The organism is Enterovibrio sp. FF113, assembly GCF_041439165.1.
Lineage (GTDB): Bacteria > Pseudomonadota > Gammaproteobacteria > Enterobacterales > Vibrionaceae > Enterovibrio > Enterovibrio norvegicus_A.
Genome location: NZ_JBGONO010000017.1, coordinates 1 through 56,644, shown reverse-complemented (window position 1 = coordinate 56,644; position 56,644 = coordinate 1). Strand labels below are relative to the sequence as shown.

At 49.3% G+C, this 56,644-nt stretch carries 63 protein-coding genes and 1 other RNA gene (1 of these 64 cut by a window edge); 35 read left to right on the top strand and 29 right to left on the bottom strand.

Annotation, left to right across the window (positions count from 1 at the left end; translation table 11 throughout):
- Both ACED36_RS14595 and ACED36_RS14590 read left to right on the top strand, forming a co-directional pair.
- Positions 1–221, top strand: partial view of a hypothetical protein gene (locus ACED36_RS14595; protein ID WP_017004928.1) — the final stretch only. Its footprint begins 295 nt before the window's first position; only the last 221 of its 516 coding nucleotides appear in the window; its start codon lies beyond the left edge, outside the window; the stop codon is at positions 219–221.
- A gap of 11 nt (positions 222–232) precedes the next feature.
- Entirely contained in the window at positions 233–952 is a 720-nt protein-coding gene (locus ACED36_RS14590) for a hypothetical protein (protein WP_371733465.1), read from the top strand.
- Positions 953–1,106: 154 nt separating this feature from the next.
- Here the strand turns inward: ACED36_RS14590 and ACED36_RS14585 are convergent, their stop codons facing one another.
- The 9 genes from ACED36_RS14585 to ACED36_RS14545 form a co-directional block, all read right to left on the bottom strand.
- Positions 1,107–1,496 (bottom strand): VOC family protein, encoded by a 390-nt coding sequence (locus ACED36_RS14585; protein WP_016959233.1) that lies wholly within the window; start codon positions 1,494–1,496, stop codon positions 1,107–1,109.
- Positions 1,497–1,614: 118 nt separating this feature from the next.
- Positions 1,615–2,070: a flagellar export protein FliJ gene (fliJ, locus tag ACED36_RS14580; RefSeq protein WP_016959234.1), complete on the bottom strand. Its 456-nt coding sequence runs from the start codon at positions 2,068–2,070 to the stop codon at positions 1,615–1,617.
- Positions 2,071–2,121: 51 nt separating this feature from the next.
- On the bottom strand, positions 2,122–3,468 hold the full coding sequence (gene fliI, locus ACED36_RS14575; RefSeq protein ID WP_371733492.1) for a flagellar protein export ATPase FliI: 1,347 nt from the start codon (positions 3,466–3,468) through the stop codon (positions 2,122–2,124).
- A gap of 7 nt (positions 3,469–3,475) precedes the next feature.
- Entirely contained in the window at positions 3,476–4,249 is a 774-nt protein-coding gene (fliH, locus tag ACED36_RS14570) for a flagellar assembly protein FliH (protein WP_017004931.1), read from the bottom strand.
- A gap of 18 nt (positions 4,250–4,267) precedes the next feature.
- A complete protein-coding gene (locus tag ACED36_RS14565; protein ID WP_016959237.1) occupies positions 4,268–5,287 on the bottom strand; it encodes a flagellar motor switch protein FliG in 1,020 nt (339 codons plus the stop codon).
- Positions 5,250–7,010: a flagellar basal-body MS-ring/collar protein FliF gene (fliF, locus tag ACED36_RS14560; RefSeq protein WP_371733464.1), complete on the bottom strand. Its 1,761-nt coding sequence runs from the start codon at positions 7,008–7,010 to the stop codon at positions 5,250–5,252. The genes ACED36_RS14565 and fliF overlap by 38 nt, the downstream gene beginning before the upstream one ends.
- A 2-nt stretch (positions 7,011–7,012) precedes the next feature.
- Positions 7,013–7,393 (bottom strand): flagellar hook-basal body complex protein FliE, encoded by a 381-nt coding sequence (gene fliE, locus ACED36_RS14555; RefSeq protein WP_016959239.1) that lies wholly within the window; start codon positions 7,391–7,393, stop codon positions 7,013–7,015.
- Positions 7,394–7,426: 33 nt separating this feature from the next.
- Positions 7,427–8,758: a sigma-54 dependent transcriptional regulator gene (locus ACED36_RS14550; RefSeq protein WP_017004933.1), complete on the bottom strand. Its 1,332-nt coding sequence runs from the start codon at positions 8,756–8,758 to the stop codon at positions 7,427–7,429.
- Complete coding sequence (locus ACED36_RS14545) at positions 8,755–9,690, bottom strand: OmpA family protein (protein WP_371733463.1); 936 nt, start codon at positions 9,688–9,690, stop codon at positions 8,755–8,757. Before ACED36_RS14545 ends, ACED36_RS14550 begins: the two co-directional genes overlap by 4 nt.
- 586 nt (positions 9,691–10,276) lie before the next feature.
- Here ACED36_RS14545 and ACED36_RS14540 point away from each other — a divergent pair.
- From ACED36_RS14540 to lafA, 9 genes are all read left to right on the top strand, one after another.
- Entirely contained in the window at positions 10,277–11,080 is an 804-nt protein-coding gene (locus ACED36_RS14540; protein ID WP_371733462.1) for a FliM/FliN family flagellar motor switch protein, read from the top strand.
- 11 nt (positions 11,081–11,091) lie between these two features.
- Positions 11,092–11,460 (top strand): flagellar motor switch protein FliN, encoded by a 369-nt coding sequence (fliN, locus tag ACED36_RS14535; RefSeq protein WP_371733461.1) that lies wholly within the window; start codon positions 11,092–11,094, stop codon positions 11,458–11,460.
- Between the two features lie 47 nt (positions 11,461–11,507).
- Positions 11,508–12,266, top strand: a complete 759-nt coding sequence (fliP, locus tag ACED36_RS14530) for a flagellar type III secretion system pore protein FliP (RefSeq protein WP_371733460.1) — start codon at positions 11,508–11,510, stop codon at positions 12,264–12,266.
- Positions 12,267–12,272: 6 nt separating this feature from the next.
- Positions 12,273–12,542, top strand: coding sequence for a flagellar biosynthesis protein FliQ (gene fliQ / locus ACED36_RS14525; RefSeq protein WP_016959245.1), 270 nt, complete (start codon positions 12,273–12,275; stop codon positions 12,540–12,542).
- Positions 12,542–13,318, top strand: coding sequence for a flagellar biosynthetic protein FliR (fliR, locus tag ACED36_RS14520; protein ID WP_371733459.1), 777 nt, complete (start codon positions 12,542–12,544; stop codon positions 13,316–13,318). The genes fliQ and fliR overlap by 1 nt, the downstream gene beginning before the upstream one ends.
- On the top strand, positions 13,315–14,442 hold the full coding sequence (flhB, locus tag ACED36_RS14515; protein WP_016959247.1) for a flagellar biosynthesis protein FlhB: 1,128 nt from the start codon (positions 13,315–13,317) through the stop codon (positions 14,440–14,442). The genes fliR and flhB overlap by 4 nt, the downstream gene beginning before the upstream one ends.
- Before the next feature lie 105 nt (positions 14,443–14,547).
- The gene (gene flhA / locus ACED36_RS14510) at positions 14,548–16,638 is read left to right on the top strand and encodes a flagellar biosynthesis protein FlhA (RefSeq protein ID WP_016959248.1); all 2,091 of its coding nucleotides are present in this window, start codon (positions 14,548–14,550) and stop codon (positions 16,636–16,638) included.
- Positions 16,639–16,657: 19 nt separating this feature from the next.
- Entirely contained in the window at positions 16,658–17,449 is a 792-nt protein-coding gene (locus tag ACED36_RS14505; RefSeq protein WP_371733491.1) for a diguanylate phosphodiesterase, read from the top strand.
- A 141-nt stretch (positions 17,450–17,590) separates the two neighbouring features.
- Complete coding sequence (lafA, locus tag ACED36_RS14500) at positions 17,591–18,439, top strand: lateral flagellin LafA (RefSeq protein ID WP_371733458.1); 849 nt, start codon at positions 17,591–17,593, stop codon at positions 18,437–18,439.
- Between the two features lie 213 nt (positions 18,440–18,652).
- Here the strand turns inward: lafA and ACED36_RS14495 are convergent, their stop codons facing one another.
- The 7 genes from ACED36_RS14495 to purU form a co-directional block, all read right to left on the bottom strand.
- Positions 18,653–19,639 carry an Ldh family oxidoreductase gene (locus ACED36_RS14495; RefSeq protein WP_371733457.1) on the bottom strand — a complete coding sequence of 329 codons (987 nt, stop codon included), beginning with the start codon at positions 19,637–19,639 and terminating at the stop codon, positions 18,653–18,655.
- 39 nt (positions 19,640–19,678) lie between these two features.
- Entirely contained in the window at positions 19,679–20,299 is a 621-nt protein-coding gene (locus ACED36_RS14490; protein WP_017004936.1) for a hypothetical protein, read from the bottom strand.
- A gap of 1 nt (position 20,300) precedes the next feature.
- Positions 20,301–23,210, bottom strand: coding sequence for an FAD-dependent oxidoreductase (locus tag ACED36_RS14485; protein ID WP_371733456.1), 2,910 nt, complete (start codon positions 23,208–23,210; stop codon positions 20,301–20,303).
- Complete coding sequence (locus ACED36_RS14480; protein ID WP_017004938.1) at positions 23,207–23,518, bottom strand: sarcosine oxidase subunit delta; 312 nt, start codon at positions 23,516–23,518, stop codon at positions 23,207–23,209. Before ACED36_RS14480 ends, ACED36_RS14485 begins: the two co-directional genes overlap by 4 nt.
- A 10-nt stretch (positions 23,519–23,528) precedes the next feature.
- On the bottom strand, positions 23,529–24,776 hold the full coding sequence (locus ACED36_RS14475; RefSeq protein WP_017005824.1) for an FAD-dependent oxidoreductase: 1,248 nt from the start codon (positions 24,774–24,776) through the stop codon (positions 23,529–23,531).
- Between the two features lie 112 nt (positions 24,777–24,888).
- Positions 24,889–25,746 (bottom strand): bifunctional methylenetetrahydrofolate dehydrogenase/methenyltetrahydrofolate cyclohydrolase FolD, encoded by an 858-nt coding sequence (folD, locus tag ACED36_RS14470; RefSeq protein WP_016959256.1) that lies wholly within the window; start codon positions 25,744–25,746, stop codon positions 24,889–24,891.
- A 15-nt stretch (positions 25,747–25,761) separates the two neighbouring features.
- Positions 25,762–26,622 carry a formyltetrahydrofolate deformylase gene (gene purU / locus ACED36_RS14465; RefSeq protein ID WP_016959257.1) on the bottom strand — a complete coding sequence of 287 codons (861 nt, stop codon included), beginning with the start codon at positions 26,620–26,622 and terminating at the stop codon, positions 25,762–25,764.
- A 141-nt stretch (positions 26,623–26,763) separates the two neighbouring features.
- On the opposite strand from purU, the gene ACED36_RS14460 reads away from it, so the two are divergent.
- The 12 genes from ACED36_RS14460 to corA all read left to right on the top strand — a co-directional run bounded on the left by ACED36_RS14460 (position 26,764) and on the right by corA (position 36,658).
- Positions 26,764–27,519: an IclR family transcriptional regulator gene (locus ACED36_RS14460; RefSeq protein WP_016959258.1), complete on the top strand. Its 756-nt coding sequence runs from the start codon at positions 26,764–26,766 to the stop codon at positions 27,517–27,519.
- Positions 27,520–27,948: 429 nt separating this feature from the next.
- Positions 27,949–29,286 carry a flagellar filament capping protein FliD gene (gene fliD / locus ACED36_RS14455; protein ID WP_016959259.1) on the top strand — a complete coding sequence of 446 codons (1,338 nt, stop codon included), beginning with the start codon at positions 27,949–27,951 and terminating at the stop codon, positions 29,284–29,286.
- Positions 29,287–29,297: 11 nt separating this feature from the next.
- Positions 29,298–29,684 carry a flagellar export chaperone FliS gene (gene fliS / locus ACED36_RS14450; RefSeq protein WP_017004941.1) on the top strand — a complete coding sequence of 129 codons (387 nt, stop codon included), beginning with the start codon at positions 29,298–29,300 and terminating at the stop codon, positions 29,682–29,684.
- Positions 29,668–29,982, top strand: a complete 315-nt coding sequence (locus ACED36_RS14445) for a hypothetical protein (protein WP_371733455.1) — start codon at positions 29,668–29,670, stop codon at positions 29,980–29,982. The genes fliS and ACED36_RS14445 overlap by 17 nt, the downstream gene beginning before the upstream one ends.
- Positions 29,982–31,055 carry a flagellar hook-length control protein FliK gene (locus tag ACED36_RS14440; RefSeq protein ID WP_371733454.1) on the top strand — a complete coding sequence of 358 codons (1,074 nt, stop codon included), beginning with the start codon at positions 29,982–29,984 and terminating at the stop codon, positions 31,053–31,055. The genes ACED36_RS14445 and ACED36_RS14440 overlap by 1 nt, the downstream gene beginning before the upstream one ends.
- Before the next feature lie 20 nt (positions 31,056–31,075).
- Positions 31,076–31,576 (top strand): flagellar basal body-associated protein FliL, encoded by a 501-nt coding sequence (fliL, locus tag ACED36_RS14435; protein WP_017007277.1) that lies wholly within the window; start codon positions 31,076–31,078, stop codon positions 31,574–31,576.
- Positions 31,577–31,587: 11 nt separating this feature from the next.
- On the top strand, positions 31,588–32,316 hold the full coding sequence (locus ACED36_RS14430) for a FliA/WhiG family RNA polymerase sigma factor (protein WP_016959264.1): 729 nt from the start codon (positions 31,588–31,590) through the stop codon (positions 32,314–32,316).
- 9 nt (positions 32,317–32,325) lie between these two features.
- The gene (gene motA / locus ACED36_RS14425) at positions 32,326–33,183 is read left to right on the top strand and encodes a flagellar motor stator protein MotA (RefSeq protein ID WP_371733453.1); all 858 of its coding nucleotides are present in this window, start codon (positions 32,326–32,328) and stop codon (positions 33,181–33,183) included.
- Positions 33,183–34,175, top strand: coding sequence for a flagellar motor protein MotB (locus ACED36_RS14420; RefSeq protein WP_371733452.1), 993 nt, complete (start codon positions 33,183–33,185; stop codon positions 34,173–34,175). Before motA ends, ACED36_RS14420 begins: the two co-directional genes overlap by 1 nt.
- 141 nt (positions 34,176–34,316) lie before the next feature.
- Entirely contained in the window at positions 34,317–34,601 is a 285-nt protein-coding gene (locus ACED36_RS14415; protein ID WP_016959267.1) for a hypothetical protein, read from the top strand.
- Positions 34,602–34,730: 129 nt separating this feature from the next.
- Positions 34,731–35,486, top strand: coding sequence for a transporter substrate-binding domain-containing protein (locus ACED36_RS14410; protein WP_016959268.1), 756 nt, complete (start codon positions 34,731–34,733; stop codon positions 35,484–35,486).
- 215 nt (positions 35,487–35,701) lie between these two features.
- Complete coding sequence (corA, locus tag ACED36_RS14405; protein ID WP_016959269.1) at positions 35,702–36,658, top strand: magnesium/cobalt transporter CorA; 957 nt, start codon at positions 35,702–35,704, stop codon at positions 36,656–36,658.
- A gap of 6 nt (positions 36,659–36,664) precedes the next feature.
- Here the strand turns inward: corA and ACED36_RS14400 are convergent, their stop codons facing one another.
- From ACED36_RS14400 to flgB, 12 genes are all read right to left on the bottom strand, one after another.
- Positions 36,665–37,705 carry a flagellin gene (locus ACED36_RS14400; RefSeq protein ID WP_371733451.1) on the bottom strand — a complete coding sequence of 347 codons (1,041 nt, stop codon included), beginning with the start codon at positions 37,703–37,705 and terminating at the stop codon, positions 36,665–36,667.
- A 17-nt stretch (positions 37,706–37,722) separates the two neighbouring features.
- Positions 37,723–38,619, bottom strand: a complete 897-nt coding sequence (flgL, locus tag ACED36_RS14395; protein ID WP_017004948.1) for a flagellar hook-associated protein FlgL — start codon at positions 38,617–38,619, stop codon at positions 37,723–37,725.
- A gap of 23 nt (positions 38,620–38,642) precedes the next feature.
- The gene (gene flgK, locus ACED36_RS14390; RefSeq protein WP_371733450.1) at positions 38,643–40,016 is read right to left on the bottom strand and encodes a flagellar hook-associated protein FlgK; all 1,374 of its coding nucleotides are present in this window, start codon (positions 40,014–40,016) and stop codon (positions 38,643–38,645) included.
- Positions 40,017–40,664 carry a rod-binding protein gene (locus ACED36_RS14385; RefSeq protein ID WP_016959273.1) on the bottom strand — a complete coding sequence of 216 codons (648 nt, stop codon included), beginning with the start codon at positions 40,662–40,664 and terminating at the stop codon, positions 40,017–40,019.
- 10 nt (positions 40,665–40,674) lie between these two features.
- Positions 40,675–41,844: a flagellar basal body P-ring protein FlgI gene (locus ACED36_RS14380; RefSeq protein WP_016959274.1), complete on the bottom strand. Its 1,170-nt coding sequence runs from the start codon at positions 41,842–41,844 to the stop codon at positions 40,675–40,677.
- The gene (gene flgH, locus ACED36_RS14375) at positions 41,844–42,515 is read right to left on the bottom strand and encodes a flagellar basal body L-ring protein FlgH (RefSeq protein ID WP_017004951.1); all 672 of its coding nucleotides are present in this window, start codon (positions 42,513–42,515) and stop codon (positions 41,844–41,846) included. The genes ACED36_RS14380 and flgH overlap by 1 nt, the downstream gene beginning before the upstream one ends.
- A gap of 120 nt (positions 42,516–42,635) precedes the next feature.
- The gene (gene flgG, locus ACED36_RS14370; protein WP_016959276.1) at positions 42,636–43,421 is read right to left on the bottom strand and encodes a flagellar basal-body rod protein FlgG; all 786 of its coding nucleotides are present in this window, start codon (positions 43,419–43,421) and stop codon (positions 42,636–42,638) included.
- Positions 43,422–43,447: 26 nt separating this feature from the next.
- A complete protein-coding gene (gene flgF, locus ACED36_RS14365; protein ID WP_017006383.1) occupies positions 43,448–44,182 on the bottom strand; it encodes a flagellar basal-body rod protein FlgF in 735 nt (244 codons plus the stop codon).
- An 11-nt stretch (positions 44,183–44,193) separates the two neighbouring features.
- Positions 44,194–45,390 (bottom strand): flagellar hook protein FlgE, encoded by a 1,197-nt coding sequence (gene flgE / locus ACED36_RS14360; protein WP_016959278.1) that lies wholly within the window; start codon positions 45,388–45,390, stop codon positions 44,194–44,196.
- A 38-nt stretch (positions 45,391–45,428) separates the two neighbouring features.
- Positions 45,429–46,109, bottom strand: a complete 681-nt coding sequence (gene flgD / locus ACED36_RS14355) for a flagellar hook assembly protein FlgD (RefSeq protein ID WP_016959279.1) — start codon at positions 46,107–46,109, stop codon at positions 45,429–45,431.
- Positions 46,110–46,544, bottom strand: a complete 435-nt coding sequence (gene flgC, locus ACED36_RS14350; RefSeq protein ID WP_016959280.1) for a flagellar basal body rod protein FlgC — start codon at positions 46,542–46,544, stop codon at positions 46,110–46,112.
- Positions 46,545–46,546: 2 nt separating this feature from the next.
- Positions 46,547–46,909: a flagellar basal body rod protein FlgB gene (gene flgB, locus ACED36_RS14345; RefSeq protein WP_016959281.1), complete on the bottom strand. Its 363-nt coding sequence runs from the start codon at positions 46,907–46,909 to the stop codon at positions 46,547–46,549.
- A 147-nt stretch (positions 46,910–47,056) separates the two neighbouring features.
- Here flgB and flgA point away from each other — a divergent pair, with 147 nt between their 5' ends.
- The 12 genes from flgA (at position 47,057) to ACED36_RS14285 (ending at position 56,124) form a co-directional block, all read left to right on the top strand.
- Positions 47,057–47,809: a flagellar basal body P-ring formation chaperone FlgA gene (gene flgA / locus ACED36_RS14340; protein WP_371733490.1), complete on the top strand. Its 753-nt coding sequence runs from the start codon at positions 47,057–47,059 to the stop codon at positions 47,807–47,809.
- A 122-nt stretch (positions 47,810–47,931) separates the two neighbouring features.
- Positions 47,932–48,462, top strand: coding sequence for a YbhB/YbcL family Raf kinase inhibitor-like protein (locus ACED36_RS14335; RefSeq protein ID WP_017004957.1), 531 nt, complete (start codon positions 47,932–47,934; stop codon positions 48,460–48,462).
- A gap of 25 nt (positions 48,463–48,487) precedes the next feature.
- A complete protein-coding gene (locus ACED36_RS14330; RefSeq protein WP_017004958.1) occupies positions 48,488–49,276 on the top strand; it encodes an AraC family transcriptional regulator in 789 nt (262 codons plus the stop codon).
- A gap of 216 nt (positions 49,277–49,492) precedes the next feature.
- Entirely contained in the window at positions 49,493–49,774 is a 282-nt protein-coding gene (flgM, locus tag ACED36_RS14325) for a flagellar biosynthesis anti-sigma factor FlgM (RefSeq protein WP_017004959.1), read from the top strand.
- 24 nt (positions 49,775–49,798) lie between these two features.
- Positions 49,799–50,242, top strand: coding sequence for a flagellar protein FlgN (locus ACED36_RS14320; protein WP_017004960.1), 444 nt, complete (start codon positions 49,799–49,801; stop codon positions 50,240–50,242).
- Positions 50,239–50,946 (top strand): lytic transglycosylase domain-containing protein, encoded by a 708-nt coding sequence (locus ACED36_RS14315; protein WP_017004961.1) that lies wholly within the window; start codon positions 50,239–50,241, stop codon positions 50,944–50,946. Before ACED36_RS14320 ends, ACED36_RS14315 begins: the two co-directional genes overlap by 4 nt.
- 363 nt (positions 50,947–51,309) lie before the next feature.
- Positions 51,310–51,753 (top strand): PTS sugar transporter subunit IIA, encoded by a 444-nt coding sequence (locus ACED36_RS14310; protein WP_017004962.1) that lies wholly within the window; start codon positions 51,310–51,312, stop codon positions 51,751–51,753.
- A 10-nt stretch (positions 51,754–51,763) separates the two neighbouring features.
- Positions 51,764–52,030 (top strand): PTS sugar transporter subunit IIB, encoded by a 267-nt coding sequence (locus tag ACED36_RS14305; protein WP_016959289.1) that lies wholly within the window; start codon positions 51,764–51,766, stop codon positions 52,028–52,030.
- Positions 52,031–52,041: 11 nt separating this feature from the next.
- Positions 52,042–53,394, top strand: coding sequence for a PTS ascorbate transporter subunit IIC (locus tag ACED36_RS14300; RefSeq protein ID WP_371733448.1), 1,353 nt, complete (start codon positions 52,042–52,044; stop codon positions 53,392–53,394).
- 52 nt (positions 53,395–53,446) lie between these two features.
- Positions 53,447–54,283: a transketolase gene (locus ACED36_RS14295; RefSeq protein ID WP_371733447.1), complete on the top strand. Its 837-nt coding sequence runs from the start codon at positions 53,447–53,449 to the stop codon at positions 54,281–54,283.
- Positions 54,280–55,221: a transketolase family protein gene (locus ACED36_RS14290; protein ID WP_016959292.1), complete on the top strand. Its 942-nt coding sequence runs from the start codon at positions 54,280–54,282 to the stop codon at positions 55,219–55,221. The genes ACED36_RS14295 and ACED36_RS14290 overlap by 4 nt, the downstream gene beginning before the upstream one ends.
- 174 nt (positions 55,222–55,395) lie before the next feature.
- The gene (locus ACED36_RS14285) at positions 55,396–56,124 is read left to right on the top strand and encodes a GntR family transcriptional regulator (RefSeq protein ID WP_016959293.1); all 729 of its coding nucleotides are present in this window, start codon (positions 55,396–55,398) and stop codon (positions 56,122–56,124) included.
- A gap of 310 nt (positions 56,125–56,434) precedes the next feature.
- Here ACED36_RS14285 and ACED36_RS14280 read toward each other — a convergent pair.
- Positions 56,435–56,580: non-coding RNA, RtT sRNA (locus ACED36_RS14280), on the bottom strand.
- Positions 56,581–56,644 lie beyond the last annotated feature (64 nt).

Sequence of the window (56,644 nt, the reverse complement as noted above, 5' to 3'; positions counted from 1 at the left end):
AAGGGTCAGGATGGGCCTTTCAGCTAGCCACAGCCTCTCCGGGTATTTTTGCCATGTTTGTTGGCGCCATGCTCATTGCTTTCTCGGTACACAGCAAAGACAGCTTTAGTTTCAATACAGAGCAAATAGCCAGCCAGAATACAGAAGCCGTACCCACTGCTAAGGCTTCAACCTTAGCCATCGATCCTTGCCTTTCAACACCTCCTCCCAATGGTTGCTAATCGGGCGAATAATGATGAAAAAGCACGCATTTAAAGCATGGATATCAACGATAATTATCAGCGCCGCGTTGTTTACAACCTTCGCATCGAAGGGAGAAAGTGTGCAGCGCCAACAAGAAGATAACAAAAATACTGCATGCTCTTTTTTAATTTCAGAAGTTAAGAATATCCTCCAAAGTAAAAACCAAGAAGATCTCTCTGCCATCATTAAAACCCATGACAGGCTGTGTTCTGACTCGGATTACATAAAAGCGGTTAAAACAAGTAACAGTCACTTCCCTTTACAGTGCTACGCACTCAATGGCTTTGCTGGGATTTTATCGCACTCACCCAAGGTTTACGTGACAACAACAAGTTCCAACTCCACGCACAGAGAAATAAACAACTTACTTCTAATGAAAAAAACCAGCAGTGATTTTATTCATATGACAAGTCACCCTGAATTTAACACCTTACTGAGTTCTAACTTTAAGGACGTGATCATTAGCGATGATGAACTCACTTCCGCCTTGAGTAGCCTCAAGATTAGCGAGCCGATATCAACCAAAAAAAATGACCACTGGATAATCAAAAAATCGACGATTGAATCTCAGCTCAACGACGACATAATTAAAGCGATTCTTCAAGAAAGCCAGGGGACATTACCGTTCAATAGCGATATCCAACAACCGTTCTCGCCACTAAATTCAATCCAAACCTTTGAGACGTTTAAATCTAGCGAAGCACCTTAGTCTCCACCGCCATCTGCCCCGTCCGAGCAAGCACAACCTGAACGACAAGCAATGTGGCTGAAAATTTAGAACATGAAATGAAAAAAGGGCCAGCATGTTCGCATGCTAGCCCTCTTTGAGTCACTCAGTCACAGGGTGAATGAGACACTGACAATTAACTTTCAGCTGGCATCACGTACATTGCGCATATTTTATTGCCCGATGGATCAAGTAAGTAAGCCAAATACAGGCTCATTCTGCTATTTGCGCGAACACCCGGCGGTTCTTCACATGGAGTGCCACCATTCGCGATACCCGCTTCATGCCATGCCTTCGCCTGCTCAGGGCTACTCGCCTTAAAACCAATGGTCATACCGTTACCGTGTGACGCTGACTCGCCATTGATCGGTTTAGTAATCCCAAGCACCCCATCTTGGGTGAGATAGAAACAGCGACCTTTTTCATCTATCATCCCTTCTGAGTAACCCAACACTGCCAGCGTTGCATCATAGAAAGCTTTTGATTTTTCCATGTCATTGGAACCAATCATTACATGACTAAACATCTCTCTTCCTTTCTGGTTATTGGTATGGTCATGACTGTGCAGGATAGGCGGTGTTTTGTCTAGGGTGCGCGTGGCCTTATCCCTCAAAAGAAAGAGGTGCGTTCATCGCGTCACATATCTAAACCGCCCGTCTCTTCAGACGGGCGTTGATCATCTCCTCCAGCAACCTCTGCTCTTTTCTCGCTTTCTCATAGCGCTGCTTGGCTTTCCAGCGATCTAAGGCTTTTTCTAGTCCCTGAACGCGGGCGTGGCGTTGTTCCAGTTCCTTTTGTACAGAAGAACATTGCGCCTGCAATACCGCTTGCTCGTGTTCGCAGTGAACCAATAGCTTTTGTAGCATTTGATCGACGCGGGAGAGGTTCATCAGCGCGGCGCTGTTGAAGGTTGCTTGCTGAGTCGCGGTTTGTAGAGTGGCAGATTGATTGGCGTGGGTTTTAAGGTCAGACAATTGCCCGAGTTTACCTTCAAGGTGAGCGTGACGCTGGCGCATGGATTCAAGCTGTTGGCCGACACGGTCGCGGCGCTTTTCTTCTACTTGTTGCAGTTTGCCGCACGCTTTGATTTTTGCGTCCATACGCTGTCTCCTTGATCGCGCTTGCGAACGTTAATGCGATGAGTACTACGCCTACTGCTGCTGAAACATCTGCGCGAGATCAGTCAGACTGCTTGAGTAATCGGCGGATTCATCCGCGCCTTGCAACAGATAGCCTTTGAGCTGCGGATACATGGCAACAGCACGATCAAGCTCTGGGTCTTGCCCCGGTTGATAGCCCCCCAAAGGCAACAGTTCTTTTACTTGCAGGTAGTTGGAATACAAGGTGCGAAACTGATTGGCGATGGTGGTGTGTGCTGGCTGCGTGCAACCCGACATGCAACGGCTAATCGACGCATTGATATCAATCGCAGGGTAATGCCCCTGTTCGGCCAATTGGCGCGACAATACGACGTGACCATCCAAAATCGCGCGGGCGGAATCCACCACAGGATCGTGTTGATCGTCTCCTTCTGCCAACACGGTATAAATGGCTGTTAAGCTACCGTGTTGGTTTTCACTGTTACCTGCACGTTCAAGCAACTGCGGCAACAAGCTAAAGACAGATGGCGGATAACCACGCGAGGCGGGCGGCTCGCCGAGGGAAAGGGCAATTTCACGCTGCGCCATGGCATAACGCGTGAGTGAATCCATCAGCAGTAAGACATCTTTGCCTTGGTCGCGGAAATACTCTGCAACACGGTGACAAAGCAAGGTAGCGCGAAGGCGCATCAGCGGCGATTCATCCGCGGGTGCGGCTACCACAATGGCGCGTTTACGGGCTTCTGGCGTTAGGTTACGTTCAATGAACTCACGGACTTCACGTCCGCGTTCGCCAATCAATCCGACCACAATCACGTCAGCTTCGGTGTTTTGGGAAATCATGCCCATCAAGACACTTTTACCCACGCCGCTGCCTGCCATAAGGCCAATGCGCTGGCCTTTACCAACAGTCAACAAGCCGTTAATCGCGCGCACACCCATGTTGAGTGGGGTATCTACCGGGCGGCGTTTTAGTGGGTTGATCGGTTTAGGTTCGAGGGAAACACGCTCGCCGCCTTTCAGCTCTGGGCCATCATCAATGGGTTCGCCCTGCCCATTCACTACGCGTCCTAGCCAGTTAGCGCCAAGTTGCACGGTGCTGTCGCCTTCCAGCGGTATCACTTTCGCGCCTGCGAACAACCCGCCAAGGCGACGGATGGGCATCAAGTACGCCACGTTGTGGTCAAAGCCCACGACTTGCGCTTCAATCATGTCGCCTTCAGCCGTTTCGACCAAGCAACGCTGTTCGAGTTTGAAACGGCAACCAACGGCTTGCAGCATCAACCCGTTCACTTTGACTAAACGACCCGTCACTCGGGCAATCGGTACCGAATCGAGCGACGCGATGGCATCGCTCAAACGCTCTGACAGTAAAACGTGCGCAGAGGTACTATTCATCACGACGTCAGTCATTCACAGCCTCAAGCTGTTGTGAGTCTGTGGTACTGCTTGATTCCTTGTTAATGGGTTGTGACACTGTCACCTCATCAAGCAAGTGCTGCTTAACGTTATCCATGCAGGTTTGCAGGCGCGAATCGCAACTGGCGTCGGCTTCTGCATCTTCTGTCACCAGATGACAGCCGCCCACAGGCAGTTCATTGTTCGCCACCAACTTCCATGTTGCAGGAAGATCGGCATTGATGTTTCTGATCCGCTCCAGATCTTGAGGGTTCAAATGCACCGTGACTTTTTCTGATTTGCCCGGTAACGCGTCGATGGTTTCATCCACCAGCGTCAGGATTTGCTGCGGCATCAGAGTAAGCTCTGCGCGGATAACTTGCTGCGCGACTTTCTGAACCAGTTCACAAATCATATGGCGCTGCTGTTGCTCGCGCTCTTTTTGCCAATGCGACAATGTATGGAACAGCTCGTTAACGGGTTTAGCCGCATCAAGAAATGCTTGTCGCCCTGCTTGTTCGCCAGACACAAAGCCTTTCTGAAAGCCCTCTTTTTGACCGTCTAGCAAGCCTTGCTGTATGCCCTGCTCTGTACCCTGGCGGAAACCTTCTTGATGGCCTTGCTCTAATCCTTGCTGAAAACCCGCTTCGAGTTTTTGCTGCAAATCTGCCTGAACATCATTCCAGTTCTGCTCTGCACCGAATTCGTCTTCCACCATAACCACTGGCTTTGCCAGCGGAGGAAAACGGTGAACACGGTAGCCAGATGGCGGGATTTTCATGAATTTTCCTGTCATGGTTTACTCCACCGTGGCTTCTTCGTACAGCACCAGTTCAATCTCGCCCGAATCACTCAGGGCACGAACAATCTGCATGATTTCAGCACGCGCACTTTCTACGCGGCTCAAAGGCACCGCACCGCGCAGCTGCATGTCATCTTCCAATGCTTTCGCCATACGCTGTGGCATGGAACGCTTGATGGTTTGCTGCAAGGTGATTTCTGCACCTTTCAATGCCACAGACCATAATTCGGCTGGGATTTGCTGCACCAGTTTGTCCAATGTGTCCTCGCGCTGACGGCTCAGTACCATGAAATCGAACATGTTCTGTTCAATCTCATTGGCAATATCTTCGTCATGCAGTTTGAGCATTTCCATCAAGGTGGCGCGATCACCTTCAAAGCGGTTAATGATGTCGGCCACTTGCTTCACACCAGACAGCGGCGCGGATTGGTTAACAGACACTTGCGCGATACAGCGTTCAATCAGATCGTTGAGATCGTGCACCACTTGATGGTCAATATCCTGTAACCGAGCAATGCGATAAAGCAGTTCGTCGTGGTAATCCGCCGGCAAGTGTTTCAGCACCAGCGAGGAACTATCTGCTGGCAAGTAAGCCAAGAAAATCGCCTGCATCTGTGGGTGTTCGCTCGTGATGAATCGCGCCAGCACTTCGGCTTCTACCCATTGCAAACGCTGCATGTTGTTGCGAATTTCATCGCCGTAAAGGTTATTCAACAAACCTTTGGCTAAATCGTTACCCAGTGCTTTGCGCAAGGTATTCGATAAGTACTCTTTCGATGCTCCGCGAATACCACTGTGCAGACGAAAATCTTCAAAGAAATGTTGAATCACGCTTTTAGCGCTGTCGCTTTGAATGCCGCTAAGATGCGCCATGGCGCGAGTCACGCGTTGGGTTTCTTCGCGGCTGAAGTGTTGCAGCACTTTTGCCGCGGCATCTTCACCCATGCCAAGCAGTACCAATGCGGTCTGCTCGACATGATTAAGCGGTTGTTTCTGCTTTGACTGTGCTGTGTTCATTCACGTTTATCCATTGTTTCAAAATTTCTGCCACGCGTGCTGGTTCTTCGTTAGCAATCAGCTGCAAGTGCTTCAATTGAATTTCTAGCGGCGATCCCGGTGGGGGTAGCATTTCATTGCCAACATCCAGCCCTGAACTCACTGCAATACCTTTTTCGGACAGACGACGGTTGAGCACTTCTTCGCGCTCGCGCTCTTCTCGCGTTTGCAGGTTGTCGTAGGTCATCTCTTCTTGCGGATCCGCAAATTCCAGTTCTTGTGCACGGCGATCTGCGCCTGTCAGGTGCATGATCAGAGGTCGTAGCACAAAGAAGATCATCGCCATGCCCAACATGCCGCCAATCACGTAACGAAGCGGTTGCTGCACTGCCGAATCTTGCCACCATGGCAAAGCTGGGGATGCGCTGATTTCAATCGGCGTGAAGTTAAAGCTCATCAAACTCAAGCTGTCGCCACGGGCTTCTGAAATGCCAACAGCATCCATCACCATGGTGGAGATCTGCGTTTTCTCAGCGTCTGTCCACGCGGTGCCGTTTGGCGCTGCGCCTGTGTTGAGCAACACGGATACGCTTAAATTTTGGATCTGACCTTGCTGGTATTGGGTGCGACGCACACTGCTGCCCACTGCGTACTGGCGGTTAATTTCAGAGCGCGCATTGGCGTTGGTGCTGTCTTCGGTTGGGACTTCACCAGTCACAGGCGGTTGATTACTCAGCGCGCCCGGCATGCCCAACGCGATTTGATCGATAGAGTTGTTTTGAATGGTGTGTTCGTTGCGCACGACAGGATTTGCATCAAGAATTTCCTGCGTTTCTTCCACTTGGCTAAAGTTCATGTTGGCGGCGACTTGAACGCGGAAGTTACTTGGCCCCACAATCGGTGTCAGCATGTCGGACGCGCGCTGAATAATCTGCTTCTCGACGTTTTTTTGATAGTCGAGGTATTTGGCATTCACCTTACCCGATTCGGTCGAAGCAACATCGGCACTCAACAGGCGACCATATTGGTCAATCACTGACACTTGTTCAGACTTCATGCCTGTCACACTGCCCACGATCAGGTTAATGATCGCTTCTACTTGCTCCGGTTTCAGATCTTCGCCTGCTTTGAGTTCAAGCATCACAGACGCCGACGGATTTTCTGCGTTCTGACGAACAAACAAGGTTTGGCGCGGAATGGCTAAGTGAACGCGCGCGTTAGACACGGCGTTAAGAGAAATGATAGTGCGGACTAACTCCCCTTCTAAACCATGACGATAACGGGCCGTTTCCATAAACTGGCTTGTGCCGAGTGAGCTATCGTTTTTCAGTGAGTCTAATCCGGTAGGTAGCTGCGCTTTTACGCCTTTTGCCGCAAGCAACATACGGATTTTGGCCACTTCACCTTCGGGCACGAGCACTTGGCCGTTTTGTTCTTGCAGACGATAGGCAATGCCTTCGGTTTCAAGCACAGACACAATCTCGCCAATATCAAAACGTTCTTGCTGGCTGTAAAGCGGACGAAATGTTTGAGAAGAACTCCACAGCGCGACCACAATAATGGCGGCGACGATGGCAGCCATCACGGCAGATAACACCAGATTGCGCTGGCTGCTCGACCACAGTTGTTTCACTTTGTGGCCTAATTCATCCATGCCACCAGAAGAAGCAATGCCATTAGACGAAGCCGTGCGACCCGCATTTACTGTTGTCCCGCCGGCCAATTGAGTAGATATATCAGACATGGTTACACCGGCATCTTCATGATGTCATCAAACGAACTGACGACCTTATTGCGCACTTGCATCAAGGCATTAAACGATAAGCTCGCTTTTTGGCTTGCGACCATTGCTCCCACTAAATCATCACTTTTCCCAAGCTCAACAGCCGTAATTTTCTGACTCGCTGTCGATTGATGCTGGTTCACCGTATCGAGGACGTTGGTGATGGCTTGTGAAAAAGACATCGGCTGATTGGTGGTGGCGTTAACCGCGTTCACATCCAAGGGGTTAGCGCTAACAATAAAATCCGGCTGCGCCTGTACACGCATGGCATCCATTTTGGTCAGCATGAGCTGTTCGGCGCTCATTGCGCTGTTCATCGATGGGTTGATTGAGTGATTAGCCATGTTTCACCTTTAATAGGGTTAAGCAGATTGAGATTAAGCAGCCGAGCCAAGTAACGACTGTAAATCAATGCCTTGTTCACGCATTGCAGCCAACTTGTAACGCAACGCGCGGGTTGAGACGCCAAGGGCATCTGCTGTTTTCGTTCGGTTGCCACCAAACTGTCGTAATTTGTCGAGAATGAACTGAAATTCTGCGTGCTTTTTCGCTTCCACATGGCCGAAACGCTCTGTTTGCATCATGGGAATATTCACGCTATTTAGCGCAACAGGCAGCATCAGATCTTGCGCGGTAATGTAATCACCGTGGCGCATTACCAGCGCACGTTGAATCACGTTCTCAAGCTCTCGAATATTGCCCGGCCATTGGTATTGGCTAAGAGCGGAAATGGCATCGGCGGACAGGCGGCATTGACTGCTGTCTTGATACTTCCCGATAAAGAAATGACTGATAGGTAGAATGTCTTCACTGCGCTCACGTAATGGTGGCCAGTGAAGGGGTAATACGTCGAGGCGGTAGTACAAATCTTCGCGAAAATTGCCCTTTTGCACTTCTTCACGTAAATCTTTGTTAGTGGCTGCTATCACGCGGATATCAAGCTTGATCGTCTTGTGGCTGCCCACTCGTTCGACTTCACGCTCTTGTAGCACACGCAGTAATTTGGCTTGCACCGCAGGGGACATTTCACCGATTTCATCCAACAAAATCGTGCCGCCGTTCGCTTCTTCAAACTTGCCGCTTTGCGATTGCAGCGCGCCAGTAAATGCCCCTTTCACATGACCAAATAACACCGCTTCGAGCATAGATTCGGGAATCGCTGCGCAGTTAACCGCCACAAACGCTTCGTCGGTACGAGAAGAATGTTCGTGAACATAACGCGCCAGCACTTCTTTACCTGTGCCAGATTCCCCCGTAATTAACACACTGGCACTGGTGCAGGCTGCGCGATGCGCCAGTTGCAGCACCTGTTTGCTACGCCAAGACTCTGCGACGATATTCGCCATGGGTTTGCCCAGCGCTTCAACACGGCGCAGCAGGTTGACCAATTGCTTTGATTCAAAAGGACGAAGCAGGTAATCCGTGGCACCCGCTTTCATGGTTTCGGCGGCCAGAATACCTTCATCTTGCTCAACAATGGCAATCGCCACGCCACCATGACGTTGTTTTTGATGACAGGCGACCCATTCGCGAATGCCCATATCAGACAGACTCGAGCTGACCAAGGTGACCGCGGCAGGCTCATTGAGTAACGCACTGCGCCCTGTTCTTGCGTGTCTGACCTTGTAACCAGCGTCTTTCAACACATCGATGACGGGGAGCGCAACCGTTTCATTTGGCTCGACCAACAAAATTTCCATATTCTTCATGATTGAACCTTGGTTGTTTCAGGGCTGGCTTCGCTGAATACTTTCGGGGCAGTTTTCGTGCCGCTTTGGGTGGTGTTTTGGGTGGTGTTTTGGTTATTACTACTTGGTGCTTGTTTCTCTTCTATCTGTTGTGCAGGCAAGAGTACGGGCACAACGCGTTCACTGTCTCGAACCAATCTCACCGTGACACGGCGATTTTTCGCCTGCCCTTTTTGCGTGACGTTGTCGGCAATCGGGTAACGTTCGCCGTGGGCGCGAATATCAATACGTGTGTCGGCCACGCCAAGCGTTTGCAGCGCACTCGCGACGTTCTCTGCGCGTTGGCGCGATGTGTTGAGATTAACCACCGATGAACCGATATTGTCAGTGTGGCCGTCAATCAAAATTCGGGAAATAGACGCGTCAACCGCAAGATAACTCGATAGCGCTTTTAGCTTGTTCTGTTGTGCGAAAGTCAGTGACCGTTGCCCAAACGCGAAGGGAAGCTCCAATGTTCGCGCTTCTTCAACGCTCATGCCTGGTAGATTGGCGCGACAACGATTAAATGCGGTCAGACTTTGTTGAATTCGGATCGTGGGAAGCGTGATGCTTTTCGTGACGGAAGGTGCGCTTCCGCTGTAAGCCACATTGACCCACTGGCTGGCAGCCATCGCTTTGAGCAGTTCAGGGATCTGGTGTTGGAAACGTACGATGCTGTTTGCCGTAATGTTGACGTCTGCCAGTTTGCGTTCACGGGCATCAGGTAACCATGGCGGCGCGACCTGATATAACGTCGCCACATTGAGTCCCGTATTATTTCCATTCCATTCTGATTCAAAACTTAATTTCTCACCCGGCAGTGCACGGAAGTAAAACTTCCCCTGCGGCACTTCCGCATGAATTAATTGGCACTCAAACTTACCACCTTGATATTTCCAAGATGATAAATCCATAGGAACCACAATCTCATTCTTTGCGAATGCAGAACCTGAAATAAGCAATGTAAAAATTAATAAATAGGATGTATTTACATTCACCTTACAACGGTAAATATAATCGTGAATTCCCTTCAACATAGATAACCTATTAGCCAACTAAAGCTTCCAAAATCATGGAACGATGACCACTTTTACCACTAGACACTCTAAGAAATAATCCCATTTAAAAAGGACTTATCGTTAAAAATCCCAGTTCAAGAACCGAACAGTAAGTGACAGAAGCAAGCGTAAATTCAAAGACATAATCTTGGGAAAGTGTCGCACTGCATGTCAGTGGACAATATTTAATCGAGCAAGTTAAAAAACATACAAATCTATATTAATATTTTTATTAGATTAATTTTTAACCACTCACTTTTATTAGAAATGCAAACTACCTTTATTCTCTATTCTTTTAAATAAGACATATAAATTAAAATCCAACATGTGAACGAAAGTCACATAGTTTAAAAATCAAACTAAAGCGTAATAAAAAAGTCTGTGTAGACTAGCGGGAATGATGAGCGACACGCTCCGATGTATTTATATGCGGTAAAAATAAATGAAAACGACAGCGCCTAAGCCGAATTCAGAATTGCCGGCTGTCAGTGTCGAATTGCTGGGAAAGCCCATCCACGCGGTACGTGATAATTTGCAACACATCCTTCAATCGTCCTGCCACACCTTAAGCAACGCACTGCAAAGCTGGCTCAAAACCAATCAGATCTATGTCAAATTGGAGTGTATCGACCTTCACACCCTACGTTTAAGTGACATCGATAAAAACGCGACCACCACCCTCCGTCATCAAGATGGCGGGTTGGCATACATGACGATTGATGCACCGATGCTGGTGAAGTTGGCCGACCGTTTCTACGGCGCAGCCATTGAGCGCACAACACCGACGCTAACCAGCAGCGATGTGCGCTTACAAGAGCGTATCGCAAAATGGGTCGCGGCTTGGATTGCGCCCGACGACATGTGGTCGCCGTGCGAGGTCGAGTTAGGTCAAGGCATGGGGCTTCGTTCCGTGTTTGAAATCCATTTCGGCGACACGGTTGGCACGCTGAGCCTTGATATTGAAGGCAACCTTATCCAAACGCTGATCGAACAATTGGGGCTGCACCGTACCCAAGATCTGTCAGCTTCGTTTGCGCAGTCACTGACTGCAACGCCTGTTCGGTTAAACGTGCTTCTGAGTAAGAAAACCCTCCCATTAAGCGATGTGCTTAGCCTTGCCCCAAACGACATTCTGCCGATTGAATTGCTTGCGACCGTGCCTGTCAGCATTGGCAATCAACAGCTCTTTACTGGCCGTGTCGCCGAGCAAGACGGACAACTCGTACTGATTTTGAACCACGAATAAGGAATTCCAACGTGAGTGCATCCCCTGATACCGCCACCTTCAATGGTGAAGACTTGAATTTCGACGACTTTCAACTGGAAGATTTCGATACCCCAACCATCGCTGAGCCTTTAGCCATGCCTGAGCGTGATCTGAGCTTTTTCAAAAAAATCCCTGTGACGGTCACTTTGGAAGTCGCCAGCAAAGAAATCGCGCTAGGCGATCTGATGAAAGCCGGCGAAGGAAGTGTGATCGAGTTAGATAAGCTCAATGGCGAACCCTTAGATGTAAAAGTAAACGGTTCCTTGATGGGCCATGCCGAAGTGGTTGTTGTCAACGACAAATATGGCCTGCGCCTGATTGATGTGCTGGACTCTGCACTGGCAGGCGTTACCCAATAAGTCGCTGACTCTGTGACTGATTACAAGAGCAAAAGGCAATATCCTCAATGTTGATGTTTCGTTCTCTCAAATCCTGTTTGCCTGCACTGATTGCCGCCATTGCTCTGTTTGCAATGCCCGCATTGGCTGCCGACAACGGGCTGACTTTCCTCTCTGTCACCGATGGCGATACCCAGCAGGAATACAGCGTAAAACTGCAAATCCTGCTGTTGATGACAGCGCTAGGTTTTCTGCCTGCCTTCATTTTGATGGGAACGAGCTTCACTCGCATTATCGTGGTGTTGGCGATTTTGCGTCAGGCACTTGGTCTTCAGCAAAGCCCGCCAAACCGCGTGCTCGTCGGGATTGCGTTGTCACTGACCATTTTGATCATGCGCCCCGTTTGGACGGATGTTTACGAGAATGCTTTCAAGCCTTATGACGCAGGTGACATCACCCTGATGCAAGCGTTCACGGTGGCAGAAACGCCAGTTCGAAACTTCATGTTGGCGCAAACGCATCAAAGCGCCTTGGAGCAAATGCTACGCATTGCCAATGAACCACTGAACCAAAACGTGGACGACATTTCATTTGCCGTGGTGCTACCTGCCTTTGTGATCAGCGAACTGAAAACGGCATTTCAGATCGGATTTATGTTGTTTATCCCTTTTTTGGTCATCGATTTGGTGGTCGCCAGTGTCTTGATGGCAATGGGTATGATGATGCTTTCCCCCCTCATCATCTCATTGCCATTCAAGCTCGTGGTGTTCGTATTGGTCGACGGTTGGGCCATGACCGTTGGCACCTTATCCGCCAGTTTTGGGTAGCCCAGCATGACACCTGAACTTGTTGTTACCCTCTTTTCCAACGCGGTCTGGCTGATCATCTTAATGGTCGCTGTGCTTGTCGTGCCGGGGCTGATTGTTGGCCTTGGTATTGCGATTTTTCAAGCCGCCACACAAATCAATGAACAGACACTGAGTTTCCTGCCCCGCTTAATGACCACCCTGTTGATGGTGATTTTCGCTGGACACTGGATGCTGCGAAAGATCATGGATCTGTTCGATTATCTGTTCCACAACATTCCCGGCATGATCGGCTAATGGCGATCACCTTCGCGGAACTCTCCGTCATGCTCGGTCAACTTTGGTGGCCGTTTTTCCGTGTTGGCGCCGTATTTATATCCATGCCGTTTTTCGGTGATGCATTCATTCCCGTTTGGGTGCGTAGCCTGTTAGCGCTCTCAATTGTTGTGATCACCGCGCCTTTAATGCCCGCTATGCCCGCTGTTGAGCTGTTTTCCATGACCTCTTTGTTTCTGGCTTTTGAGCAAGCCATGTGGGGGTTGTTCTTTGGCTTAATCCTGCACATGTTCTTTGGTATTTTTACCATGTTAGGCCAAATCGTCTCATTGCAAATGGGACTTGGTATGGCCGTGATGAATGACCCTGTTAACGGTCAATCTGTGGCGGTATTGGCGAGAATTTTTCTGCTGTTCTGCACCTTGCTATTTTTATCCCTCGAAGGACATTTGTTGATCATCGATATTCTGATCCAAAGCTTTGTCATTTGGCCTGTAGGCTCTGGTCTAACCGGGATGTCACTGCAAGGCGTGGTCAATATCTTCGGTTGGATGTTTGCATCTGGTCTCGCATTGGCCTTGCCTGCCATTGTTTCTATGTTGCTGGCAAACATCAGTTTTGGTGTGATGAACCGCGCCGCGCCATCATTGAATGTGTACGCCCTTGGTTTTCCCATGACCATGTTACTTGGCCTATTCAGTGTTTTACTGTCTATTTCCGGGGTGCCCGATAAATACACTGAACTCGTGCATGACACCCTTCACCATCTGAATACCTTTATGGTGGGGGGCGCATGAGCGAACAATCGTCACAAGACAAATCCGAACAGGCTTCCGACCAGAAGATCAAAAAGGCAAGGGGCGAAGGCCAAATCCCCCGCGCCAAAGAATTCACCACGGCGGTTATCTTTCTTGCGGTTTCAGCGTATTTCTACAGCCAATTACCCGCAATTTGGGAAGCCATTTCGGGTGTGTTTCGCTTCAATATGTCGCTGACCAAAGCCGATCTTGAAAACCCCTTACAAGCGATTGAACACGTCGGTCACAGCCTTGGTATTTTGATTGAACTGCTACTGCCCATGTTCCTGTTGATCATTGTCACCACCGTTTTAAGTTCGCTGATCTTAGGTGGCTGGATGTTTCGACCTGCCAATGTCTTGCCCAAGCTCAGTAAGCTCGACCCGATCAAAGGGATTGGGCGCATGTTCTCAACCCGCTCGCTTGTCGAGCTGATCAAATCCACCTTGAAAGTGGCGGTGATTGCCAGCGTACTTTACGGCTTTTTGGATAACAAACTTCAACCTTTGCTGGGTATGCAAAACCTGCCGTTGAACCAGGGTGTGGTGATGATCATGAACATCTTGTTTGAAGGCATGTTGCTTATGGGTTTTGCGCTGCTGCTGTTCGGGGTCATTGATATCCCTTATCAGCGCTGGGAGCACATGAAAGAGCTTCGCATGACTAAACAGGAGCAAAAAGAAGAGTACAAGAACAACGAAGGCCGTCCCGAAGTGAAGCAGCGTATTCGTCAAATTCAACAGCAATTTTCGCGTCGGCGTATCGACAAAACCGTGCCCAGTGCCGATGTGGTCATCGTGAATCCAACCCACTATGCCGTGGCGCTAAAATACGATACCTCGCTGTCTGATGCACCGTTTGTCGTCGCAAAAGGCGTGGATGAAACCGCCATGCACATTCAGCGTATTGCGCGAGAAAACAATGTCGAAATTATCCATTCCGCGCCACTGACCCGATCGATTTATCACACCACGGCGATTGAACAGGCTGTACCCAGTCAGCTTTATATCGCGGTGGCGCATATTCTGACGTACGTGTTACAGGTGAAAGCCTTTCGCGAAGGACGTGGCGACAAGCCTATGTCGTTGCCTCATTTTTCGATCCCGAATCATTTGCAGCATTAACACTATGGCATTCAGCTCGGTGTCATCAAGATCTCTGTCATCAAACTTATTTCACGCATTCGTACAAGCTTGCACTCACCGCCGTCACACCAAGGAACAGACACTATGCTTAATCGGTTAAGAGATTTTCAACAATCAGCGAAGGGGCGAATTGGTATTCCTGTCGTGTTGCTGATGCTGCTCGCAATGGTGATTTTGCCATTGCCACCGCTACTGCTCGATGCTCTGTTTACTTTCAATATCGTGTTGGCAATTTTGGTGTTGCTGGTCAGCACTAGTGCGAAACGACCGCTCGATTTCTCCATTTTCCCAACGATATTGCTGATCGCCACCCTTCTTCGCCTTGCGCTAAACGTGGCCTCCACCCGTATTGTATTGCTTGAAGGTCACAACGGAGGCGATGCCGCCGGTAAGGTCATTCAAGCCTTTGGTGAGGTGGTAATTGGTGGTAACTACCTGATTGGTATGGTGGTGTTCGTCATCTTGATGATCATTAACTTTGTGGTCATCACCAAAGGTGGCGAGCGGATATCCGAAGTCTCCGCCCGCTTTACCTTGGATGCCCTGCCGGGCAAACAGATGGCGATTGATGCGGATCTCAACGCGGGATTAATCGACCAAGAAACAGCTCGATTACGCCGTAAAGAAGTCGCCAATGAAGCGGATTTCCACGGTTCAATGGACGGTGCGTCTAAGTTTGTACGCGGCGATGCCATCGCAAGCATGCTAATCCTGTTTATCAACTTAATTGGTGGTATCAGCATTGGTGTGTTTGACCATGGCCTAACCGGCTCAGAAGCACTAAAAACCTATGCCCTACTGACCATTGGTGATGGTTTGGTGGCGCAAATTCCGTCGCTATTGCTGGCAACCGCAGCCGCTATCATTGTTACCCGTATTAATGATTCCGACAGCGGCATGGCGGAAACCATGCGCAAGCAAATGCTCGCCACCCCAGCAACGCTCTATACCGTTGCGGGCATCATGGTAGTGATTGGTATTGTTCCCGGCATGCCGCATCTGGCTTTTTTCAGCTTTGCGGGCGCCTTGGCTTTTGCGGGCTGGCGACAGAGCAAAGCGCCAGACAATGATTCGCAATTGGACGACGTTGAGGCTATTTCTCATGTGATGCAGCATGAGGAATCGCCGTTGTCTTGGGATGATATTCCCCACGTTCACACGCTGTCACTCGCGCTGGGCTATCGTCTCGTGCATTTGGTCAACAAAGAGCAAGGCGCACCACTCACACAACGTATTCGTGGCGTTCGCCGCAACCTGTCTGAGCAGATCGGTTTTTTGCTCCCTGAAGTGCGTATTCGCGACAACTTAAGCCTGAAACCTAACCAGTACACCTTGTCGCTAAATGGCGAAGTGATTGAGCAAGGCTTTATCGAACCGGATCGCTTGATGGCTATTGCGGTGGGTGAAACCTACGGCGAAATCGACGGTATTTTGGGAAGCGACCCTGCCTACCAATTGCCTGCGGTATGGATTGAACACACGGACAAAGCCAAAGCACTCAACATGGGCTATCAGGTGGTGGATGACAGTACCGTGATCGCGACCCACATCAGCAAAATCATTAAATCGAATCTGGCGGAGTTGTTTACCCACGACGACGTAGAAGCCATGAACCAACGTTTGACACAGCAAGCACCAAAGCTCGCGCAAGCATTGGGCGCAGCCCTGACACCTGCACAACAGCTGAAGGTTTACCGTCAATTGCTGCTTGATCAAGTGCCACTAAAAGACATTCGCACCATTGCCAACACCATGTTGGATTCATCCGAAAACAGCAAAGACCCGATATTGCTGGCCGCCGATGTTCGCTGTACCTTGCGACGCACGCTGTTTAACCTCATCGCCGGACAAAAGAACGAGTTGAATGTGTACGCCCTTTCCGACGAATTGGAAAAGATGTTGCTAACGTCGTTACAGCAAGCACAAGCCAGTGGCCCAGTGATGCTTGATAGCTTCCCCATTGAGCCGAATATTTTGGGGCAGTTCCAACAGAACCTGCCATTAATTCGACAACAGCTTAAGCAACAAGGCATGGTACCCATCCTGCTAGTGATGCCACAGTTACGGCCGTTACTTGCACGTTATGCACGCACCTTTACCCAAGGATTGGCGGTGTTGTCATACAACGAAGTGCCCGAGAATAAGCAAATTAACGTGGTAGGAAACCTTGGCTAATTTCACGCTTCACCAGGTGATGCATCAAACTTTACGTCACCTTATCGAGCAGCATGTCGTTACGGATGACGATGCGCTGATCCTCGCCGCTTTTTTACAAAACGATATTCGCCATGTGTGTCAGGCCATTCGTGATGTACGTTCTGGTGTGGTGGTTTATCAACATGTGACACTGCGCTTTGGCAGTCGTGGAGAGCAAAGCGTTTACAGCTTTGATTTGTCTGACGGTATGCGTTTTAGTCTTGACCTTTACAGCTTGTATTTGGCGCTACGCCAAAGCCGCTTTCAAATTGATACCTTTCACCCTGATTTGGTCAGCGATGTCGTGGTACCCGTTGATGCCAATGCGCTGATCTGGTCAACGGGGCAGCATGCTCTCACCCAGATGCTGCAACTGGACAAAGCGGCCTTTTCGTTTCTTATTCCTTCGTTGCAGATCAATGTCAGTGACGAGGCACAGCCTCGTCTTGTTAGCTTGCTGGCGACATTACGCGTGCGATCAGCTGCACTTTGGTTTGAACTATCCATTCCCTGTCACCACATTGAATTAATGAAACGTCACCGTCCAGACAGGGTGAAATTGGCCATTACTTTAGCCAGTAAACAGGATCGTAGCGGCTTATTGCCCTTGATTCGCTTTTTTCGATCTCATCGATTGCCTTGGGTGGCAGGACGTATTTCCAGCCAAAGTGAGCTGAATCAGTTTCGCCTACTGGGCGCATCACACTACTTTGGCTATGTCAGCGACATTCCAACGTCTTTATCCTTTAAGGGCTTCGACAACCCTGACACCAGCCAAAACGTGGAATAGAGATCACCAAAATGCTTATAAATCCGCGATTTCGCGGATTTTTTTCATTCTGAGATTAATTCTGTGCAACAAGCGTCCGCCTCTAGTTAGTGAGCAGGGAGCATCCCTCGCAACCAATGACTGTGAACCAAGGAGTTTAAGATGGCTTTATCAATGCACACTAACTACGCGTCGCTTGTTACTCAGAATACACTGAATGGCACCAGCAACCTTTTGAACACTGCAATGGAGCGCTTGAGCACCGGTTACCGCATTAACTCTGCGGCGGACGATGCAGCTGGCCTACAAATTTCTAACCGTCTGGAAGCACAAACACGCGGCATGTCAGTAGCAATGCGTAACGCACAAGATGGTATGTCAATGCTGCAAACGGCTGAAGGTGCGTTTGACGAGTCGACCAACATTCTTTACCGCATGAACGACCTAGCGACACAAGCATCGAACGGCACCAACACCGATGCAGACAAAGACGCACTGCAAAAAGAATTCAGTGAGTTAGGTGCAGAGCTTACCAACATCATGACCAATACCAAGTACGCGGGTGATGCACTTATCACCGCCGCTGGTATTAAAACAGGCGGTCTAACGCTGCAAATCGGCGCTTCTTCTGCTGAAACGCTTGACCTAGCAACAACGGTTGATACGGATGTTATCGCCGCACACACTGCGCTTTCAGCCACTGTACCAGCGCTAGATATTGGTTCTACGGGTGATTCAGGTGCTGCGATGGACGCTCTGGCGACGGCGCTGGATGAAGTGGGTGCCGCGCGTGCCGGTTTGGGTGCGACAATTAACCGTCTAGACCACACCGTTGTTAACTTGGGCAACATGTCAGAAAACACTGCTGCAGCGAAAGGCCGTATCACGGATGCAGACTTTGCCGTTGAATCATCAAACATGACTAAAAACCAAATGCTGATGCAAGCAGGCACCACCGTTCTGTCTCAGACTAACCAGCTGCCTGGCATGGCGATGTCACTGCTGCGTTAATCGCCACACAATTTCTCCTTTATCCTCCCTTGGATATTTTTCTCAACCTCCTTCGGGAGGTTTTTTTGTGGAAATTCCGAGAGGCGGTTTTATCCCCAAACACACCGAAAATTCAGTTTGTTTGGGGATATTTTTTCAGACCCTAACATCCACGAATTATCCATCGAGACGTCTTTATCTGGCCGCTAACAAGCGAGAGGGTCTATCGAAATACTAATGAGGGCCATGGGATAATGTTAATGCCAAATCCCACAAGGATTCAGGAACATCGACCTCCGTCAGCTCGTTGATAAACTGGCCCGGTAAACGCGTTCCCTCGTCTTGAGAAACCAGATCGCCAACTTGTTTACAACGTTCATAAAATGATTCGGAATTGGCAGGGTCAATCACCAAGAAATATTGGCCCAAATCATGAGGGTCGCCCTGTGCCGCTTTTAGGGGTTTGACGAACTGCGATGCCATTCCCCCTGTTAACCCTGCCGTCAACAACTCCGCCATTAAGCCAAACCCCCAGCCTTTGTACCCACCAGCAGAGACCAATGAACCGGCTAGTGCTTTGTGTGGGTCAGTGGTTGGATTGCCAAGTTCATCAAGCGCCCAGCCTTCAGGAATGCTTTCACCTGCTTCTTTCGCCATCGTGATTTTGCCAAGGGCGACAACCGTGGTGGATTGATCAAACTGCATGGCTATGCCGCCTTCACCATCTGGGACAGAAAAGGCCACTGGGTTAGTGCCAATGGTGCGGATTTTCCCGCCGGGCGGCGCGACAATAGGAGAAGAGTTCGTAAAACCGAGAGCAATAAAGCCACGACGGGCAAACTGTTCGGTGAAATACCCTAATGACGTACACGTATGACTATGACCAATCGCTAATGCAGCGAGACCATTCTCAGAGGCGGCAGTTAACGCGGATGGAAAAGCGCGAACAAAAGCCGCTTGTGCAAACCCGAATTTGGCATCGACTTGAACAACACCAGGCTTGGGTGTCGTGATTAACGGTTCGGCGTCTTTTGATACACGCCCTGACACAAGTTGCTCGCAATAACTTTGTAAATAGTACAAGCCGCAGATTCGGTTTTGTCTGGACTCGTTTTTTGCGACAGCAAGCGCGACAGATTCTGCGATCCACGGTAAAGCGCCATGTTTTTCTAACGCTGTTTTACACACCTCATGAATCTCGGAAATGGCAATAACTGGCATACATACTCCTTTAGAATTTGTCACTAAAATCAGGTGTTATTAATTGTCTGAGAATCTCTCTTTGTCGGTTGTCTGTTGAAACTCCAAAGCGGCATCTTCAAGCGCATGCCATAAATAGCCCGCACTTGAAATATCACTCAAAATGAAGAAACGCGTTTGTTTAAAAGCGGACTGTGATGTGTTGACGACGACAGAAGAAACACGCGCCACGGATGTTTGGGCGATATGACCGGGCGTAAATACATCGGGTTGAAAATCAACCGCACACACTTTCGCAAACATCTGCGGGCAAGCATCGCCCGTGAGAACAAACATCGCCGAACTGTGTTGGCAATATAATCGAGTCACTTGGCTGGCGTTAAGCGCGGCTTTTTCCAGTTCCAGAATGGCTTCAGTGTGTTGATGTTCCACATCAAGAACCCAAAACTCCGTGAGGCTAAGCCTTAGCACCCATAAACCGTTGCGCATTTCGACGGCGTTATTAGGTTGAGGAGGTATTTCAAGCCCCTGCTGCTCTAAAAAAGAAGCAGCGTGTTGACCTCTGAATCCAACACGGTTTGAGGTGGTTGCATCAAAAAACGAAATTGAAGACAGACAATATGTTTGCACAATATCGCTGTGTCTCAATGCTGGCTGTGTGCTGACTAAAAATGAAAACATGCTAAATGACCTCCTGTCGCGCACCTTCCGGATCATAAAAAGGTAACTTGACCACTTCCGGCCATACTTCTTTGCCGTCGACCCTGATAGGGAACAACGTACCGGGTTCTTGTTGATCAATGCCGACAAACGCCAGACCAATATAGGCATCTAACGTTGCCGAAAAATCACACGACGTCACATTTCCCGTGATGCTTGAATCCTGACCCGCTTTATCCAACACAAGGTGGCCTTCTTCTGGCTTCGCAGACGATTTATCGAGTGTAAAACCAACCAGTTTTCGGGTTTGCTCGCGGCGCATCACTATCTCAACTGAGCGTGAACCCACATAGAAAGGCTTGGCTTTCGCGATGGCCCATCCCAAGGACAATTCACCGGGGTGTGACATACCATCGGTGTCTTGCCCAACGATAATGTGGCCTTTTTCCAGACGAAGAAGCCGCTGTGCTTCTACGCCAAAGGGACGCATCTCAAATTCTTCTCCGGCGGATATCAGTAAATCCCAAACCTTGAGCGCGAACAGTGTGGGCATGTGGATCTCATACCCGAGTTCCCCAACAAAACCGACGCGCATCAATCGAACTGGCATGCCGCTAATATGTCCCTCTCGGTAGGCCAAATAGGGGAACGCCTCCGGGGTGAAATCGACGTCTTCACACACTTTCTCGAGGACTTTCCTCGCGTTTGGCCCGGCGACATTCACCGCTGAAAATGCGGAGGTCACATTGGCAATATCGACATCTAATCGCCACTGGGCATTCCACTTTTTCATTTCACGATAAACCGCATCAACGCCGCTCGTTGTCGCAGTCACGTAATAATGGTCGTCTGCAATACGACACGCGACGCCGTCATCCACCACCACGCCTTGCTCATTGGTCAACACGGCATAACGCGTTTTACCAACGGGCTGCTTAACAAACGCAAAGGTATACATTCGATTCAAAAACTCTGGCGCATCTGGCCCATAAACTTCGATACCACCCAATGTGCTGACATCAACGATGCCGACATTTTGTCGCACAGCTAACGCTTCTTGCTGAATGCGTGCATGTCGATGTTCAGGGTCGCCGTAATAAGCGGGACGACGCCATGCGCCCGCAGGCATGAACTGTGCGCCCAGATCTTCATGCCTTGAATGCATGGGCGTGAGGCGAACAGGGTTAAAAATTCGACCCGCTAAATAGGCGAGCTTTTCGGGGATAAATGGCGGACGCGCAGTGGTTACGCCCGTTTCACTGACCGTTCTGCCTGTGGCCTCGGCAACCAATCTCGCGCTGGCCAAGGCGGAATGGCGTCCCTGAGAGGGGCCCATGCCAACAGTCGAAAAACGTTTAACCAGTTGAATGTCTCGATAACCTAAACGCGTGGCATTCACGATATCTTTTGATTGAAGATCTTCATCAAAATCGACAAAGTCTTTCCCTTTAGGATGAGGAAATATAGGCCAAGGGAAATTGGTTGAAAGATCGCACTCAACCCTGTCACTGACAACATCAGACAGCCCGAGTTTAGTTAAACAGGTTTGCGCCGCGTTTTGTCCATCTGCCAGCACTTTATCAAGGTCATGAATGCCATTAACAGAGCCCGCAATGTGCAGATTGTCGGGTAGGTTTTTAAGCGTAAAACGTGCGTTGCTGTCGTCATAGCTGAGTTGTGCGCCTGCTTGACATAACAACTGGTAAGTCGGCATGTAACCGGCTGACACACAAAGCAGATCGCAGGGTATTGTTGATACTTTTTGTGTGACCTTGTATTGGTCGTCGATAGAATAGATCTCGACCGATGAAAGGTGGTTTTTGCTTGCTTGCGCTTCATAAACCGTCGCCCCCAATATGACGGGGATACCCAGAGTTTGAACCGCATCGACCAGATCAGCGCGTCTCTGGCTTTTACGCATGTCGACGACGGAAACAACGTCTACGCCCTGTTTAGCAAGCTCGATGGCGGCTAAATAGCCATCGTCATTGCCCGTTAGTACCACCGATTTTTTGCCCGGTTTGATGGCGTAGTGTTTCATTAGTCGCATTGCGGCGCTGCATAAAACGATGCCGGGAATGTCATTGTTTCTAAATACGACGTGCTGTTCGAATTCGCCTGACGCGACAATGCACTGTTTAGCCCTGACCTTATACATGCGATTGGCGGTGAGCACGGGCAGGTAATTATCGGTGAACCACGCATTACAAACCGCATCGGTTAAGACGCGGATCTTGGGGTGATTGGAGACGCTCGATTTGAGTTTGGCGAGTACGTCATCTGCCACATCACCATTGATATCGAATCGATGATAAGTCAGTGCGCCACCGAGTTGCTTGTTTTCGTCAACTAACAGTACGTTGGCACCGTGTTGCGCGGCGGTAATGGCCGCATTCAGTCCTGCTGGCCCCGCGCCGACCACCATCACATCACAAAACAGGTAGGCTTTGTCATGATAAGTGGGGTCAAAATCTAGGTTGGCTTTCCCCAATCCCGCTTTTTTGCGAATGAGCGGCTCCCACTTATCCCAGACGCCCTTGGGCTTATAAAATGCGCGATAATAGAAGCCGACGGGCATAAACCGTCCGACTTTTTCTAACAAGGCATCTTTGTCGTTTTCCAGCGAGCCATTGTAATTTTGCCCCATCACCCTTGGGGCTTGTGAAATATCAATGCGATCCGCTAATACATTGGCTTCGTCTGGCAATTGAACCAGGGTATTAGCATCTTGACCTGCCATCGTTAGCGGGCCACGAGGTCGGTGATATTTGAAGGAGCGTGACATCAGCCATTGCTGATTGGCAATAAGGGCGCTGGCAACGGTATCGCCTTCAACACCCCTGTAGCGCGTTCCTTCAAATTCAAAGCTGATTGTCTTATCTCGAGAAATCAAAGAACCCATCGGCGGTGATAATCGTTTCTCATCACTCATGGTTGCGCTCCTTTTCCTTCGTCGGCGTCAGCATCGAAAGAGACTTTCTGCGTAAATATGTCGCTGGGATCATAAGTTCGAATAATCTCATCTGAGGCCGTGTGCCTTTCCGCGATAAACCAATAGCTAGATGCACTGTGAAACCACCATTCTTGAACCACTTTGACGGTGTTGTCTGAGTAAAAGACATAGTCAGCCCATTCTTTGTCAGTGCAGTTTTTATGATCGGGCATGGCTTTCACTTCACCACCGTAGACAAACTCATTGATGTTTCTTGGACCATTCAAGGGACAACGCATTATCTTCATATCAATACTCCTAATGGCTCGCGGCTGTGGCGCCCATCTCATTGACTTGTCGGAACGCATCAAACCTGTCCATCGAAAATGGGGCGATAAGATCTGGGACGTGTCCGCCAGATGCCACCAGTGCAGCCATTGTTTTGCCGCAAATGGGCGTTGCCTTGAAGCCCCATGTGCCCCAGCCTGCATCCAAATAGTAATTGTCAACGGGGCTGAGTCCCATGATTGGGCTGTAGTCGCTGGTCATGTCTGTGGTCCCTGCCCATTGGCGCAGTAATTTGAAATTGGCCATGAAAGGGAACATTTCGATTGCGCTGGCAATGAGGCTTTCTTTGAGATCAAGCGTCGAACGTGTGTTGTAGAGCGGGTAAGGGTCTGACCCACCACCAAAGACGATTTCTCCGCGACCGGTTTGCTGCACGTAACAATGAAGCGCAGACGAACTGACGAGCGGATCGAGGAAAGGTTTAACGGGGGTGGTGACCATGGCTTGCAACGGGTAACTGGTGAGTGGCATTCGAAATCCCGCCATGGCAGCAACAATCGAGCTATGGCCGGCCACCGCTTGCACTACCGCGCCACAGCCGACAGTGCCACGATTGGTCTCGACGGACACGACCTTTCCGTTCTCGATATTAACGTTGGTGACTTCCGTCAATTGATGGAGCTCTACGCCGCGCTGTGTTGCGCCTTTTGCGTAACCCCAAGCCACGGCGTCATGCCTTGCCGTTGCGCCATCCATATGCCAAAGGCCAGCGAGAATTGGCATGTCGGCAGGATTCATGTTGAGGGTAGGTACCAGTTCTCGTATTTGCTGCGGGTCAATCAGCTCTGTGCGCCCACCAAAATGTTTATTCACTTCGGTGCGTTGACGAAACGAGCGAACAGCGGCATCCGTATGCGCAAGCGTCAGCTGACCTCGCGAGGAATACATGATATTGAAATCAAATTCGTTCGATAAATTTTGGAATAATTTGACGGATTCGCTGTAAAACTTAACGCCCTCAGACGTTAAATAATTCGAACGAATAACCGCGGTATTTCGCGCCGTGTTGCCCCCGCCAAGGTACCCTTTTTCCAAAATCGCCACATTGGTGATGCCGTGGTATTTGGCAAGGTAATACGCCGTGGCCACACCGTGTCCACCGCCACCGATAATGACAACATCGTAATTGCGTTTGAGATCGCGAGGGATCGGCAAATCCATGTCGTTCTCAAAGGGATAGTCATTCGTCAGACCATATTTTAAAAGTGAAAAAGGCACAGTGCGTTCCCCGCGTTACAATAGTGAATCAATGCTTTTGCTTTGTTTAAAACAGCTTTTTTACTGACCGTTGCATACTTTAGAGAAGCTTTGCTTAGCCTCGTTTTTTGCCTCAGTTTTGCTTTGCCGCAACTAAGGTATTTTTGATTAAGCAGGCAATTGTCATGGGACCGACACCACCAGGCACTGGGGTTATTGCGCGACACTTACCTGCTACATTCTCGAAATTGACGTCACCGACCAGCTTTCGCTTACCGTCGATTTCAGTGGCGTTTATGCCCACATCAATCACAACCGCGCCGGGTTTCACCCAGTTATCATCCACTAGCTCTGCCACGCCAACCGCCGCCACTAAAATATCGGCCTGTCGGCAAAGTGCAGCGGCATCAATCGTTTTTGAGTGAACAATACTGACTGTGCAGTTGGCTTGAAGTAAAAGGTTCGCCATCGGTTTCCCGACGATATTGGATCGCCCAACAACAACGGCATGTTTGCCTGAGAGATCCCCCATTTCTCTTTTGAGGATTTCAAGGCAACCCAATGGTGTGCAAGGAATGAGCGTGGCTTGACCTGATGACAGTAGACCCACATTGACAGGGTGAAAACCATCCACATCTTTACTTGGTTTAATAAGATTAATAATGCGTTCTTCAGACAGATGCTCAGGCAAAGGCAGCTGAACCAAAATGCCATGAATGTCATCACGCTCATTCAGTTCGTTCACCACGTCTTCTAATTCTTGCTGAGTGCACGTTTCATCGAGGCGCGTGACCACTGAAAATAGCCCCGCTTTTTCAGCGCAGCGTATTTTGTTGCGAACATAAATGGTGCTGGCTGGATCTTCCCCCACCAAGACCACAGCAAGCCCAGGCTGTTGATGCCCTTGCGCCATTCTTACCTTCACTTCTTGCGCCATCTCTTCAATCAACAGATCGGACAGTTGCCGACCATCGATAATATTTACTGGCATCCTTACCTCTGTTAATTATTGAAATACGACGGTTTTATTTCCGTACATAAAGACTCTGTGCTCCAAATGAAGCCTGACTGCTTGCGCAAGGGCGATGGTTTCCGTGTCACGCCCAACGGCGACCAACCTTTCTGACGAATAAGTGTGACCGACGGGTTGCACACTCTGTTGAATAATAGGCCCTTCATCGAGATCTGATGTGACGTAGTGCGCAGTCGCACCAATGAGTTTCACGCCACGAGCATGGGCTTGGTGATAGGGCTTTGCGCCTTTGAAGCTCGGCAAAAATGAGTGATGAATATTGATCGCTTTGCCGTGCAATTTTTGACATAAATCATCGGAAAGAATCTGCATATAACGGGCTAAAACAACCAACTCCGTTTGTGTTTCTGCCATCACATCAAGGAGCGCAGCTTCCTGCTGAGGTTTGTTTTGCACGGTCATTGGCAGCCAAATAAAGCGGATGCCAGCGCGTTCAACCATGGGCCTCAAATCTTTGTGGTTGGACACCACGGCGGTAATGTCCATTGGCAGCTCGCCATTTTCATGGCGGTACAACAAATCTTTTAGGCAGTGATCGAACTTGCTCACCATGATCAATACGCGCATAGGTGCGCGGGAATCAAAGAATTGCCAATCCATATTGAAACGACTCACTTGCGCTTCAAAACCCGCTTTGATGGTGTCTAGGTCCACATCGGGAGACTCAATGCGACACACCGCTCGCATGAAGAAATTTTCATTCTCTTCGTCATCGAATTGGTGCAACTCAGAGATGTAGCAACTCAAGCCAGCCAGATAGGAAGTGACCGCTGCAAGAATCCCGCTTGATGCATCGCATGTTGCTTTGAGAATAAATTCCTTTGAATCTGGCATGTTCCTTCCTGTTGGTTGTAATTGATGCTTTTCACTTTAATAAGCGAAATCACAAAGAATTAACATTCAAGATGGACATGAACACAAAATAAACACATATTTTATTCACATATGAATTTTACATTTACAGATGAGTAAATCATGAGCAAGGCAGACTATCAGGTTCAATCGTTAGCAAGAGGGCTGGACATCATCGAAATGTATGACGCGGAGCATCGTATTCTCAGTACGAATGACTTTGCTGACCAGTTGGGTGTCAGCCAATCTTCTATTTATCGAATTGTGCAAACCTTACTCGATAAAAATTACCTTCGAAAAGTCGCACGAAATGCCTATGCCATTGGCCCACAAGTTGTTTCTCGCGGGTTCTCCTATCTTGCGGGGCAACATCTGGTGGATGTCGCCGCCCCGCACTTGCAGCGCTTAAGAGATGAAACCAGTATTTCGTGTCATTTAGCGGTAAGGGACGGACTCGAAACCTTATACATCTATCGCGCCCAAGCGTCTCAACGGCTATCGGTCAATATCCCACTAGGAACGAGGTTGCCGTGTCATACCAATGCGATGGGGAGAATTTTGCTGCAACAGCTAAGTGACATCGAACTTAGCGCGGTATACCAAACAATCCAGCTTGATATGTATGCCAAACCACACCCGCAAACGCTGCCAGAACTGAAGCATCTCATCGCTACTGAGCGAAAGCAGGGGTTTGCGTTTAATCGGTCAGACAATGCAACAGCCATCGCGGTACCCATCACGGATTATTTGGGCAACATCATTGCGGCCATTAATATATCGGGGGCGGAGCAAATCATGGATAAACAGCATCAATTTGAGGCCGCAAAAACCCGCCTGCTGAACACGGCCAAAGCGATTTCAAGCGAAGCGCCAACCTAGTCCAACAGGTATCAACAACGTCAAACCGCGCGTAGTGAAAAATTCAAATACAGGTTTCTATCCCCAATAAAGAAATGGGGTTGTTGAAGCCTGTCACTCATCGTTTCCGTTAAATACACGCCTACCTTCAAATACCACTCAGCTTGATGATTTGCTGGTTTGACTCAAGATCACCTTTCGTTACCAATATCTCCTTAATCTCCCACTCTTTTACGTCGCCTTTATTGCTTAGGAAGCCTGCACATGAAGCAGGAAATAACGGAAGGTCTCTAAAGGAAACGTCTCTTCCGCCTCATTAATATAATGGCGCTAATCCCTTGTTTTTATTAGCGCCAATCAATGGCACACATCTTGCGATTTATTCATGTCGATGCAAAAAACAAGGGTATCGACACAACCAAATCGACCTGATGGACAGGGAGCAAACCAATGAGTTCGTTAGACCCAATAACGATGGCAACGCAGCTGGCGACGTATGATGTTCAGCCTTTTCAGATCCGCTACCAAATGCAAGCCGACAAGTACCAAGGCCAAATCACTGCGCTTGGAAAAGTAGAAAGCGCCCTGCGTGATTTTCGCACCGCTGTGAACGAAATGAACGGCAGCAACAGCAGCGTCATTAAAAACACCGCGACGGTATCGCAAGACGGTTTCTTCACAGCCAATGCCAACGCCAATGCGCTTGCGGGTAGCTATCAGGTTTTTGTTGAACAGGTCGCGACAGCGCATCAGGCCTCTGCGGGTATGCCAGCAGACCTTGATGCCAACACGCAAATCCCAACCACGGGCACACTGTCGTTTACCGTTAACGGCGAGAAGATGGACATTGATTTGTCCAACGTCGACACGGACGGTGACGGCAAAGCCACCATGTCTGATTTGGTCAAATCCATCAATGGTGACAGCACTAACCCAGGCGTGAATGCCACGCTGGTGCGTTCCAATGGTCAAACCCATCTCATGCTTTCCAGCACAGAAACGGGTGAAGCAAACCGTGTTCAGGTCAGTGCATCTGGAACGGGGGCAGCCTGGTTTGAAGATGGCTTTACCAACCTCAATGAAATCACCGCGCCGAAAGATGCCGTGATTTGGCTCGGTGCGAAAGATTCCGGCCTAAAACTCACCAACAGTAGCAACACCTTTGAAGGCGTGATTGATGGCGTGGACATCACTGTCACCAAAGCGCAAGACGCTGGTGATGCGGCTATTGGCATGGATGTGGGTGCTGACAGCGAATCAACCAAAGAGCAAGTCACCAAGTTTATTGATGCCTACAATTCGCTGGTTGGCGCATTAGATGCGCACACCTCAATCGGTGGTGATGGCGTGTCTCGTGGTGTTCTTGCAAACGATCCGACACTTCGCTCAATCGAAAGCCAACTTTCGAGTATTTTGCGCGCAGATTTTGGCGGTATGAACCTAAGCGAAGCCGGTATTTCCATTGACCGTGAAGGCAAGATGAAACTGGATGCCGACAAATTTGCTGAGGCACAAAAAAGCAATGGTGCTGCTCTGGAGCAAATGTTTAACGGCGAGGGCAATCTGCTCGATTCAATCGACGGCATGATGGAACCCTACCTCAAGTTTTCGTCTGGTTTGCTCACTAGCCGCAAAGACTCCTTACAACAGAACATTGAACGCATTGACGACAAGCAAACGCAGCTTGAGCGCAAATATGAAATGTCATACGACCGCTACCTCAAACAATTTACTCAAATGAATCAAATCATGGCTCAGATGAACCAAACCATGTCGATGTTTGGTTAGGAGATATTTTTATGCTTATGGACTCAGGCTACGACTCGTATCAGCAAGTGGATTTGGATGCTCAGGCCGCGGCGGCATCCCCTCACCAATTGGTGGTCATGCTCATTGATGGCCTTCTTGATGAAGTAGAACGTGCACGCGGACACATCGAGGCTGGTCGATTGGCGCAAAAAGGCGCAAGCATCAGCAAATCCATGAATATTCTGATTGGCTTAGACAGTGCCTTAGACGAAAAAAATGGCGGTGAAATCGCAGAGAATCTCCATCAGCTTTATGACTTTTGTCAGATGGAACTGTATCAAGCAAGCCTGCATAACGACGTCGAAAAACTCTCCAATGTTGCCGGCGTAATGAGCAACATTCGTGAAGGATGGGTGAGTTTTGGTCAACAGGCTTAACGTAACCCCGACGTTGCTGAATCAACTGGCACAGCGTATTCAACAAGCGACGGCATCCCGTGACTGGCAGACGCTGAAAGCGGTCGATCTTAAAGTGAGAGAACTGTTGCTACGCCACCCTGAATGCCTGAAAAGCGCAGCCTGTGCTGCCGCGATTTCTCAGCTTAAAGCCACACATCAGGTCGCGCTGCTCGCCCTTGGCGAGTCGCTCACCGAAATGGAAACCGAGTTGGATGTGATGCAAGCACAAAATGAGCGTGCAATGGCGTATCAACTCGCAATGACGATGGAGTACTGATGATGATTTCGACGTCATTGACGCAGACAAGCGCTGCGAAAGCACCTTCGAACAACGGTGCAATTTCCAGCGAATCCGGCGGCACGATTCAACCTGCGGTTGGGTTTGGTGATAAGCCTGAAAATGCACAGCCGTTTCAGCTGGGTTCGCTGAATGAAGGTTCGCGTCAACTAAACCAAATTGAACAGGACTTGCCTTCTGACGCGACGACGCTGCCTTTTGCCACGCTAAACGCCAGCACTGACACGCCACAAACACAGCAAGCAGGATTCACGCTACCCACGCTGTCGGTCAGCAATGCCAATGCACAGGGCAATGTCCAAACTCATGCTCAGACCGTGTCGTTTTCAGCAATAAACAGGATGGATGGAAATCACACTACCAAGCAAGACGCTGCCGTAAACATGGCGTCTTTGCTGACTCACGGACAGCTTACTCAAGGGACAGCCACCCGCGATATCACTCGCCCCTCTCTGTTGACGTCCAGTTCGCTTGAATCCTCTCAGCTAAACATCTCTCAACTTAACACGTCTCAACTGCTGCAAGTCGCATTAAACGGTATTTCAACGGGCGCAGGCCCAGCGACTCAACCGCCCGCGCAACTCCCCGCTGCCGCAGCGCTAACTGCGTCACACGGTCCGGAATGGGCTGCCGTGCGCGTCGATACCAGCGCAGGAAAATGGGGTGAGCAAATGATGCAAGTGCTGCAAGACAGAGTGACATTGCAAGCACAGCAAAACGTGCAAGAAGCCCGCATTCGTCTCGACCCACCTGATCTTGGCAAGCTGGATTTACTGGTACGCGTTGAAGGCGATCGCTTAAGTGTGCAAATCAATGCCAATTCCGCGGCGACCCGTGAAGCCTTGATGCAAGTGTCTGAGCGCCTACGCGCCGAGCTTCAAGACCAAAACTTCCTGCATGTCGATGTGAATGTAGGCTCGGATCACGCAGGGAAAGAGCGGCACACGAAGCAAGATAATGATGACTTCTCTGTGTTTGCCGCCCGTGATTTTCACGATGACGCGACGCCATCATCGTCTCACGCCGACCACTGGCTGAGCACACAAGCCTGATAAACCCACGAGGAAAAACAATGAACAAAAAACAACTACTCGTCTTCTCTGGCGCCATGATCATCACCAGCGCGTTAGTGTCTGCGGGCGTCACCTTGGGTGGGCTTTGGTACATGCAGAACGCGCAAAAGATATCGGCAGCAGAAACCCCATCATTCGAGGGCTTCTCCCTGCCATTTTTGTTTGAACAAGAAACCATAAAAAATGGCCCGAGCTTTCACGCGCTTGAGAAAATCGTCTTGTCCGTCAAGGGTAATCGTCAAACCCATTTTGTGATGCTGGAACTCGCGGTTGAAACCCGTCATCCCGAACGCATCGAAGCCATTGATGAATACATGCCGATGGTACAAAACGCCTTACTCAAATTGTTCGCCAACAAGCACTACGACGATCTGCAAAAAGACGGCGCGGTTGAAACCTTGCAGGAAGAAGTCAAACAAACCCTACTGCTGGCCTTTGCGAAAACCGACATTGTCCGCGACATCGATGACGTATTGCTGACCAAATATGTGGTGCAATAAGGAGTGGCTTCATGTTGGACATGAATTTCCAAGACGGTTACGTCGATACGGAAGTGAGCACAGCTCCCTCCCAGCCTATCGATGAAAACCGCTTATTGGCGCAACATCAAATCTTAGTCAAACGCGTCGTCAATCAACTGCGGGTACATGCTAATCAACATTGCAGCATCGAAGATATGCAGCAGATCGGTTTGATTGGCTTGCTAGAAGCAGGACGCCGCTATGGCAATGTCGACGACCCTCAATTTCCGGCCTTTGCCGTTTGCCGTATTCGCGGCTCCATTCTCGATGAACTGCGCAGACTGGATTGGCGCTCACGCAAAACTCGCCAACAAGCCCATGAGCTTAACGATATCACCCGTGATTTAACCCGTGCCCTTGGCCGACAACCCACAGATACGGAAATCATCAAAGCACTCGGTACTGACGAGCGCGACTACCACACGCGGTTAAGTGCAACGCTTGCAGGGGAAATGCAGAGCCTCGATCAACTGCTTGAAAACGGCGCTGAAAGTCAGTTCGACGGGCACTACGACGGAACAATCCACGAGCAAATGCGTATGAGCCTTGAAACCGCGCTCAGTCAGCTTTCCAAACGCGACCAGCTGTTACTGACGCTGTTTTATCAACACGATTTAAACCTGCATGAAATCGCGCTTGTGTTGGATCTGACACCACCACGCATCTGTCAGCTTCATAAACAGGCGCTCAAACAACTCAATCACTATTTGTCATCCTAGGAGTCTCAGATGCAAAAATTACTCGGCGCCATCATTATTTTGGTGGGTGTATTTGGCGGCTACATGATGGCAGGTGGCAAGCTTAGCGCAATATGGCAGCCCGCGGAATTTCTGATCATCATCGGTGCAGCAGTCGGTTCCTTGATCGTCGGTAACCCACCTCAAGTGCTCAAAGAAATGCGCTTGCAGTTCATGCGCGTACTGCGTCGTCCGCGTAACGAAAAAGAACACTACATGGAGCTGATGGCACTATTGCAGATGCTTCTCGAAACCGTGCGCAGCGGCGGCTTTAAATCCCTCGACAAACACATTGAAAACCCTGCCGAAAGCACACTTTTTGCGCGTTACCCACTGGTTGCGAAAGATTATCGCCTTGTTTCCTTCATTACTGACAATTTGCGTTTAATGGCAATGGGTCAAATGTCGCCTCATGAATTAGAGGGATTACTCGAACAAGAAATCGATGCCATTGAAACCGATTTGCTTTTGCCTTCGCGTTCATTGCAACGCACAGCAGAAGCCTTGCCGGGATTCGGTATTTTGGCGGCAGTTGGCGGCATCATCATTACCATGAGTGCCATTGACGGTTCCATCGCCATGATTGGCTATCACGTTGCGGCTGCCCTCGTCGGAACATTTTTGGGGATCTTCGGTTGTTATTGCTTCTTAGATCCCGCCAGTAACGCCATGGCTCAGCGCGTAAAACGCGAGATGACCGCTTATGAATGTGTACGTGCCACCTTGGTGGCTTACGTCGCTAAAAAGCCAACACTGCTCGCGATTGACGCCGGCCGCAAACATATTCAGCTAGACATCAAACCCACCTTTAACCAAATGGAGAAGTGGCTGGCTGAACAGGAGGGATAATGCAAAGACAAGAACACGTGGTATTCAAGCGAGCAAAAAATAAATCGCATGAAGAATCCCATGGCGGTGCATGGAAGGTGGCGTTTGCCGACTTCATGATTGCACTGATGGCACTGTTCCTCGTGCTCTGGGTTATGCAGGTGGCAGATAAAGAAGAGCGCAAAGCCATTATGGCGAATCTGCATTCCGCCAGCGTGTTCGACAAAAGCTTTGGTAATCCCTTCGATTCTTCACAAAGCCTTTCCCCAATTGATTTGGCATCAGATTCTTCGGTGCCAAGTCAACACAACGCCAACCAGACCGTGAGTTCTTTCTTTCAAGGCGACGGCGATGGCCCTGAAACGGATTCCTTGATCCGCGGCACGTTCGACACTCAAGAACGCTTGTTGGCGCTGGCTCAGGTGGTTGAAGAAATGGCGCGTCAGGTGAAAGCATCAGGCAATGTGAATGTGACCGTCACACCACAAGGGCTAAGGATTGTGTTGCAAGATGATTTCAGACAACACATGTTCAGCCGAGGCGGAGCGGATCTCACACCGTTTTTTGAAGATCTTTTGCTGGCTCTATCCCCGGTTTTTGACCGCGTTGAAAACCCACTGATCATCAGCGGTCATACGGACGCGACTCGTTTTCGCAGTGGTTTTGGAACCACGTCTAACTGGGAACTCTCCGCCAACCGCGCAAATCAGGCACGCAAAACTTTGGTGGCAGGCGGAATGCCCGACACTCGCGTGTGGCAAGTAACAGGCATGTCAGATCGCGCCTTACTTAATCATGACGATCCTGAATCGTCTGAAAATAGGCGTATTGAGCTTTTCATCCTCACCACGCCTGCGGCTGAAGTGTTGGAAACCTTGTTCGGTAGCCAAACAGGTAACGAGTTGGAGCAAGCGCGCGAGAAAGCCAGATTTAACCAACCGGTTATCCGCCATGACATGATCAACTACTCGGTTGATGATGAAAACGAAGACACGTCGCTCCACGATTTGTAACCGTTTAATGTCGGGAGACGAGTCTGGTCTTTTCTGTTTATCTAGACCACGTCCCGACATTTTTTTTCTACCTTGATTGCCGATATTTACCCAATACGTTAATTCGATCATTTTCCGCTTTACTGCATTGATGAGCCCACTATGCATACTCACGCTGACGCGCCACACAAAGACCCTCTGAAAAAAGCCTTACTTTGGCTGGTTGTGCTTGATTACGTGCTGTTGACGCTGTTTTTGTTTCTGCTACCCAATTTAACGCTCAATGGCGGCACTTTGATCAGTACGCTTTTGATGCTCTACAACTTATTGCTTTCGGTGCTTTGCTTTCAGCGAACCTCACATCAAGATGGCTACATCATCTACCCCACCTTGTCGGCGACTTTGCTGGCATTTGTCTGCTTTTTGTATTTCTTCTTTCTCATCTAAACACGCTGTTTTCAGCTCTATTTCGTTCACCACCATCGCTATTTTGTTCGTTATCTCAATAGTTTGACCTATCCCAACCTGCATTGCTGTTACGCTCAAAGTCACATCAATCACTGCAAGGGAAACGCGATGAAGAAAATGTTACTTGTTGCCACCATGGCGCTGTCTGCGTTCGCGCAAGCAGATCAGTTGGAAGACATTGAGAAAGCGGGTGTCATTCGCGTCGGAACCACGGGCGACTATAAGCCTTTTTCGTTCTTTGATGGCACCAACTATTCCGGGTATGACATCGATGTGGCACAACATGTCGCTGATCAGTTAGGGGTAAAACTCGAAATTGTTCCCACCACGTGGAAAGGGCTGGTCAGCAATCTACAAGAAGATAAATACGATATTGCGATGGGCGGCATCACGCGCCGAATGTCTCGCCAACTGTCGGCAGAACAAACGCAGGGATACATGATATTCGGCAAGTGCTTCCTCGTTGCAAAAGGAAACGTCGATAAGTTCGATACCTTGGAAGAGGTGAATAAGCCTTCAGTGCGCGTCGGCGTGAACATTGGCGGAACCAACGAAAAATTCGCCGAGAAGCATCTACCCAACGCGACGTTTGCTAAGTTCGAGAACAACCTCGATGTACCAAAAGCCGTTGCTGGCGGTGATATTGATGTGATGGTGACAGAAACGCCGGAAGGTATTTTCTATGAAGTGACGGATGATCGCCTCGAGGCTTCTCGCTGCGATGAACCTTTCACTCGCAGCCAGTTTGGCTACCTCATTCCTGAAGGCGAGCAACGCTTGCTCAATACTGTCAATTTCATCATGGATGAGATGGTGCTCAAGGGTGTGCAAAACGAACTGATGCAGAAAAACAACCTGAAATAGACACAACAGCGGCGCTCGTGTTGCTGCGAATTGGCAGGCGACACAGCGTCTGTGCTTGTTTGGGGGTTTTCTTTCTAGTGTGATGCGCTGACAACAATCACCTGTCTACCTTGAAACTCTCGACGTTATAAACACACACTGAAGTACGCATTCTTTTTCTGCGGCCGCACATTTAGTTCGGTGTTGCCGTTTTTCGGAATAGTTAAGGGGTCGATATGCTACGCTTCTTCACCATCGAATCAGGGGTGATCATTGAGATTCACGCCTATGACTATGAAGACATCAACCACCTTATCGCCAAAGCGTCATGGATTGATGCACACGACCCTTCCGATCACGAACGTGACGTGGTCAGTTCGCTATTGAAGATTGAATTGCCTGAATCTGATGATGTGGAAGAAATTGAGTCCTCAGCTCGCTTTTTCGTCGACAGACGCGGCCTACATGTTCACTCATTGTTTTTGGCGAAAAGTGAAGGCAAGTACAACACGGTTTCTGTCGCCAGCATTTTGCAAAGCCAACGCTTGATCACGATTCGTGATGGAGACATTGCAGACTTCCGCCTACTGCGACTCCGCGCACGTCGTGGTCAGGTTCACTGCAAAGACATCGAAACCCTGTTGCTGACTATCTTGGAACAGAAAGTTGAAAACCACGCTGACATGCTGGAGGACCTTCATCGCGAGTTGGAGAAGATCAGTCACGCCGTACTGGAAGACGATGATTCAGATCTGGAAGAATGCATTAGCAAATTGGCCAGACAGGAAGACAGTAACGGTAAAGTGCGGTTATGTTTAATGGATACCCAACGCGCCATTTCCTTTTTACTGCGTCATTTACAGTCTCGTGGCGAACATCGTGAAGATTTGAATGAAATCGTGCGAGACATCGATGCCCTGCTCTCTCACACCACCTTTTTGTTCGACAAGATCAACTTCTTGATGGACTCGACGCAAGGCTTTATCAACATTGAACAAAACCAGATCATCAAGATCTTCTCAATCGCCGCCGTCGTCTTCCTCCCTCCTACTGTAATCGCAAGTATCTACGGCATGAACTTCGAAAACATGCCCTTACTCTCCTGGCACTACGGCTATCCCTTCGCGCTCGGGTTGATGGTTGCGTCAGGTTTCGCGCCACTGTTTTATTTCAAGAAGAAGGGTTGGTTGTAATACTCGTTATTTCAACAACGCCACCACACTATGTCGTTTCACGTTAGCTTGGGCATTCAGTGCTTCAAAAGTCTTGGTAAACTGACCTGACGATGCGTGAAGCTGGGCGAGTTTTTGGTTCACATCGTCGATTTTTATCGCAGGTTCTTGTTGGCGTAGGGCGTTCATTTGGGTGGAGAGTTCGTTGTGAAAGGAACGCACGTCTTCCAGGCCCGCGTGGACCTGTCTAATATGCTGATTCACACGCGCGATGGTCTTTTTGATGCCGTCACGACCACTTAAATCAAAGCTCAGTTCTGCGATGCCTTCTGGATCAGGTTTCAATGTAAGCGTATTCGGTTGCCCCGCCGGAAAACGATAGCCCTGCCCTGTCACCATGACTTTTTGTTGCATCTGGCTGTAGGCCGATTCTTGCGCTTCAAACAAGATGGTTCCGTCGTTGGCCAGTGACGCTCGCATGCCCATTGGGATCAGGCTGCGATCCAATATTTTGATGGTTTTGTTGCCGTCTGACACCCCATCAAATGGGATCATCACAGATTGACCTTGCGGAAAATCGAGACGAATTTGTTCTGCGCGCTCGCTGAGGCGGTTCACATTCAGCCCTGGGATTGAAAAGCGGCGAATGTCCGCGCTATCAAGCTTCACGCGCAGTTCATTGTCCACTACGCGTTTGCCGTCAAAACGGGCTTGCTGGAGCGTATTTTCGATACTCTTTTTGCTTTGCGCGAGCGTGTCTTTCAGGGTTGGTGTATTTTGCACGCCGTGTGTCATGGCCTGTGTCAGACCGCTTTTCATCTTGCTGAGTTCTTTGCCCACCTGTTGCAACGATTTAGATGCAATCTGCACCGACGTGGCATGCTGTTGGCCTTGCGCCAAGCGCATTGTAGAAACGGAATAGGCTGACGTAGTGTCAGCCTTGGTGTTTGGATATTGCTGGGGTTGAATACTGCCTTGGTCTGGCGAGCGTGACGGGGTGATGGATGCCTGCTCATGGCCGGTTAGCCGTATACCATGAGGTCTCACCTCTACCGTACTCATTGCCATAAATCGTTTTCCTAGCGTTAGATGCGGTCAAACAAGTTGAGATCGTTGATCTTCACATAGCTTGCTTGTGTGGCTTGAAGTGCTGCCATGTAGTTACTCAGGCGTACCGAGGCTTCGCCGTAATCCAGCGCAGAAATGTCACTGTTCACCTTATCAACGAAGAGCTTATTTTCGCCGTGAGTGCTGTCCATCAAATCAAGGTTATTCAGACGACCACCTATCTCGGTCATTGCGCCTAAGACGTTACCAGACGTTGCATCAATGGTGCTGATGGTCGCTTCAACCTGATTTCTGAAATCTGCGGTTGGGTTTTTGAACTCTTCAATCAGGGAATCAATTTGATTTAATACATTGGTGCCGCCCACATCCATGATGTCTTTGGCGGTCATGTTTGATTCCATGGTGACACCTTTGGCGACCGTGACGACGCGTTTGTCGCTGTTACCTTCCACCACATAATCGCCCGTGGCAGTGGAAATGGCGGCTGTATCCGTCTGTGTGCCCGAGAACAGGTAGTGGCCTTCCTCGTCCTGTGCGTTAAACGACGATGCCACGGAATCACGTAGGCTCTCCAATTCGGTGATCATGCCTGCGCGATCTTCGTCAGTCAGCGTACCATTCGCGCCCCAAAGCACCAGATCACGCATGCTTTTCATGCTTTCATTCACCGAATCCAAATACACTTCCTGACTGGAAAGCGTGGTTTTCACGTTGGCGATATTGGTCTGATACTGAGAAATCGCCGCACCTTCACGTTCAAGGTTCAGCAGTTTGATTGAGGCCATTGGATCGTCGGACAATTTTGTAAGGCGGTCTGACGTTGCCATTTGTTGAAGTACAGTGCCTAGCCCTGCATTGTTCATTTGCAGGCTCTGAAGCATCATTTGACTGAATTGGGTATCACTGACTCTCATACTCTTCTCCTAAACCTAAACCGTTAGAACAACTGCAAGACTGAATTGAACAGCTCGTTGGCGGTGCTGATCACTTTCATGTTGGCGTTATGGGCATTGGCGAACGTCATCACGTTGCCCGCTTCTTCATCGCTACTGACTGCGCTGAGGTTGTTGCGTTGTGCCAGTGCTTGCTGGTTCATGTCTAATTTGGCTTCATAATCCGAATGTGCCTGACGTGCTTTTATCGCGGTTTCACCCACCATGGCGGTGAATGCATCGTTCAAGGACACATTGCCAAATCCCGTCACATCAACAGGCTTATTGCTGATTTCAATCAAGCGCTTCAACACATCACTGTTACCCGGCGTGCCGTCGCTAGACAGCGCCAATTCACTCGAGGTGATATCGGTGATCGTGAGACTCGCGGCAGGATTAGACGGGTCGTAACTAAATAGCGGTGTCCCTGCATCGCCATTTAAATCCGTGCCAGTTGCTAGCACAGTATTGAATTCATCAGCCAATGCGCGTGCCATGTCGTTGATGGCAACTTGATTGGGTTTAAGTACCTCGGTTTGGTAATCATTGAGTGCGCCGAGCTGGCCACCTACTGAGCCACTGATAGCAAAGCTCTGCTTACCAAATTCAACCTGCAAACTGGCCATGTAGCTGTCATTCGGATCGGGGATCGCTTTTAGCTGACCTGCGTCGCCGCCCATCACCAAAGGTTGGCCTGATGCTAATGTCACTTGAACCGTGCCATCTCCTTGTTCGGTGGTTTTCACTTCCATGACGGTAGAAAGCTCACCAATCAGCAGATCTCGGGTATCCAGTAACTGCGCGGAATGACCGCCCGCACCTTTCATTTCCATGATTTGCTGATTAACCGCAGCAATATTACCGAGCAAGCTGTTGGCATGCGAAACCGCGGCGGTGCGCTGGTCACTCATGTCTTTGTGTTGATGATGCAGGGCATCGTTGAGTGCATTGAAGCGTCGAGATAAGGCTTCAGCTTCGTTGATGATTTGCTGACGCAAGGGCTGAGATTCTGGTTTGGTGGTAGCGTCATTCAGTGCCGCGAACATCGAATCCAAGCCCGTCGACAGACTAAAGCCATCTGCACCTAACGTGTTCTCCAGATGCCCCATGCTCGTGGTGTAACCTGCTGCATAAGACGCGGAGCTGTTGGTTGACCAAAGCTGTTTGACCAAAAATCCGTCTGTGACACGGCGAATGCTGGTGACTTCCACGCCCATGCCCGCACTTAGCGAATCTTGTTTAGCACCGCCGATTGATGCGGTCAGTGCTTGCTGACGGCTATATCCCGGTGTGTTGATGTTAGCCACGTTTTGCGCCGTCACTTCCAACGCCACTCGGTTGGCATTCAGACCCGTCATCGCGATATTAATGAGGTTCATCTACAGCTCCATTTTTCTTATTAGCGGCTGTGAAAACGCGGTGGTTGTGCCCACGTCGTTGCGCTGTTGGTTAACTGAGGCGACGTTTACATCGGCATTGTTAAGGCTGTTACAGCGATTAAAATTGGGCGCAATGTGAGCTTGTGATCTTGCTTCCGCCTTGATGACACAAAACTCGTCGTTGGCGGCCAAATTGTGTGTTTCTTTCATGCCGCCGCTATTAATGCCGCTCTTTGATAACGCTATCACGTTGGCATCTGCCTTCGTCTTAGCGGCTCGTTGTTCAACACTGCCTTGCAACGAAACACCATTGGCTTGCATGGCCGCAGGGCCAAGCTGTTTGACTAACATGTCCGCGATACCGGCACTTTGTTTTCTCGACATTTCAATCGCGAGCTGACCGTCGTACATATCGCGAAACACGCCGTATTGCTGGCTCGAAAATGGGCTGTCTTCGTCTGCCAATACATCGCTACTGCTGCGCATCTGGCGTAACACCAGTTGCAAGAACATAGCTTCAAACTGCCCTGCCACTTCTTTTAGTGCCCCTTGCTGATCGGCACTGTGTTTGATTTTCGCCAAGGCACTGTTGTCGTGATAAAGCATTGAGCTCATTCGCGTCTGATCGTGCAACCCTTCTACTTTCATTATCGGCTCCTTAAATCACGACCAGTTCAGCACTGAGCGCACCCGCTTCGTGCAATGCTTGCAGAATGGACATCAGATCAGTCGGGGTCGCGCCGAGACTGTTCACAGCACCCACGATAGTATTGAGATCCGTGCCTGGCGGCCAAATCACCATTTGCGCCTGATCTTCATTGATATCAATTTCAGAGTTATCGACCGTGACCGTTTCGCCATCGGCAAAGGCATTGGGCTGGCTTACCTGTTGGGTTTCTGAAATGGTCACCGTCAGGTTGCCGTGACTCACCGCCGCTTCGCCAACTTTCACGTTTTGACCGATCACCACTGTGCCCGTGCGAGAGTTGAATACCACGCGTGCGGGCTTGCGACCTTGTGCCACGCTCATTTCCTCTAGCATGGACAGCATGATCACGCGCTGCTGCGTGTCTTTGGGCGCACGCATTTCCACGCGTGCATTGTTGATGGCCATCGCCACATCTGGACCAAACGTGGTGTTGATTTCTCGAGCGATATTTTTAGCCGTGGTGAAGCTTGCTTTGCGCAGGTTCAACGTCACTTTTTCGCGTTCGTTAAAATCAGACGGTATTTCACGTTCCATGGTGGCACCGTTTGGAATACGGCCAGTGGTTGGGGTATTAACCGTGGTTTTCGAACCGCTGCGCCCTTCTGCTGTCACGCCTCCCACCACCACGTTGCCTTGTGCCACGGCGTACACCTCGCCATCAACGCCACGCAATGGCGTGAGAAGCAAGGTGCCACCACGAAGGCTTTTGGCATCGCCAATTGAGGAGACGACAATGTTGATCGCCTGACCTGAGCCTACATTTGGGTCGACGACGGCAGTGACACTCACTGAGGCCACATTGCGCAGTTTCGGATCGGTATTGGCATCAATTTGCACACCAAACTGGCGCAGCATGTTAGTAATGGATTGAGACGTGAATTTGACCTGGTTACGGTCACCCTGCCCGTCTAAGCCCACCACTAAGCCATAACCAACCAATTGGTTTTGACGAATGCCCTGAATATCGACCAAATCCATGATCGGGGTTTTGATTTCCGTTTTTCCACCTTCTGTATTGCCGTTTTGAGCAAACTTAACATCTTGAGCAAAGGTCATTGCCGAGATGCCCAGAGACAAAAACAGTAGCAGAGACGAAAATATCGTATTGCGTTGATTCATTAGAACGGCACCCATGGCGAGTTGAAGAATTGCGTCATCCAGCCAGAAGCATTGCTATCAGCCAATGCACCACGTCCCGCATAGGTAATGCGAGCATCACCGATTCGCAGGGAGGAAATCTGATTGCTGCGGTTGATATCATCCACACGAACAATGCCCGTCAGGCGAATAAACTCGTCGCCTTGATTTAAGCGCAGCCACTTTTCGCCATTAATGCGAAGTACACCGTTGGGCATGACCTCATGCACCGTCACCGTGATCGCTCCTTGCAATTTATTGCCTTGGGAACTCGATGCACTGCCATCAAAGTTTCGGTCTGCATCAATATTCACCGCTGCACCATCGAGGGTATTGGAGCCAAAGATAGGCGCAGCAAAACCCACACCCGCGCTTTTTCCAAAGCTGGTATCGGCTTTTTTGCGCGACTCGGTTTCTTCCGACAGCAAGACAGTCAAGATGTCGCCGACGCGATAAGCGCGGCGATCCTGAAACAGCGTCATGCTGTATTGATGACGATAAAGGCTGCCGTCTTTCGCTTCGGGTAACGAGTAATCCAATACTGGCGGGGCATACTCTTCCGCATCCGGTTTTGGTGGCGTGAATTCCTGACGGCCTGCACAACCTGTCAGCAATATCATCACCAGCAACCCACTCATAGAAAGCCATTTCATTGCGCTATCCTTCATCATCACCACTCTTTCTGTTTCACCGTTCGCGCGCTTTTCTTTTATTGACGCGATTGCTAATGCGCTTGTTAACGTAATAGCTAGTGAGACTACTGTCCTAACTGACTAAATCGACTGCGCAACAAACTTGAGCATGTCGTCTGCGGCCGACACCACTTTGGCGTTCATCTCATATGCACGTTGCGTCGTGATCATGTCGACCATCTCTTCCACCACTTGCACGTTTGAACCTTCCAGTGCGCCTTGCTTGATGCTGCCCGCGCCGTCTTCACCCGCGATCAGTTCTTCCGCTAAACCACTGGCTTCGGTTTCACGAAACAAGTTGCCGCCGACTGCTTCTAGACCGGCTGGGTTAATGAATTTGGCCAACGTGATTTGACCGATATTTTGTGGCGCAGGATCGCCCGCGGTGGTCACTGACACGTTGCCATCGACACCGACGGATACAGATACCGCGTTATCTGGGATCTGTACTTGTGGTTCTAATGGCAAACCCTGACTGTTCACCATCAAACCTTCAGAATTAACGTGAAACTGGCCGTTTCGGGAATACGTGATCTGGCCGTCTGAGTTTTCAATCTGGAAAAAACCTTGACCCATCACAGCCAAATCCAGTTCCTGACTGGTGTTTTGTGTGTTGCCTTGGGTGAAGACTTTTTGCGTCCCCACCACGCGCACACCGCTGCCCAACTGCACACCTGTCGGCAGTTGGTTAATGTCGTCCACTTGCGCGCCGGGCTGACGTTGAATGCTGTAGAACAGATCTTCAAACACCACGCGATCACGCTTAAAGCCGACCGTATTGACGTTTGCCAAGTTGTTAGAAATGGCAGTCATCTTGGTGTCCTGCGCCGCCATCCCCGTTTTACTTACCCATAATGATGAGTGCATTGCTTTCTCTCCTATCGCGGCGTGAGTTAACGCGCCGCCATTAATTTGTTGCCAGCCTGCGCCAATGTTTCTGCGGTTTTCATCATGCGTATTTGCATCTCGAAGTTACGCGTCAGCGACATAACCCCAACCAGTTCATCAATGGCAGACACGTTACTGCCTTCAATGTGTTCAGATGCCACTTGCACCCTTGGGTCGACATCAAACGGCGCACCATCAATGCTGTGCAACAAGCTATCGCTTTCTTTTTGAATCTGTCTGATATCAGGGTTGACCAGTTTCAGTGCGCCCACTTGAATTTCCGCACCGCCACCCGGCGGCACGACTGAGACCAAACCGCGCTCACTGATCTGAACTTTCTGATAATCCGGCAATACCAATGCGCCGCCACCCGCATCCAGCACCGGAAAACCGTTAACGCTCAATGCGCCAAAGTTATCGACCTTAATGTTGCCCGCGCGGGTATAGGCTTCGTTACCTGCTGGCGTTTGCACCGCCATAAAGCCATCACCCATGATCGCCACGTCGAGCGAACGTCCGGTTTTGGTTACATCTCCAGAATCAAAGCGCGTCATGGCGGAGTTAGTGACCGCCAAGGTGCGACCATCAAATCCCGCGCCTTTCACTTCGACACTTTGCATACGCTCCATGTCAGCGCGAAAGCCTGCGGTATCGGCATTCGACAAGTTGTTAGAGCGAACCTGCTGGGCTTTCAACACACGGCTTGCGCCTGAGGTTGCGGTAAATAGCAAACTATCCATGCTGCGCTCCGTTAAATCGCGTTAAACAGCGCTTGGGTCAGTTTGTCGTTGGTCGATATCGTTTTCGCGTTCGCCTGATAATTGCGCTGAGCGGTCATCAAGCTCACCAATTCTGTCGTCAGATCGACGTTCGAGCCTTCAAGTGCACCCGGTGTTAACCCGCCCAAGGTGCCTGAACCCGGAACGCCGATGATCGGAGCGCCTGAGCCATAGCTTTGCGTCCACGCTGTGCCGCTCACCGTTGCCAAACCTTGTGGGTTAGCAAAATCTGCTAACACAACCTGACCTTGAAGCTGCGACTGACCATTGGTGTAAGTCGCGTAGATCATGCCGTTGTCTTCCACACGCACGCCCGCCAATTCACCGGAGGTGTAACCGTTCGGATTGTTGGTGCTGACACCGAACGCCGCACCAAACTGAGTGCTACCAGCAAGGCTGATATCAATGCTGACCGGATTCGCGCCCGCCGCAGGGAATGCAACGTTAAACGTGCCCGTTGGTGAAGCCAGCGTGCCGTCTTCATTAAAATCTACCGCGACGGTTTGAACTGGGGCTGTGCTGCCATCGACTTGTACGTTGACCTGCCACTGGTTATCGGCGGTTTTAGTGAAGTACTGGGTGACGGTGTGTGAATTACCGAGGGAGTCATAAGCTTTGCTGGTGTATGACGAGTTAAACGAGCTTGGGTCATTAGGATCAAAAGGTTTCGTCGTTTGATCGATCACTTCCGCACTGGCATCAAAGTTAGCCACGAAATCGAGTTTATTTGTGGCTTGGGCAGCCAGAGATGATGTCGAAATTTGCACATCCCCTACCGATCCCGAAAGCAAATTTCCGGCGCCATCGACACTGTAGCCTTGAAGCTTGGCACCTGCATTGGACACGACATAGTTATCTTTGTCCGTGCCAAATACGCCTGAGCGGGTATATAAATTCTGGCCTGCGCTGTCTTTGGTGACAAAGAAACCCGAGCCGTTGATCGCCAAATCCATGGCGCGACCCGTACCTGTCACTGAGCCGTTCTTATCAAAGTTTTGCGAGATTGACGCCACTTCCACGCCGCCCGGTTGCATGCCGTTATACACCGCAGAAAACTCAGTGCGTGCCCCTTTGAATCCATACGTTGAAGCGTTGGCAATGTTATGGCTGATGGTGTTCAGTTCTGCGTTGGTCGCGTCCAGACCACTCAATGCAATATTAAAACTCATGGTTATCCTCTTATCCTTGTTTGATGGTCATGGCTTGGTTATGCGCCAAACTGCGTGATTTGATAGAAAGGAACACTGCCGACACCGGTAATGTTGACCAGTGCTGCGCCGCCAGTGCTTGGAATGCGAACTTGTTCAACTTGCCCGGCCAACAAGACGTTAGGGCTAGCTTGTCCGTCTTGAACGTTGACTGATACGGTGTATTCACCCGCTTTCAATCCGAGCTTTTCTGGGTCGATAGAGAAATCAACATCGCCAGCTTGGTGAGCACCCAACGGCACTTCTGTTTTCTGTCCGTAGGCATCTTTTACCACCAAGGTGACTTGATTGGATGCGTGGGCAAGCTCCACTTTTCCGTTCTGAATGCCCTCACCAAGCTCAAACTCATTGCCTGATACATACACGGTTTGGCCGACCAAACCCGCGGTTGAAAGCACCTGCATGTTGTCGAGCAGCACCATGCTGTTTTGCATGGTTCCCGACATGTTTTCCATGCTTTGTACTTGTGAGAACTGTGCAAGCTGACTGACATATTCGGTGCCATCAAGCGGGTTAAGCGGATCCTGATTCTGGATTTGCGCCACCATCAAGGTGATGAATTCGTTTTCCAAAGAGCTGGCGCTGTTTGTATCAAGAGGGTTACTAGACACAGTGGCGTCTTCGCTTCTCGCGGTGATTGGTGCGTCCGCAGACATGGCGGTGTAGTGTGCAATACTCATTTAGCTACCTTGTCCCAATTTCAGCAGACCCTGCTGCATGCTTTTCACATTCGCCATCACTTCGACGTTCGTTTCGAAGCTACGCGTCGCAGACATCATGTCGGCCATTTCTGACACCACATCAATACCTGGGTAGTAGACATAACCTTCATCGTTCGCGAGCGGACTGTTCGGCTCGAAGCGTTTTTCAGCCTGATTTTGCGCTTGCACCACATCGACAATGCGCACTTCCGCATTCGGATACATGTTTTCGCCCGCGACCAATTGGGTGTTGCTGTACACCGTCGCGAAAACCGGCTTAAGCGCTTTGTAAGCATCATCCGGATTGGCCGACACTGAATCGGCGTTAGCGAGGTTGCTGGCCACGGTATTCAAGCGCACGGTTTGCGCATTCATCGCCGAGCCTGCAATGGTGTAAATATCGGTAAATGACATGGTTAGCGTCCTTCAATCACTTTTGCCAAGCCGGAAAACTTCATGTTCAGAAAGGTCAGGCTGGTTTGAAAATCCATGTTGTTTTGAGTGAATTTGGCTTGCTCTACCCCAAGCTCGACAGTGTTTCCGTCTTTGCTGTTCTGATAAGGGATCGCGTACTGAGCGCCAATTTTCATGCTTGGGATTTGTTTAGTGACACTTCCCGACGACATTTGACTCATCACAGTGGTAAAGCTCAGGTCTTTTGCGAGGTATCCCGGCGTATCAACATTCGCTAGGTTACTCGCAAGGACTTTGGTACGCTGAACGCGAAAATTCAGCGCGTCCGGGTGCACACCCAAGGCTTGTTCAAACGTGATTGCCATGCCTCTCTCCTTAAATTCATTTCGAATACCCACAGGTAGTTACAAGATGCATGCCAGAAATATAATTATTAAAAATCAATGAGATATAAAAACAAAGGGAAAGCCAACTTCCGCCTATCGGAAGTATTACTTAGCAAAGGGAAGTCCATGGTTCCTGTCGTTCGTTCTGTGTTTTTTTCCCTGTTCGTATTGAGCGCACTAGGCGCTTCAACAGCGTTTGCAAAGGAGAAGTCGAAGTCAGAAATCATGTTGTCAGAAGCCACGATCACAGACGTAGTGGGTCGTGCTTATCAAGACGAAGTGGCACACACCGCTCAGTCTCGTCACTGGCCTGATTACACCCTGACATTTGATATTCGCGTGCCGCGTGCCGTCAGCCACCTGCCGCCATGTCAGTCTTCGCTTGTGATTGAAGGTCGCGACCATCAATCACTGCCGATTGGTCATCTCAAACGTTCCGTGCGTTGCGAAGATCTCAACAACCCGTGGAGAATGAACGTGTCGATCAAAGGCGCGATCACCCTGCCAGTAGTGGTCACCCTAACGGCCCTTCAGCGGGGCGACACGGTGATTGCAAAAGCGTTGAAATTGGAAGCTCGAACACTGACCCGAGACGATGCCTTTTTCACATCCATAGCCGATGCCACGGATCATCAAACTCAACGCCGTGTTCGCGCGGGTTATGTCTTAAACCCCGCTAAATTAAGCGCGATTCCATTAGTGGAAAAAGGCAATGAAGTCGTGGTAATTGCCAGCAAAAATGGCTTTACCGCCAGCACCAAAGGGGTGGCGCTAGAAAATGGGAAGAAGGGCCAGCAAATTGATGTGCAAAATCTGTCATCAGAGAAAGTAGTTCGTGCACTGGTGACAGGTTTAAATCAGGTTCATACACAGTTTTAATTGAATTTTTCACCAAAAAGCTCATTTCATGTGCCATTTGGTTTCACATTGAGCCATTCTGTAGAGAATGCTCAAGCGGTGGTTGATATTCTCGTTCTCACAGATTGCAAAGGAGAGCCACCATGAAAACCATATTTTTAGTCCCATTCATCGCCGCCGTGTCTTTTGGTAGCCAAGCACTGACGTTAACCAGCCAAGATATTCAAGAAGGGACTCGCATGGCTGAGACCTTCGCCTTTCAAGGCTTTGGTTGCACAGGTGATAACCTGTCACCACAACTGAGCTGGAAGGATGCACCGAAAGGGACAAAAAGCTTTGCCATTACTGCCTATGATCCCGACGCCCCGACAGGCAGCGGATGGTGGCACTGGGTCGCGTTAGATATTCCATCATCGCAACAAAGCGTTGAACGCGGCATATCGGGCAAACTGAAAGACGCCCGAGAAATGGGCAACGATTATGGCGCAATTGGCTTTGGCGGTGCTTGCCCACCAAAAGGTCATGGCATGCACCGTTATCAGTTTACCATTTGGGCATTACCAACTGAAAAGCTTGAACTGCCAGATAACCCGTCCAACGCCCTGATTGGCTACATGCTAAATGCATCGGCACTGGACAAAGCGACACTCACTGCAACCTATGTGAGCGAATAAGTAAAAGCAAAAACGGAGGGTACGGATGACGATGACTTTGGTGCAGGCAGGGCAGTTTCGCGGTGTGACTTCGCAGCCGCTTCGCAATGTGTTGATTTACGCGCCAACTATTATCTGGGTGAACCGAGGCTACAAAAAGCTTTGGTGGCAAGATGATCCTCGTCATTACACGCAAGAAGACTGGCTGGTTGTGCCCGCCAGTCATTATCTTACGTTTGTGAATGAACCGTCACAGACAACATTTTATTCCCGTACCCTCACCTTCCTAGAACCACCGCCCTCTGAATGGCTAGAAGATTTATCGAGCAGCGCAGCTTCAGCATCAAACGCTGTCAATAGCGAACCGCGCGTCAGCGTGACGCCACAACTCGCTTACTGTTTCGACACGCTCTACGAGATGGCAGAGAAAAACTTGGCAGCTGACACGCAGCGTCAGTTCCTTCACGGGTTTTATGCTGAACTAAAAGCCGCGGGGTCTCTGCATCTTTTGTTTCCAAGCAAAGAAGGGGCGTTGAAAGAACAACTCGCGAGTTATCTCAGCCTCAATCCCGGCGATGCGCACAGCATCGATACGGTTGCCACGCACTTTTCCATGAGCCCAGCGACACTGAAACGTAAGCTTGCCTCTGAAGAGACCTCTTTTAGGCAAGTGCTCACTAACATCAGAATGGTATATGCCCTTTCTTTGATGCAAAAATCACGCACTCAGCTCAATATCGCACTCGCTTGTGGCTACCAATCCGAAGTCCGTTTCGCCAGTCGTTTCAAGGATGTGTTTGGAGTAACGCCAAAGCAATATGTGCAAACGCTGTAACGTTTTCGACCACTTTCGATTGGCGACAAATTCATCAAATTAAAGAAAAAATTGGACTGAGCTTGGCAACTCTCGGTTAAAAAGCTCGAAATCACCAGTGACCCGAGTAACTCTCTCCAACAAACCATCACTTTTCATCAAAAATGCGTTTCGTATTTAATCCTGTCATCAAGATGGTCGCATTTATCCTATAAGTGATGAACAAGGACATTAAACATGAAAATCGATAAAGTTGCGGGCGGCCACATTCAGCAAAGCTCACTGAATCAAACGGCCACCAAATCGGCTGAAACGCCTGTTCGCTCATCAGTTGTTGAAACACAACTCAACACCAATACGGCGGCAATCAGTAAAGCCCAGCAAGAATTGGCCTCTATGCCGAATATTGACATGGCAAAGGTAGAACAAATTCGTACTGCCCTTCAGCGTGGCGAATTGAGTTTAGACATGCAGGCGCTATCACAGGCCGTCATGCAGTTTCACACAGGCCACGAATAACACACCTTAATTGAGGGGACGGACATGGCATCGACTGCCACCCAACATATTCAACAATTTCTGCGTACCATTAGCAGTGACATAAAACAATACAACCAATTACTGCCTTTGATCATCGCGCAACGTGGCCTTTATCTACAGTTTGATGCGCCAGCGCTTCAAACCAACATTCGCAAACAGTTACCCATCATTGAGCAGGTAAAGTGCACTGCCATTGAGCGCTCGCAGTGCCTGGCAAATATTGGCGTAACGGCAGACGATGCAGGTACAAAAAAATTGCTGAACGCTCTTCCGCCCAGCATTGCTCCGCAAGCAAGAAAGCAGTGGATGATACTGAAAGACTTGATCACGCAATGTCAGCAATACAATGCGGAAAACGGCCAGACTTCCGCCAGTTTCCACGAAATGTTGAACCAGTTAAATCAATCGGAAAACCACACCTATCACGAGCAGATTGGTCAATCGTGATACGCTCCACGCTGACGTACGCTACAGCACGCATAACCCTTATCTTTGCGTGTTCTTTGGTTGTTTCTCTTTCACTTAGCGCCGCTCCAACGCAAAACCAAATAGAACAAGAATTCCGCGTTCTCGCCCCTTATAAAACGCAAATTCTCAGCCAGTTTGATTCATATTCTCCATTGGTGAACCACATTCTCGGTGAACTCCGTTCCCAAGGTTTACCTAGCGCGTTTGTTCTCATCCCAATGCTGGAATCCTCATACAACCCTTCCGCCGTTTCCTCAGCGAGTGCAAGTGGCCTGTGGCAGTTAATGCCTGCCACCGCAAAGCGATTTGGATTAACGGTTGAAAGCGACAAAGACGAGCGATTTGACGCCTATGCCAGTACCGATGCGGCCATCAAATATCTGAAATTTTTGCATCACAAGTTTGATGGTGATTTAGCCCTCACACTCGCCGCTTATAACGCAGGAGAAGGACGGGTTTCCCGGGCAATAAAGCGCGCTGGAACAAACGTATTTTCATCGCTCAAATTACCTAAAGAAACCACTCAGTACGTGAGCCGATTTTATGGGTTGAATGAACTGGTGAATGTGAAAGCACTTGATAACGAACATTTCGAACCAATGCTGTTGTTCGCGGGCGAAGCACGTTTGGCTAAAAGGCCGCTGATTGACCTAACATCTATTCCTCGCCTGATTGACTTATAACCTGCTCAAGCCTGATACATAAGTACGAGCGAAAAGTGATGTAAAACGGCAGGGCTAAAGTTCATCACAATGAATTTACAGGCCATTTCCGGCGCGCTAACTTTGTAAAATACAAATCTCCCAAAAGTAGCCACACATTTCGGCCACACTTATCACCGTTCTATCATTCATTCTTAGCATAAGATCTCACTTTCATTCTTACACGCAGTGAAATAAACCCGACATGTGACCACTCAAACAGTATGGTTAATTGGCTGTTTTGCTCAGTCATCACTAAGAGGCACATCACAAAATAGCCTTGATAAAACACGTACATTCAACCTGTATAGACAACTTAACAGATGTATAAGCAAGGTGATACGTATGCTTTCGACGCTGCTTTCTGAACAACGAATTTCCATTATTGATTCCGCATCAGATTGGGAAAATGCCATCGACTTGGTCTGCGCGCCATTGATTGAATCTGGCGATATCAAAACGGATTACAAGGATGCGATCGTTAAGACCACATTGGATCTTGGCCCCTACTATGTCCTCGCGCCAATGATAGCCATGCCACATGCCCGTCCTGAAGAGGGTGTCGTCAACAACTCACTTTCATTGCTTATCGTCCGCAACGGTGTCGAATTCCACAGCGAAGATAACGACCCAGTAAAACTGCTTCTTTTGTTGGCAGCCAAAGACAGCAGCCAACATATCGAATTGATCACTTCTATCTCTGAGTTTTTCTGTAACGACGAGGATGTCCTCGCTGTTATCAATGCTCAGAACACACAAGAAATCATTGAAATAATTAAAAAATATTGAGGGTAACACTATGCGTATTATGGCCGTTTGTAGCACAGGTCTTGGTTCTTCTTTCATGATCGAAATGAAAGTAAAAGAAATTATGCGTGATTTGGGTATCGATGCAGACGTTGAGCACACGGATTTGGGCTCAGTGACACCGGACATGGCTGACGTGTTCATTTGTACCAAGGATTTGGCTGACAGTATTCATGCAGGCGATGTTATTTCTATTCCTAACATCACCGACAAAGTCGCAATGAAAGAAAAGATTGAAGCTTACTTAAACCGTAATTAGAGGGTGTGGCTATGCTTGACTTCATCACTGATATTCTTAGTACTCCAGCCATTCTAATTGGCTTAGTTGCTCTGCTAGGTTTGGCGATTCAAAAGAAATCCAGCTCCGATGTCATCAAAGGCTCTATCAAAACCATTCTTGGTTTTATCGTCATTGGCGGCGGTGCTGGCATCCTTGTTTCCGCTGTCACCCCTATGGGTGTGCTCATGGAAGAAGGCTTTAGCCTTCGCGGTGTTATACCCAATAACGAAGCTATCTATGCCACAGCAATGGCTGACTTTGGCGCATCAACGTCAATGATCATGGCGTTTGGCATGGTCGCAAATATCTTCTTCGCTCGCTTTAGTAAATTCAAATACATCTTCTTGACCGGTCACCACACGCTATACATGGCATGTATGATCGCCATCATTTTGAGTGTTGCTGGATTTACAGGTGCTACACTGGTGTTCCTCGGCTCGGTGACGTTGGGTCTTATCATGGTGCTTTTCCCTGCCATGGCACAACCCTTCATGCGTAAGATAACAGGCAGTGATGACGTCGCGTTTGGCCACTTCTCTACCTTTGGTTACGTCGCTTCAGGTCTTGTTGGTAAATGGGTCGGTAAAGGTTCAAAAAGCACAGAAGAAATGAACTTACCAAAGAACCTCGTGTTCCTTCGTGATTCTTCAATCTCAATCTCTCTAACCATGGGTATTATCTACCTCATCCTTGTATTGGCGGCAGGCTCTGAGTTTGTCATGGAGAACTTGAGTAATGGCCAAAACCCTATCGTTTACGCGATTTTGACCGCGATTGGTTTTGCTGCAGGTGTGTTCGTTATCCTTCAAGGCGTGCGTCTGGTTCTTGCGGAAATCGTCCCTGCTTTTAACGGTATTTCTCAGAAATTAGTACCTAACGCTAAGCCAGCGTTAGATTGCCCAATCGTATTCCCTTACGCGCAAAATGCCGTTCTGGTTGGTTTCTTATGCAGCTTCTTAGGTGGCTTAGTGAGCATGGGGATATTGGGTGTGATGGAGCTAACACTCATCCTTCCTGGTGTCGTTCCTCACTTCTTCACTGGTGCGACAGCGGGCGTTTTCGGTAACGCAACCGGTGGTCGTCGTGGCGCAGCTGTTGGCGCTTTCGTTAATGGTGTCGTCATTACCTTCCTAACCCTTTGGTTACTGCCAGTTTTGGGTGACCTTGGTTTTGCCAACACAACGTTCTCTGACTCTGATTTCGCTATCACAGGTATCTTCCTTGGCTACCTAGCAATGATTGGCAAAGAAGCGGTAGTGCTGGGCATTGCTGTGGTCGCAGGCCTTGTACTTAGCACAAACTTCTTGGGCAAGAAAACACCACAAGCAGCAGAAAACAACTAATTCCCAAGCGGGCTGAGTGCCAGCCCGCTAACCCTATTCCCCCGAGGTAACTATGCAATCTTCTCTTGATCTGCGTCAGATTGAGTCATTCAATCTGTCTATCAAAAAAGAAATGGCGACAGCACTTTTAAACATGGGTTATGGACACTTTGGTGGTTGTCTGTCTGTCACTGAAACCCTTGCTTGTCTTTACGGTCGCTACCTAAAGCACGACCCAGCAAACCCTCAGATGAAAGACCGCGATCTGTTTGTACTTTCAAAAGGTCATGCTGGCCCAGCGCTTTACGCCACATTGGCATTGCGCGGTTTCTTTGACATATCTTGGTTAAAAACCATCAACGCCAATGGCACCAATTTGCCAAGCCATGCCGACATGAAGAAAACACCGGGCGTCGACATGACAACAGGCTCGCTCGGTCAAGGCATTTCATGTGCCACTGGTATGGCTGCAGGTTCAGATTCCAACGTGTTTACCATTGTCGGTGATGGCGAGCTTCAAGAAGGCCAATGCTGGGAAGCGATTCAGTTTGCCGCCCACCACAAACTCAGCAATCTGGTGGTTTTTGTTGATAACAATAAACGCCAACTAGACGGTGACATCAACGACATTCAAGCGTCGTTTGACCTTCAGAAGAAATTCGAATCTTTCGGTTTCCAATCGCTGTCTGTTGATGGTGGAAATGTTGAAGCGATTTGTGACGTCATCGAAAAAGCCATTGCAACGAATGACCGCCCTACCGCCATTATTCTCGATACCGAAAAAGGCCAAGGCATGCAGAGTGTGGTTTCCATTTCTGCAAACCACCATTTACGCCTAGACGACAATTTGCGCGCTGCGATTGAAGCAGACATAGCCCTGTTGGATGCAAAAATTGAGGAACTAAAATGAGCAAAGAACTTCGAGTTATCCATGCAGAAATGCTGATGGAATTGGCTGAACAACATGATGATGTCATGGTATTGGAAGCCGATTTGATGGGCAGTGTCAGCACCCGCAAATTTGCAGACGCTTTTCCGAAGAATTTTCTGCAATGCGGCATCGCAGAAGCCAACATGATTGGCGTAGCTTCTGGCTTATCTGCGGTTGGTAAAGTGCCGTTTGTACACTCTTTTGGCTGTTTCGCAACACGCCGTTGCTATGATCAGATTTTCCTCGCTGGCGGCTATGCTGGCCAACACATTAACATCTTCGGTAGTGATGCGGGTGTGACAGCTGTGACCAATGGCGGCACGCATATGCCATTTGAAGACACTGGCCTCATGCGCTTGGTTCCGAATGCCACGATCGTCGATGTGTCCGATGAACACGTTCTGCGCGCGGCAATGCGCCATGCTTATCACCGTAAGGGCGTTAACTACATTCGCTCAACACGAAAAGATGTTCCTGCGCTGTATGAGTCAGAAAGCGACATTGAAATCGGCAAAGGTAACGTCTTAAACGATGGTGAAACGCTGACAATTATTGCCTCAGGCATTTGTGTTCATGATGCACTTGAGGCTGCGGAAATCATCGAAAACAATACAGACGCTACCGTTGCTGTGATCGATATGCACACCATCAAGCCGCTGGATACAGAACTCGTCGTGAAGTACGCGCAAAAAACGGGGCGAGTAATCACCATTGAAAACCACAATACTATCGGTGGCTTGGGTGACGCGGTAGCAAGCGAATTGCTTTCCTCTGGTGTCGCGCTTAAGCAATTCCATAAGCTTGGCGTGAATGAACAATATGGTCAGGTTGGTTCTTTAGACTACCTCAAAGATGCCTATGGGATCAGCGCTGAACGTATTGCCGATTTCTGCTTCTCTGTATTAGCTGACAAGTAACTACTCCGTAACCAAAATCGGTCATTCACGGTAAAACAAGCGTATTTGTTTTCACCGCGCAATAACATACACTGCTAACTGGTATCTTCATGTAGATACCAGTTTTTTTATCTGCACGACATTGCCTAAACGCGGGCCATTACAATCATCGAACAAGATAATTATAAGAACACTATGACCATCAAAGTGACAGGGAAGCAGCAGGAAGTTATCGACTTTATTGAACAAAAAATATCGTCAGCTAACCTGAAGTCAGGAGACAAACTGGATACTGAAGCAGGCATTGCCAAGCACATCGGTATTACACGTTCAACAGTTCGTGAGGCTACACGCTACTTGGTTGAACAAGGCGTCATTTATCGCGTTAAAGGTTCTGGACTTTATGTTGGCTCCGGCCTACCTGTGCAAAGCGGCAATTTTCACGAACTCTCCCCTTTCGATCATCAGGCACAACAGGCTGGCCAAAGTGCAGTCAGGCGTGTGGTTTCTAGCGCAATAATTCAAGTCCCTACCGTGCAAATCGCCCATGCGTTGCGTATTAAGCCCAATGAACAGGTCTACTATCTCGAGCGATTGATGAGCTTTGGCAATATGCCTGTCTCTTTTGAACAGACGCATATCCCCGTCGCTATCTGCCATGGCTTCGAATTTAATCAGATCGAGCACTCAAAATACGGCTACATGGAACGACTGACAGGCAAGAAAGTACAAATGCGGGAACAAGATATCTCAGCGTTTAACCTTCATGATACGGAACTGGCAGAAATGCTAGGCGTGGACACCGGACAAGCTATGATAGAGCTTAGGGAGTTAGTTTCATTTGAGGATGGAACCCCATTTGAATATACCGTTGCGACAATTAATAGTGATTTGTTCAATATCCATCAGGTCACAAAGCGCTAGTCTTGTTCTTCTGGACGTGATCTACCGCATATAGCCCAAGGCGGGTAAATGCAAAAAGGCCGCTGTATCTTTCGAAAGAACAGCGGCCTTTTCTCATTTGGTGGAGCCAGATCGTGATATAGAGGGATTTACTGTTCGCTTCGCTCACGCCCTTCGGGCCGTCGCCTTTCCGACTTCGTCGGGGCAACGTTGTCTCGCTTCGCTCGGCTGAAGACTAGGCGTCCCCCCCTCCTAGGATTCTGCATCCCTATTTATAAATGCTTATTCCAGATACGAAAAAGCCCGCTCACTGAGCGGGCTTAATCTAATTTGGCGGAGAAATAGGGATTTACTCTGTCGCTGCGCTCCCTTGCCCTTCGGGCCGTCGCCTTTCCGACTTCGTCGGGGCAACGTTGTCTCGCTTCGCTCGGCTGAACCCAAGCCTAGGATTCTGCACCCTATTTATAAATGCTTATTCCAGATACGAAAAAGCCCGCTCACTGAGCGGGCTTAATCTAATTTGGCGGAGAAATAGGGATTT

Coding starts and splice junctions, on each gene's coding strand:
- ACED36_RS14590 (WP_371733465.1), top strand. CDS start 233: ATGATGAAAAAGCACGCATTTAAAGCATGGATATCAACGATAATTATC.
- ACED36_RS14585 (WP_016959233.1), bottom strand. CDS start 1,496: ATGTTTAGTCATGTAATGATTGGTTCCAATGACATGGAAAAATCAAAA.
- fliJ (WP_016959234.1), bottom strand. CDS start 2,070: ATGGACGCAAAAATCAAAGCGTGCGGCAAACTGCAACAAGTAGAAGAA.
- fliI (WP_371733492.1), bottom strand. CDS start 3,468: ATGAATAGTACCTCTGCGCACGTTTTACTGTCAGAGCGTTTGAGCGAT.
- fliH (WP_017004931.1), bottom strand. CDS start 4,249: ATGAAAATCCCGCCATCTGGCTACCGTGTTCACCGTTTTCCTCCGCTG.
- ACED36_RS14565 (WP_016959237.1), bottom strand. CDS start 5,287: ATGAACACAGCACAGTCAAAGCAGAAACAACCGCTTAATCATGTCGAG.
- fliF (WP_371733464.1), bottom strand. CDS start 7,010: ATGTCTGATATATCTACTCAATTGGCCGGCGGGACAACAGTAAATGCG.
- fliE (WP_016959239.1), bottom strand. CDS start 7,393: ATGGCTAATCACTCAATCAACCCATCGATGAACAGCGCAATGAGCGCC.
- ACED36_RS14550 (WP_017004933.1), bottom strand. CDS start 8,758: ATGAAGAATATGGAAATTTTGTTGGTCGAGCCAAATGAAACGGTTGCG.
- ACED36_RS14545 (WP_371733463.1), bottom strand. CDS start 9,690: ATGGATTTATCATCTTGGAAATATCAAGGTGGTAAGTTTGAGTGCCAA.
- ACED36_RS14540 (WP_371733462.1), top strand. CDS start 10,277: ATGAAAACGACAGCGCCTAAGCCGAATTCAGAATTGCCGGCTGTCAGT.
- fliP (WP_371733460.1), top strand. CDS start 11,508: ATGTTGATGTTTCGTTCTCTCAAATCCTGTTTGCCTGCACTGATTGCC.
- fliQ (WP_016959245.1), top strand. CDS start 12,273: ATGACACCTGAACTTGTTGTTACCCTCTTTTCCAACGCGGTCTGGCTG.
- fliR (WP_371733459.1), top strand. CDS start 12,542: ATGGCGATCACCTTCGCGGAACTCTCCGTCATGCTCGGTCAACTTTGG.
- flhB (WP_016959247.1), top strand. CDS start 13,315: ATGAGCGAACAATCGTCACAAGACAAATCCGAACAGGCTTCCGACCAG.
- flhA (WP_016959248.1), top strand. CDS start 14,548: ATGCTTAATCGGTTAAGAGATTTTCAACAATCAGCGAAGGGGCGAATT.
- ACED36_RS14505 (WP_371733491.1), top strand. CDS start 16,658: ATGCATCAAACTTTACGTCACCTTATCGAGCAGCATGTCGTTACGGAT.
- lafA (WP_371733458.1), top strand. CDS start 17,591: ATGGCTTTATCAATGCACACTAACTACGCGTCGCTTGTTACTCAGAAT.
- ACED36_RS14495 (WP_371733457.1), bottom strand. CDS start 19,639: ATGCCAGTTATTGCCATTTCCGAGATTCATGAGGTGTGTAAAACAGCG.
- ACED36_RS14490 (WP_017004936.1), bottom strand. CDS start 20,299: ATGTTTTCATTTTTAGTCAGCACACAGCCAGCATTGAGACACAGCGAT.
- ACED36_RS14485 (WP_371733456.1), bottom strand. CDS start 23,210: ATGAGTGATGAGAAACGATTATCACCGCCGATGGGTTCTTTGATTTCT.
- ACED36_RS14480 (WP_017004938.1), bottom strand. CDS start 23,518: ATGAAGATAATGCGTTGTCCCTTGAATGGTCCAAGAAACATCAATGAG.
- folD (WP_016959256.1), bottom strand. CDS start 25,746: ATGCCAGTAAATATTATCGATGGTCGGCAACTGTCCGATCTGTTGATT.
- purU (WP_016959257.1), bottom strand. CDS start 26,622: ATGCCAGATTCAAAGGAATTTATTCTCAAAGCAACATGCGATGCATCA.
- ACED36_RS14460 (WP_016959258.1), top strand. CDS start 26,764: ATGAGCAAGGCAGACTATCAGGTTCAATCGTTAGCAAGAGGGCTGGAC.
- fliD (WP_016959259.1), top strand. CDS start 27,949: ATGAGTTCGTTAGACCCAATAACGATGGCAACGCAGCTGGCGACGTAT.
- fliS (WP_017004941.1), top strand. CDS start 29,298: ATGCTTATGGACTCAGGCTACGACTCGTATCAGCAAGTGGATTTGGAT.
- ACED36_RS14440 (WP_371733454.1), top strand. CDS start 29,982: ATGATGATTTCGACGTCATTGACGCAGACAAGCGCTGCGAAAGCACCT.
- fliL (WP_017007277.1), top strand. CDS start 31,076: ATGAACAAAAAACAACTACTCGTCTTCTCTGGCGCCATGATCATCACC.
- ACED36_RS14430 (WP_016959264.1), top strand. CDS start 31,588: ATGTTGGACATGAATTTCCAAGACGGTTACGTCGATACGGAAGTGAGC.
- motA (WP_371733453.1), top strand. CDS start 32,326: ATGCAAAAATTACTCGGCGCCATCATTATTTTGGTGGGTGTATTTGGC.
- ACED36_RS14420 (WP_371733452.1), top strand. CDS start 33,183: ATGCAAAGACAAGAACACGTGGTATTCAAGCGAGCAAAAAATAAATCG.
- ACED36_RS14415 (WP_016959267.1), top strand. CDS start 34,317: ATGCATACTCACGCTGACGCGCCACACAAAGACCCTCTGAAAAAAGCC.
- ACED36_RS14410 (WP_016959268.1), top strand. CDS start 34,731: ATGAAGAAAATGTTACTTGTTGCCACCATGGCGCTGTCTGCGTTCGCG.
- corA (WP_016959269.1), top strand. CDS start 35,702: ATGCTACGCTTCTTCACCATCGAATCAGGGGTGATCATTGAGATTCAC.
- ACED36_RS14400 (WP_371733451.1), bottom strand. CDS start 37,705: ATGGCAATGAGTACGGTAGAGGTGAGACCTCATGGTATACGGCTAACC.
- flgL (WP_017004948.1), bottom strand. CDS start 38,619: ATGAGAGTCAGTGATACCCAATTCAGTCAAATGATGCTTCAGAGCCTG.
- flgK (WP_371733450.1), bottom strand. CDS start 40,016: ATGAACCTCATTAATATCGCGATGACGGGTCTGAATGCCAACCGAGTG.
- ACED36_RS14385 (WP_016959273.1), bottom strand. CDS start 40,664: ATGAAAGTAGAAGGGTTGCACGATCAGACGCGAATGAGCTCAATGCTT.
- ACED36_RS14380 (WP_016959274.1), bottom strand. CDS start 41,844: ATGAATCAACGCAATACGATATTTTCGTCTCTGCTACTGTTTTTGTCT.
- flgH (WP_017004951.1), bottom strand. CDS start 42,515: ATGAAATGGCTTTCTATGAGTGGGTTGCTGGTGATGATATTGCTGACA.
- flgG (WP_016959276.1), bottom strand. CDS start 43,421: ATGCACTCATCATTATGGGTAAGTAAAACGGGGATGGCGGCGCAGGAC.
- flgF (WP_017006383.1), bottom strand. CDS start 44,182: ATGGATAGTTTGCTATTTACCGCAACCTCAGGCGCAAGCCGTGTGTTG.
- flgE (WP_016959278.1), bottom strand. CDS start 45,390: ATGAGTTTTAATATTGCATTGAGTGGTCTGGACGCGACCAACGCAGAA.
- flgD (WP_016959279.1), bottom strand. CDS start 46,109: ATGAGTATTGCACACTACACCGCCATGTCTGCGGACGCACCAATCACC.
- flgC (WP_016959280.1), bottom strand. CDS start 46,544: ATGTCATTTACCGATATTTACACCATTGCAGGCTCGGCGATGAATGCG.
- flgB (WP_016959281.1), bottom strand. CDS start 46,909: ATGGCAATCACGTTTGAACAAGCCTTGGGTGTGCACCCGGACGCGCTG.
- flgA (WP_371733490.1), top strand. CDS start 47,057: ATGGTTCCTGTCGTTCGTTCTGTGTTTTTTTCCCTGTTCGTATTGAGC.
- ACED36_RS14335 (WP_017004957.1), top strand. CDS start 47,932: ATGAAAACCATATTTTTAGTCCCATTCATCGCCGCCGTGTCTTTTGGT.
- ACED36_RS14330 (WP_017004958.1), top strand. CDS start 48,488: ATGACGATGACTTTGGTGCAGGCAGGGCAGTTTCGCGGTGTGACTTCG.
- flgM (WP_017004959.1), top strand. CDS start 49,493: ATGAAAATCGATAAAGTTGCGGGCGGCCACATTCAGCAAAGCTCACTG.
- ACED36_RS14320 (WP_017004960.1), top strand. CDS start 49,799: ATGGCATCGACTGCCACCCAACATATTCAACAATTTCTGCGTACCATT.
- ACED36_RS14310 (WP_017004962.1), top strand. CDS start 51,310: ATGCTTTCGACGCTGCTTTCTGAACAACGAATTTCCATTATTGATTCC.
- ACED36_RS14305 (WP_016959289.1), top strand. CDS start 51,764: ATGCGTATTATGGCCGTTTGTAGCACAGGTCTTGGTTCTTCTTTCATG.
- ACED36_RS14300 (WP_371733448.1), top strand. CDS start 52,042: ATGCTTGACTTCATCACTGATATTCTTAGTACTCCAGCCATTCTAATT.
- ACED36_RS14295 (WP_371733447.1), top strand. CDS start 53,447: ATGCAATCTTCTCTTGATCTGCGTCAGATTGAGTCATTCAATCTGTCT.
- ACED36_RS14290 (WP_016959292.1), top strand. CDS start 54,280: ATGAGCAAAGAACTTCGAGTTATCCATGCAGAAATGCTGATGGAATTG.
- ACED36_RS14285 (WP_016959293.1), top strand. CDS start 55,396: ATGACCATCAAAGTGACAGGGAAGCAGCAGGAAGTTATCGACTTTATT.